This window comes from Kitasatospora sp. NPDC094028 (assembly GCF_049543595.1).
Lineage (GTDB): Bacteria > Actinomycetota > Actinomycetes > Streptomycetales > Streptomycetaceae > Kitasatospora.
Window position 1 is genome coordinate 1 of sequence record NZ_JBMVFA010000029.1, and the last position, 56029, is coordinate 56029.

The 56029-nt window shown below is 73.6% G+C and carries 50 protein-coding genes, 1 tRNA gene, 1 rRNA gene and 1 pseudogene (1 of these 53 cut by a window edge); 23 read left to right on the forward strand and 30 right to left on the reverse strand.

Features of this window, described 5'->3' with window-relative positions:
• Positions 1-68: ribosomal RNA gene (gene rrf / locus ACPC54_RS31515) — 5S ribosomal RNA — on the forward strand; the annotation flags it as partial.
• Between the two features lie 96 nt (positions 69-164).
• Here rrf and ACPC54_RS31520 read toward each other — a convergent pair.
• Together ACPC54_RS31520 and ACPC54_RS31525 are read right to left on the reverse strand one after the other, a co-directional pair.
• Positions 165-617 (reverse strand): GNAT family N-acetyltransferase, encoded by a 453-nt coding sequence (locus ACPC54_RS31520; RefSeq protein WP_498969715.1) that lies wholly within the window; start codon positions 615-617, stop codon positions 165-167.
• A 75-nt stretch (positions 618-692) separates the two neighbouring features.
• Complete coding sequence (locus ACPC54_RS31525; RefSeq protein WP_498969717.1) at positions 693-1487, reverse strand: VOC family protein; 795 nt, start codon at positions 1485-1487, stop codon at positions 693-695.
• A gap of 218 nt (positions 1488-1705) precedes the next feature.
• Here ACPC54_RS31525 and recD2 point away from each other — a divergent pair, with 218 nt between their 5' ends.
• The 3 genes from recD2 (at position 1706) to ACPC54_RS31540 (ending at position 6709) form a co-directional block, all read left to right on the forward strand.
• The gene (gene recD2, locus ACPC54_RS31530; RefSeq protein ID WP_498969719.1) at positions 1706-3940 is read left to right on the forward strand and encodes an SF1B family DNA helicase RecD2; all 2235 of its coding nucleotides are present in this window, start codon (positions 1706-1708) and stop codon (positions 3938-3940) included.
• A gap of 226 nt (positions 3941-4166) precedes the next feature.
• The gene (locus ACPC54_RS31535; protein ID WP_498969720.1) at positions 4167-5456 is read left to right on the forward strand and encodes a citrate synthase; all 1290 of its coding nucleotides are present in this window, start codon (positions 4167-4169) and stop codon (positions 5454-5456) included.
• A gap of 533 nt (positions 5457-5989) precedes the next feature.
• Positions 5990-6709, forward strand: coding sequence for an SDR family NAD(P)-dependent oxidoreductase (locus tag ACPC54_RS31540; protein ID WP_498969722.1), 720 nt, complete (start codon positions 5990-5992; stop codon positions 6707-6709).
• A gap of 67 nt (positions 6710-6776) precedes the next feature.
• On the opposite strand, the gene ACPC54_RS31545 is transcribed toward ACPC54_RS31540, so the two are convergent.
• Positions 6777-9032: a heavy metal translocating P-type ATPase gene (locus tag ACPC54_RS31545; protein WP_498969724.1), complete on the reverse strand. Its 2256-nt coding sequence runs from the start codon at positions 9030-9032 to the stop codon at positions 6777-6779.
• An 80-nt stretch (positions 9033-9112) separates the two neighbouring features.
• Entirely contained in the window at positions 9113-9397 is a 285-nt protein-coding gene (locus tag ACPC54_RS31550) for a heavy-metal-associated domain-containing protein (RefSeq protein ID WP_498969726.1), read from the reverse strand.
• 70 nt (positions 9398-9467) lie between these two features.
• Between ACPC54_RS31550 and ACPC54_RS31555 the strand changes: the two genes are divergently transcribed.
• The gene (locus ACPC54_RS31555; protein WP_498969728.1) at positions 9468-10670 is read left to right on the forward strand and encodes a PP2C family protein-serine/threonine phosphatase; all 1203 of its coding nucleotides are present in this window, start codon (positions 9468-9470) and stop codon (positions 10668-10670) included.
• An 11-nt stretch (positions 10671-10681) separates the two neighbouring features.
• Here ACPC54_RS31555 and dhaL read toward each other — a convergent pair whose 3' ends face one another.
• Together dhaL and dhaK are read right to left on the reverse strand one after the other, a co-directional pair.
• Positions 10682-11308, reverse strand: a complete 627-nt coding sequence (gene dhaL / locus ACPC54_RS31560; protein WP_498969730.1) for a dihydroxyacetone kinase subunit DhaL — start codon at positions 11306-11308, stop codon at positions 10682-10684.
• A gap of 11 nt (positions 11309-11319) precedes the next feature.
• Positions 11320-12315 (reverse strand): dihydroxyacetone kinase subunit DhaK, encoded by a 996-nt coding sequence (gene dhaK, locus ACPC54_RS31565; protein WP_498969732.1) that lies wholly within the window; start codon positions 12313-12315, stop codon positions 11320-11322.
• A 132-nt stretch (positions 12316-12447) separates the two neighbouring features.
• On the opposite strand from dhaK, the gene dhaM reads away from it, so the two are divergent.
• Positions 12448-12843: a dihydroxyacetone kinase phosphoryl donor subunit DhaM gene (dhaM, locus tag ACPC54_RS31570; RefSeq protein ID WP_498969734.1), complete on the forward strand. Its 396-nt coding sequence runs from the start codon at positions 12448-12450 to the stop codon at positions 12841-12843.
• Here the strand turns inward: dhaM and ACPC54_RS31575 are convergent, their stop codons facing one another.
• Complete coding sequence (locus ACPC54_RS31575) at positions 12844-14556, reverse strand: bifunctional 3'-5' exonuclease/DNA polymerase (RefSeq protein ID WP_498969735.1); 1713 nt, start codon at positions 14554-14556, stop codon at positions 12844-12846. It lies immediately after the preceding gene.
• A gap of 197 nt (positions 14557-14753) precedes the next feature.
• Between ACPC54_RS31575 and ACPC54_RS31580 the strand changes: the two genes are divergently transcribed.
• Entirely contained in the window at positions 14754-16778 is a 2025-nt protein-coding gene (locus ACPC54_RS31580; RefSeq protein ID WP_498969737.1) for a M3 family metallopeptidase, read from the forward strand.
• Here the strand turns inward: ACPC54_RS31580 and ACPC54_RS31585 are convergent.
• Both ACPC54_RS31585 and ACPC54_RS31590 read right to left on the reverse strand, forming a co-directional pair.
• Positions 16775-18214 (reverse strand): cellulase family glycosylhydrolase, encoded by a 1440-nt coding sequence (locus tag ACPC54_RS31585; protein ID WP_498969739.1) that lies wholly within the window; start codon positions 18212-18214, stop codon positions 16775-16777. The two genes, ACPC54_RS31580 and ACPC54_RS31585, sit on opposite strands and share 4 nt — an antisense overlap.
• Before the next feature lie 95 nt (positions 18215-18309).
• A complete protein-coding gene (locus ACPC54_RS31590) occupies positions 18310-18948 on the reverse strand; it encodes a TetR/AcrR family transcriptional regulator (protein WP_498969741.1) in 639 nt (212 codons plus the stop codon).
• A 125-nt stretch (positions 18949-19073) separates the two neighbouring features.
• Between ACPC54_RS31590 and ACPC54_RS31595 the strand changes: the two are divergent.
• Positions 19074-20295 (forward strand): annotated as a pseudogene (locus ACPC54_RS31595) (acyl-CoA dehydrogenase family protein).
• Positions 20296-20310: 15 nt separating this feature from the next.
• On the opposite strand, the gene ACPC54_RS31600 reads toward ACPC54_RS31595, so the two are convergent.
• The 3 genes from ACPC54_RS31600 to ACPC54_RS31610 form a co-directional block, all read right to left on the reverse strand.
• Positions 20311-20928: a hypothetical protein gene (locus tag ACPC54_RS31600; RefSeq protein WP_498969743.1), complete on the reverse strand. Its 618-nt coding sequence runs from the start codon at positions 20926-20928 to the stop codon at positions 20311-20313.
• A 66-nt stretch (positions 20929-20994) separates the two neighbouring features.
• Positions 20995-21804, reverse strand: a complete 810-nt coding sequence (locus ACPC54_RS31605; RefSeq protein WP_498969744.1) for an enoyl-CoA hydratase/isomerase family protein — start codon at positions 21802-21804, stop codon at positions 20995-20997.
• 34 nt (positions 21805-21838) lie between these two features.
• Positions 21839-22549 carry a TetR family transcriptional regulator gene (locus ACPC54_RS31610; protein ID WP_498969746.1) on the reverse strand — a complete coding sequence of 237 codons (711 nt, stop codon included), beginning with the start codon at positions 22547-22549 and terminating at the stop codon, positions 21839-21841.
• A gap of 184 nt (positions 22550-22733) precedes the next feature.
• On the opposite strand from ACPC54_RS31610, the gene ACPC54_RS31615 reads away from it, so the two are divergent.
• A complete protein-coding gene (locus tag ACPC54_RS31615; RefSeq protein WP_498969747.1) occupies positions 22734-24329 on the forward strand; it encodes an MFS transporter in 1596 nt (531 codons plus the stop codon).
• A gap of 125 nt (positions 24330-24454) precedes the next feature.
• On the opposite strand, the gene ACPC54_RS31620 is transcribed toward ACPC54_RS31615, so the two are convergent.
• Positions 24455-25012, reverse strand: coding sequence for a GNAT family N-acetyltransferase (locus tag ACPC54_RS31620; protein ID WP_498969749.1), 558 nt, complete (start codon positions 25010-25012; stop codon positions 24455-24457).
• 113 nt (positions 25013-25125) lie between these two features.
• On the opposite strand from ACPC54_RS31620, the gene ACPC54_RS31625 reads away from it, so the two are divergent.
• Entirely contained in the window at positions 25126-25737 is a 612-nt protein-coding gene (locus ACPC54_RS31625) for a TetR/AcrR family transcriptional regulator (protein WP_498969751.1), read from the forward strand.
• Between the two features lie 169 nt (positions 25738-25906).
• Here ACPC54_RS31625 and ACPC54_RS31630 read toward each other — a convergent pair.
• A tRNA-Arg gene (locus ACPC54_RS31630) sits at positions 25907-25982 on the reverse strand.
• Positions 25983-26653: 671 nt separating this feature from the next.
• On the opposite strand from ACPC54_RS31630, the gene ACPC54_RS31635 reads away from it, so the two are divergent.
• From ACPC54_RS31635 to ACPC54_RS31655, 5 genes are all read left to right on the forward strand, one after another.
• The gene (locus ACPC54_RS31635; RefSeq protein WP_498969753.1) at positions 26654-27265 is read left to right on the forward strand and encodes a single-stranded DNA-binding protein; all 612 of its coding nucleotides are present in this window, start codon (positions 26654-26656) and stop codon (positions 27263-27265) included.
• A 355-nt stretch (positions 27266-27620) separates the two neighbouring features.
• Positions 27621-29033, forward strand: coding sequence for a Cys-Gln thioester bond-forming surface protein (locus ACPC54_RS31640; RefSeq protein WP_498969754.1), 1413 nt, complete (start codon positions 27621-27623; stop codon positions 29031-29033).
• A 297-nt stretch (positions 29034-29330) separates the two neighbouring features.
• A complete protein-coding gene (gene ettA / locus ACPC54_RS31645; RefSeq protein WP_498969756.1) occupies positions 29331-30995 on the forward strand; it encodes an energy-dependent translational throttle protein EttA in 1665 nt (554 codons plus the stop codon).
• 109 nt (positions 30996-31104) lie between these two features.
• Positions 31105-31548: an acyl-CoA thioesterase gene (locus ACPC54_RS31650; RefSeq protein WP_498969757.1), complete on the forward strand. Its 444-nt coding sequence runs from the start codon at positions 31105-31107 to the stop codon at positions 31546-31548.
• Between the two features lie 51 nt (positions 31549-31599).
• Positions 31600-32349 carry a DUF8185 domain-containing protein gene (locus ACPC54_RS31655; protein WP_498969759.1) on the forward strand — a complete coding sequence of 250 codons (750 nt, stop codon included), beginning with the start codon at positions 31600-31602 and terminating at the stop codon, positions 32347-32349.
• 1 nt (position 32350) lies between these two features.
• Here ACPC54_RS31655 and ACPC54_RS31660 read toward each other — a convergent pair whose 3' ends face one another.
• The 10 genes from ACPC54_RS31660 to ACPC54_RS31705 all read right to left on the reverse strand — a co-directional run bounded on the left by ACPC54_RS31660 (position 32351) and on the right by ACPC54_RS31705 (position 45623).
• Positions 32351-32755: a globin gene (locus ACPC54_RS31660; protein WP_498969761.1), complete on the reverse strand. Its 405-nt coding sequence runs from the start codon at positions 32753-32755 to the stop codon at positions 32351-32353.
• Positions 32756-32843: 88 nt separating this feature from the next.
• Complete coding sequence (locus tag ACPC54_RS31665) at positions 32844-33971, reverse strand: ABC transporter permease (protein ID WP_498969763.1); 1128 nt, start codon at positions 33969-33971, stop codon at positions 32844-32846.
• The gene (locus ACPC54_RS31670) at positions 33968-34885 is read right to left on the reverse strand and encodes an ABC transporter ATP-binding protein (protein WP_498969765.1); all 918 of its coding nucleotides are present in this window, start codon (positions 34883-34885) and stop codon (positions 33968-33970) included. Before ACPC54_RS31670 ends, ACPC54_RS31665 begins: the two co-directional genes overlap by 4 nt.
• Positions 34886-35042: 157 nt before the next feature.
• Entirely contained in the window at positions 35043-36143 is a 1101-nt protein-coding gene (locus tag ACPC54_RS31675; RefSeq protein WP_498969767.1) for an FHA domain-containing protein, read from the reverse strand.
• A gap of 82 nt (positions 36144-36225) precedes the next feature.
• Positions 36226-37581 (reverse strand): vWA domain-containing protein, encoded by a 1356-nt coding sequence (locus tag ACPC54_RS31680; protein ID WP_498969769.1) that lies wholly within the window; start codon positions 37579-37581, stop codon positions 36226-36228.
• A 90-nt stretch (positions 37582-37671) separates the two neighbouring features.
• Positions 37672-38961 carry a protein phosphatase 2C domain-containing protein gene (locus ACPC54_RS31685; protein ID WP_498969770.1) on the reverse strand — a complete coding sequence of 430 codons (1290 nt, stop codon included), beginning with the start codon at positions 38959-38961 and terminating at the stop codon, positions 37672-37674.
• 3 nt (positions 38962-38964) lie between these two features.
• Positions 38965-41574, reverse strand: coding sequence for a serine/threonine-protein kinase (locus tag ACPC54_RS31690; RefSeq protein ID WP_498969772.1), 2610 nt, complete (start codon positions 41572-41574; stop codon positions 38965-38967).
• A gap of 5 nt (positions 41575-41579) precedes the next feature.
• Positions 41580-42947, reverse strand: coding sequence for a hypothetical protein (locus ACPC54_RS31695; RefSeq protein ID WP_498969774.1), 1368 nt, complete (start codon positions 42945-42947; stop codon positions 41580-41582).
• A gap of 215 nt (positions 42948-43162) precedes the next feature.
• Complete coding sequence (locus tag ACPC54_RS31700) at positions 43163-44152, reverse strand: glutamate ABC transporter substrate-binding protein (RefSeq protein ID WP_498969776.1); 990 nt, start codon at positions 44150-44152, stop codon at positions 43163-43165.
• 16 nt (positions 44153-44168) lie between these two features.
• Complete coding sequence (locus tag ACPC54_RS31705; protein ID WP_498969777.1) at positions 44169-45623, reverse strand: GlnX family signal transduction membrane protein; 1455 nt, start codon at positions 45621-45623, stop codon at positions 44169-44171.
• A gap of 320 nt (positions 45624-45943) precedes the next feature.
• Between ACPC54_RS31705 and ACPC54_RS31710 the strand changes: the two genes are divergently transcribed.
• Positions 45944-46519, forward strand: a complete 576-nt coding sequence (locus tag ACPC54_RS31710) for a nucleosidase (protein WP_498969779.1) — start codon at positions 45944-45946, stop codon at positions 46517-46519.
• A gap of 99 nt (positions 46520-46618) precedes the next feature.
• On the opposite strand, the gene sigJ is transcribed toward ACPC54_RS31710, so the two are convergent.
• Complete coding sequence (gene sigJ, locus ACPC54_RS31715; RefSeq protein ID WP_498969780.1) at positions 46619-47533, reverse strand: RNA polymerase sigma factor SigJ; 915 nt, start codon at positions 47531-47533, stop codon at positions 46619-46621.
• 116 nt (positions 47534-47649) lie between these two features.
• Between sigJ and ACPC54_RS31720 the strand changes: the two genes are divergently transcribed.
• The 4 genes from ACPC54_RS31720 to ACPC54_RS31735 all read left to right on the forward strand — a co-directional run bounded on the left by ACPC54_RS31720 (position 47650) and on the right by ACPC54_RS31735 (position 50809).
• Positions 47650-48450 carry an SDR family oxidoreductase gene (locus tag ACPC54_RS31720; RefSeq protein WP_498969781.1) on the forward strand — a complete coding sequence of 267 codons (801 nt, stop codon included), beginning with the start codon at positions 47650-47652 and terminating at the stop codon, positions 48448-48450.
• A gap of 121 nt (positions 48451-48571) precedes the next feature.
• Entirely contained in the window at positions 48572-49969 is a 1398-nt protein-coding gene (locus ACPC54_RS31725; protein ID WP_498969783.1) for an SMI1/KNR4 family protein, read from the forward strand.
• 21 nt (positions 49970-49990) lie between these two features.
• On the forward strand, positions 49991-50515 hold the full coding sequence (locus ACPC54_RS31730; RefSeq protein WP_498969784.1) for a hypothetical protein: 525 nt from the start codon (positions 49991-49993) through the stop codon (positions 50513-50515).
• A gap of 36 nt (positions 50516-50551) precedes the next feature.
• A complete protein-coding gene (locus ACPC54_RS31735; protein ID WP_498969786.1) occupies positions 50552-50809 on the forward strand; it encodes a hypothetical protein in 258 nt (85 codons plus the stop codon).
• A gap of 161 nt (positions 50810-50970) precedes the next feature.
• On the opposite strand, the gene ACPC54_RS31740 is transcribed toward ACPC54_RS31735, so the two are convergent.
• The 5 genes from ACPC54_RS31740 to ACPC54_RS31760 all read right to left on the reverse strand — a co-directional run bounded on the left by ACPC54_RS31740 (position 50971) and on the right by ACPC54_RS31760 (position 54571).
• Positions 50971-51369, reverse strand: coding sequence for a hypothetical protein (locus ACPC54_RS31740; protein WP_498969787.1), 399 nt, complete (start codon positions 51367-51369; stop codon positions 50971-50973).
• A complete protein-coding gene (locus ACPC54_RS31745) occupies positions 51366-51812 on the reverse strand; it encodes a hypothetical protein (protein ID WP_498969789.1) in 447 nt (148 codons plus the stop codon). The genes ACPC54_RS31740 and ACPC54_RS31745 overlap by 4 nt, the downstream gene beginning before the upstream one ends.
• A gap of 6 nt (positions 51813-51818) precedes the next feature.
• Complete coding sequence (locus ACPC54_RS31750) at positions 51819-53381, reverse strand: peptidoglycan-binding protein (RefSeq protein ID WP_498969791.1); 1563 nt, start codon at positions 53379-53381, stop codon at positions 51819-51821.
• A gap of 55 nt (positions 53382-53436) precedes the next feature.
• A complete protein-coding gene (locus ACPC54_RS31755) occupies positions 53437-53772 on the reverse strand; it encodes a hypothetical protein (protein WP_498969793.1) in 336 nt (111 codons plus the stop codon).
• Between the two features lie 280 nt (positions 53773-54052).
• Positions 54053-54571 (reverse strand): hypothetical protein, encoded by a 519-nt coding sequence (locus tag ACPC54_RS31760; RefSeq protein WP_498969795.1) that lies wholly within the window; start codon positions 54569-54571, stop codon positions 54053-54055.
• 153 nt (positions 54572-54724) lie between these two features.
• On the opposite strand from ACPC54_RS31760, the gene ACPC54_RS31765 reads away from it, so the two are divergent.
• The 3 genes from ACPC54_RS31765 to ACPC54_RS31775 all read left to right on the forward strand — a co-directional run.
• Positions 54725-55510, forward strand: a complete 786-nt coding sequence (locus ACPC54_RS31765; protein WP_498969796.1) for a maleylpyruvate isomerase family mycothiol-dependent enzyme — start codon at positions 54725-54727, stop codon at positions 55508-55510.
• A 52-nt stretch (positions 55511-55562) separates the two neighbouring features.
• Complete coding sequence (locus ACPC54_RS31770) at positions 55563-55943, forward strand: Mpo1-like protein (RefSeq protein ID WP_498969798.1); 381 nt, start codon at positions 55563-55565, stop codon at positions 55941-55943.
• Between the two features lie 81 nt (positions 55944-56024).
• On the forward strand, positions 56025-56029 hold the 5' end (the start) of the coding sequence (locus ACPC54_RS31775; RefSeq protein WP_498969800.1) for a hypothetical protein. Its footprint extends 718 nt past the window's final position; 5 of the gene's 723 nt are visible here — the first part of the coding sequence; it begins with the start codon at positions 56025-56027; the stop codon falls past the right edge of the window.

Here is a 56029-nt window from a genome sequence, read left to right on the forward strand (position 1 = left end):
AAGCTAAGCCTCACAGCGCCGATGGTACTGCAGGGGGGACCCTGTGGGAGAGTAGGACGCCGCCGAACAATTCTTCAGAGAAACCCCCATCCGGAATCCGGATGGGGGTTTTTCGCGTTTCCGGCGGGCGGACGCCGGCACCCGCGCGTACCGGCGCACGGCCGTCAGAGCATGAGCTTGAAGCCGACGTGCGACGGTTCGAAGCCCAGCCGCTCGTAGAAGCGGTGCGCGTCGGTGCGGGTGACGTCGGAGGTGAGCTGGACGATCGCGGCGCCGAGGTTGCGGGAGCAGCAGACGGCCCACTGGAGCAGTTCGCTGCCGAGGCCGGTGCCGCGTTCGTCGGCGTGGATCCGGACGGCTTCGATGAGCGTGCGGCTGGCGCCCTTGCGGGAGAGGCCCGGGATCAGGGTGAGCTGCAGGGTGCCGATGACGCGGCCGGCGCGTTCGGCGACGACCAGGTGCTGGTTCGGGTCGGCGTCGATGCGGGCGAAGGCGGCCCGGTAGGGGGCGGGGTCGTCGGGGGTCTCGCGGGTGGCGCCCAGGGGGTCGTCGGCGAGCATGGCCACGAGGGCGGGCAGGTCGTCCACGGTGGCCTGGCGGATCGTAAGGTCGCTCATGGCATCGGGAGTCTAGCCCTCTGCCGTGGCCCGTCCAGGGGGCCTTCCAGCCCTTCCTCGGGGACCAACGGCCCGTCATCCTCCGGGCGCGGCAGTGGTGATGACGGCGAAGGGCGCGCCGTGCCGGTCGAGGAGCCGGCCGAGCCGGCCGACGCCGTGGACGTCGGTGGCGGGGAGGCGGACGGTGGCGCCGAGCTTCTCGCCGGTGGCGAGGGCCGCGTCGGCGTCGGGGACCTCGAAGTAGGGCAGCCAGTGCGAGGAGGTGCCGCGCGCGGTGTGCCGGGGGTCGAGCTGCACGAGGCCGCCGTGCGCGTCGTCGGTGCCGCCGCCGGCCGGGGTGAGGACGGTGTAGAGGAGCGCCTCGCCGATCGGGACGTCCTGCTCCTGCCAGCCGAAGACCGTTCGGTAGAAGGACTTGGCGCGTTCGGCGTCGGTGCTGTGGCACTCCGTCCAGCAGAGGCTGCCCGGTTCGGTGACGACGTCCAGGCCGTGGGTGTCGTGCGGCTGCCAGACGGCGAAGTCGGCGCCGGTGGGGTCGGTGAAGCCGGCCATCCGGCCCGCGGTGAAGACGTCGAAGGGGGCGAACCGGACGCGCCCGCCGGCCTGTTCGACGAGTTCGGTGGTGCGGTCGGCGTCGACGGTGGCGAAGTACACCGTCCAGCCCGGCAGGGTGCCCTCCTCGGGGAGCGGGCCGAGGGCGGCGACCGTCCGGCCGGCGAGCTTGAAGAAGCCGTAGCCGCCGGCCTCGGGGCCGGCCGAGTCGAAGGCCCAGCCGAACAGGGCGGTGTAGAAGGCGGCGGAGGCCCGGGTGTCGGGGCTGCTCAGGTCGAGCCAGACGGGGGTGCCGGGGCGGTACGCGGTGGTGAGCATGGCGGGGCTGCTCCCTCGGACGGGCCCGCGACGGGCACGGTCGTCGACCCCCCGGCTCTCCTTCCAGCGTGGCACCCCGGTGGGGGCGCCGCACGACGGACCGGGCGGCGGGCGCGGGCGGTCCGCGTCGGCCTTCGGCGGCCGTCCGGGCCTTGTCGGTGCGGGGCGGTACGGTGCGTACCGGATAGGTCCACCCGTACCGGTCGAAGGGGGCTCCGGTGAGCAGGCAGGCGCAGTCGGGGCAGCAGGCTCCGCTCCAGCTCGCGCAGGTCGAGGGCGTGCTGGAGCGGATCACGTACGCCAACGAGGAGACCGGCTACACGGTGGCCCGGGTGGACACCGGCCGGGGCGGGAACGACCTGTTGACGGTGGTGGGGGCGCTGCTGGGGGCGCAGGTCGGGGAGTCGCTGCGGCTGCACGGGCGGTGGGGCTCGCACCCGCAGTACGGGCGGCAGTTCACGGTGGAGAACTACACGACGGTGCTGCCCGCCACCGTGCAGGGCATCCAGCGGTACCTGGGCTCGGGGCTGATCAAGGGGATCGGGCCGCGGTTCGCCGAGCGGATCGTGGAGCGGTTCGGGGTGGACACCCTGGAGGTGATCGAGAACGAGCCGGGCCGGCTGATCGAGGTGCCGGGCCTGGGGCCGAAGCGCACCAAGAAGATCGCGGCGGCCTGGGAGGAGCAGAAGGCCATCAAGGAGGTGATGGTCTTCCTGCAGGGGGTCGGGGTGTCGACCTCGCTGGCCGTGCGGATCTACAAGCAGTACGGCGACGCCTCGATCGGGGTGGTGCGGAACGAGCCGTACAAGCTGGCCTCGGACGTGTGGGGCATCGGCTTCCTGACGGCGGACCGGATCGCGCAGGCGGTGGGGATCCCGCACGACAGCCCGGAGCGGGTGAAGGCCGGGCTGCAGTACGCGCTGTCGCAGAGCAGCGACCAGGGGCACTGCTACCTGCCGGAGGAGCGGCTGATCGCGGACGGCGTGAAGCTGCTGCAGGTGGATGTCGGGCTGGTGATCGACTGCCTGGCCGAACTGGTCGCGGCGGAGGGCGTGGTGCGCGAGTCGGTGCCGGGGGAGGGCGGTGAGCCGATCACGGCGGTCTACCTGGTGCCGTTCCACCGGGCGGAGATCTCGTTGGCCAACCAGCTGCTGCGGCTGCTGCGTTCGGACGTCGACCGGATGCCGTGGTTCGGGAACGTGGACTGGCCGGTGGCGCTGGAGTGGCTGGCGAAGCGGACCGGGGCCGAACTGGCGCCGGAGCAGGAGCAGTCGGTGCGGCTGGCGTTGACCGAGAAGGTCGCGGTGCTGACCGGTGGTCCGGGCTGCGGGAAGTCGTTCACGGTGAAGTCGATCGTGACGCTGGCGCTGGCGAAGAGGGCGAAGGTGGTGCTGGCGGCGCCGACCGGGCGGGCGGCGAAGCGGCTGGCGGAGCTGACCGGGGCGGAGGCCTCGACGGTGCACCGGCTGCTGGAGCTGAAGCCGGGCGGGGACGCCGCGTACGACCGGGACCGGCCGCTGGACGCCGACCTGGTGGTGGTGGACGAAGCCTCGATGCTGGACCTGATCCTGGCGAACAAGCTGGTCAAGGCGGTGCCGCCGGGCGCCCACCTGCTGTTCGTGGGGGACGTGGACCAGTTGCCCTCGGTGGGGGCCGGCGAGGTGCTGCGGGACCTGCTGGCCGAGGGCGGGCCGATCCCCTCGGTGCGGCTGACCCGGATCTTCCGGCAGGCCCAGCAGTCCGGGGTGGTGACGAACGCGCACCGGATCAACGAGGGGAAGCCGCCGCTGACGGACGGTCTGGCGGACTTCTTCCTGTTCGCGGAGGACGACGCCGAGCGGGCGGCCGGGCTGACGGTGGACGTCGTGGCGCGCCGGATCCCGCAGAAGTTCGGCTTCGACCCGCGCCGGGACGTGCAGGTGCTGGCGCCGATGCACCGGGGGCCGGCCGGGGCGGGGAACCTGAACACGCTGTTGCAGGCGGCGGTGACGCCGGCCCGGGAGGGGCTGGCCGAACGCCGCTTCGGCGGCCGTACGTTCAGGGTGGGGGACAAGGTCACGCAGGTCCGCAACAACTACGACAAGGGGCGCAACGGCGTCTTCAACGGCACAGTGGGGGTGGTGACCGCCCTCAGCGCGGACGACCAGCGCCTGACGGTGCTGACCGACGAGGACGAGGAGGTGGGGTACGACTTCGACGAGTTGGACGAGCTGGCCCACGCGTACGCGGTGACCATCCACCGCTCGCAGGGCAGTGAGTACCCGGTCGTGGTGATTCCGGTCACGATGTCCGCTTGGACGATGCTCCAGCGAAATCTGCTCTACACCGCCGTGACCAGGGCCAGGAAACTCGTGGTGCTGGTCGGGTCACGGAAGGCGATCGCGCAGGCCGTGCGGGCCGTCAGTGCCGGTCGGCGGCACGCGGCCCTCGATCATAGGCTGGCGACTGGATGATTATCCAACCGGATCGTTGCCTCTAATGTTCTCTTGACGTGAAGAGATTTACGGCAGAGCCTAGGGTGGGTGCCGATCTTGTCCGGTTCGTACCGGCAAGTGCAGCAGGTTTTGTAGGGGCGGGCCCTGTCGGGCCACCCCGGGTGCGCGACTGTCCTCCGGATGGGGGATGGTGGAGACAGTCAGGGCACCTTGGAAGAGGATTCATTTCGTCGGTGAGGAAGACGTGAGCGACAACTCGGTAGTACTGCGGTACCAGGACGGCGAGTACGAGTACCCCGTCGTCGAGAGCACTGCGGGCAACGCCGGCTTCGACATCTCGAAGCTGCTCCCGCAGACCGGCCTGGTCACCCTGGACAACGGCTTCGGCAACACCGCCGCCTACAAGTCCGCGATCACCTTCGTGGACGGCGACAACGGCATCCTGCGGTACCGCGGCTACCCGATCGAGCAGCTCGCCTCGCAGGGCGGCTTCATCGAGACCGCGTACCTCCTGATCAACGGCGAGCTGCCCAACGCGGACCAGCTGGCGCAGTTCAACCGCGAGATCACCCAGCACACCCTGCTGCACGAGGACGTCAAGCGCTTCTTCCAGGGCTTCCCGCGGGACGCCCACCCGATGGCCATGCTGTCCTCGGTGGTCGGCGCGCTCTCCACGTTCTACCCCGAGAGCCACAACCCGTTCGACGCGGACCAGCGCCACCTGTCGACCGTCCGCCTGCTCGCCAAGCTGCCGACGATCGCCGCGTACGCGTACAAGAAGGCGATGGGCCAGCCCTTCGTCTACCCGCGCAACGACCTGAGCTACGTCGAGAACCTCCTGCGGATGACCTTCGCCGTCCCCGCCGAGGACTACGAGCTCAACCCGGTCATCGTCAACGCGCTGGACAAGCTGCTCATCCTGCACGCGGACCACGAGCAGAACTGCTCGACCTCCACGGTGCGCCTGGTCGGCTCCAGCCACGCCAACCTGTTCGCCTCCATCTCGGCCGGCATCTCGGCGCTGTGGGGCCCGCTGCACGGCGGCGCCAACCAGGCCGTGCTGGAGATGCTGGAGAGCATCAAGAACGACGGTGGCGACGTCGACGCGTTCATCACGAAGGTGAAGAACAAGGAGTCCGGCGTCAAGCTGATGGGCTTCGGCCACCGCGTCTACAAGGCCTTCGACCCGCGCGCCGCGCAGGTCAAGGAGCTCGCGCACGAGGTCCTCGGCCAGCTCGGCAAGAACGACGAGCTGCTGGAGATCGCGCTCAAGCTGGAGGAGCACGCCCTCAAGGACGACTTCTTCGTCTCGCGCAAGCTGTACCCGAACGTGGACTTCTACACCGGCCTGATCTACCGCGCCATGGGCTTCCCGACCAGCATGTTCACCGTGCTGTTCGCCCTCGGCCGGCTGCCGGGCTGGATCGCCCACTGGCACGAGATGATCAACGACCCGACCAGCCGGATCGGCCGCCCGCGCCAGATCTACACCGGCGTCGCGATCCGCGACTACGTCGCGCTCGACCAGCGCTGACCTGACAACCGCAGGGGCCCGGCCGCAGAACGCGCGGCCGGGCCCCTGTGCGTTCCCACGCGAGACGGGCCCGAAGGCCCGCGCGGGAACGGAACCGAACGGCGCACGACTCCGGGGCCGACCGCAGCCGGGGACGGCCGCTCAAAGCGTCCCCGGCCCGCCGGCAACCCGGTGTCGTGCGCGAAGGCCGTCGAGAACGACGACCGTCCCGGGGCCCGCCGGAGCCCCGTCGTCGGCAGCCGGTGGAACCGATCGGGACGCGTTGCCGTTCGTCGTCCCGGCCCGCCGGAAAACTGCCGCACTACCAACCTAAGACGTATCAGGGTGCGAGAAGTTACGCCCGGGGGGTGTGAGCTGCCTCTCGCCACGCTCCGTGTGCGCGTCGTACCGGGCCCATACCACACCTTCTCTCGCGCCCGACGTCACCCTCCCCGCAGTCACGGCAACCGAGCGTGATAGGAATCGTGGCATTCCGGTACGGACCGTCGCGCACCCTCGTAGCGCGACGGCGGAACTGGGGAGGGAGTGCGCAGATGGCCAGGAACGTCGTCGTCACCGGCGGTGGTACGGGAATCGGGTACGAAGTCGCGCGACGGTTCGCCGAGGCCGGCGAACGGGTCGTGATCGTGGGCCGCCGGCGGGCGGTCCTGGAGAAGGCCGCGGTCGACCTCGGGCCGGGCGTCACCCCACTGGTCTGCGACCTCGCCGACCCGGACGCCGTCGAGCACGCGCTGCGCGAACTGCCCGAGCGGATCGACGTGCTGGTGAACAACGCCGGCAGCCGGGAGACCGTCATCGGCGGCGGGCCGCACGCCCTGCTCGCCCGCTGGCGCGGCGACTTCGAGCGCAACGTGCTGACCGTGGTGCTGCTCACCGAGTCGATCCGCGACCGGCTCACCGTGGGCTCCGGCCGGGTCGTCACCATCAGCTCCATCGCCGCACTGCGCGGGGCCGGCTCCTACGGCGCCGCGAAGGCCTCGCTGCACGCCTGGAACCACTTCCTGGCCGCCCAGTTGGGCACCTCGGGCATCACCGCCAACATCGTCGCGCCGGGGACGGTCAGCGGCACCGAGTTCTTCGGGCCCCGGCTGGACGACGCCGAGGTGGCCCGCCGCGCGGCGCGCACGCTGCTCGGCCGGATCGGCGAGACCGGGGAGGTCGCGGCGGCCGTGCATTTCCTCGCCTCGCCCGAGGCCGGGTTCATCACCGGCGAGATCCTGCACTGCAACGGCGGCGAGCTGCTGGGGCGTTGAGGCGCGTGCTGCGGGCCTGCGGCGGGGCCCCGGACCGGTCGACCGGTCCGGGGCCCCGCGCGCGTGTTCAGGACGGCCGGAAGCGGCGCAGCCGCAGGCTGTTGGTGAGAACGAAGACCGAGGAGAAGGCCATCGCGGCCCCCGCGATCATCGGGTTGAGCAGTCCGGCCGCCGCCAGCGGGATCGCCGCCACGTTGTAGCCGAAGGCCCAGCACAGGTTGCCCCTGATGGTGCCCAGGGTGCGGCGGGAGAGCCGGATGGCGTCCGCGGCCGCGCGCAGGTCGCCGCGGACCAGGGTGAGGTCGCCGGCCTCGATGGCGGCGTCGGTGCCGGTGCCCATGGCCAGGCCCAGGTCGGCCCGGGCGAGCGCGGCCGCGTCGTTGACGCCGTCGCCGACCATCGCGACGACCTTGCCCTCGGCCTGCAGCCGCTCGACCGTCGCCACCTTGTCCTCGGGCAGCACCTCGGCGATGACGTGCTGCGGTTCGATGCCCACCTCGGCGGCCACCGCCTCGGCCACCGCCCGGTGGTCGCCGGTCAGCAGCACCGGGGTGAGGCCCAGCGCGCGCAGCTCGGCGATCGCCTCGGCGCTGGTCGGCCTGACCGCGTCGGCGACCTCCAGGACGGCCCGGGCCTCGCCGTCCCAGCCGACCGCGACCGCCGTCCGCCCGGCCGCCGCCGCGGCCGCCGCGGCGCGGGCCAGGACGGGCGGCAGGTGCTGCGCGCGGTCGGCGAGCAGGGCCTCGCGCCCGGCGACCACCTCGCGGCCCTCGACGACCCCCCGCACGCCCCGGCCGGGGATGCCCTCGAAGCCCTCGACGGCGGGCAGCTCGCCGGCCCGGGCGGCGGCCGCGGCGATCGCGGCACCGATCGGGTGCTCGGAGGCGTGCTCCACGGCGCCCGCCAGCCGCAGCGCCTCGGCCTCGGTGACGCCCTCGGCGGTGTGGACGGCCAGCAGGGTCATCCGGCCGGTGGTGACGGTGCCGGTCTTGTCCAGCACGACGGTGTCGACCTTGCGGGTGGACTCCAGCACCTCGGGGCCCTTGATCAGGATGCCGAGCTGGGCGCCGCGGCCGGTGCCGACCATGAGGGCGGTCGGGGTGGCCAGGCCGAGTGCGCACGGGCAGGCGATGATCAGCACGGCGACGGCGGCCGTGAACGCCTGGGTGGGGCTGTCGGAGGCCAGCAGCCACACCACCAGGGTGGCCAGCGCGATCAGGATGACCGCCGGGACGAAGACGGCGGAGATCCGGTCGGCCAGGCGCTGGGCGGCGGCCTTGCCGTTCTGGGCGTCCTCGACGAGCTTGGCCATCCGGGCCAGCTGGGTGTCGGCGCCGACCCGGGTGGCTTCGACGACCAGGCGGCCGCCGGCGTTGACGGTGGCACCGGTGACGGCGTCGCCGACGCCGACCTCGACCGGGACGGACTCGCCGGTCAGCATCGAGGCGTCGATCGCGGAGCCGCCCTCGACCACGGTGCCGTCGGTGGCGATCTTCTCGCCCGGCCGCACCACGAAGCGCATCCCCACGGCGAGCCCGGCCACCGGGACGCGGACCTCGCGGCCGCCGCGCAGCACCGCCACGTCCTTGGCGCCGAGGTCCAGCAGGGCGTGCAGGGCGGCCCCGGCCCGGCGTTTGGAGCGGGCCTCCAGGAACCGGCCGAGCAGGATCAGCACGGTGACGGCGGAGGCCGTCTCCAGGTACAGGCTGCCGGAGGGGTCGGTGGCGCCGGTCGAGAGCGAGAAGCCGTGGTGCATCCCCGGCCGGCCCGCGTGGCCCCGGAACAGCGCCCAGCAGGACCAGCCGAAGGCGGCCAGGGTGCCGAGCGAGACCAGGGTGTCCATGGTGGCGGCGCCGTGCCTGAGGTTGGTCCAGGCGGCGCGGTGGAACGGCAGGCCGCCGTGGACCACGACCGGGCCGGTGAGCGCGAAGGCCAGCCACTGCCAGTTGTCGAACTGCAGGGCCGGGACCATGGACAGCAGGACCACCGGGAGGCTCAGCACGGCGCTGATCACCAGCCGCTCCCGCAGAGGATCGGGTTCGCGGTGGGCGGCGGTCGGCTCGGCGGCCGCGGGGGCCGCCGGGGGCGGTGGGGGTTCGGCGGTGTAGCCGGTCCGCTCCACCGTGGCGATCAGGTCCTCGACCGTGACGCCGGGCCCGTACTCCACCCGGGCCTTCTCGGTGGCGAAGTTGACGGTCGCCTCGACGCCGTCCATCCGGTTGAGCTTCTTCTCGATCCGGGCGGCGCAGGAAGCGCAGGTCATCCCGCCGATCGACAGCTCGACCAGGCCGCCGGCCTCGACGTCGGGGGCTGAGGTGGTCATGCGGAGGTGCTCCTTGCTGGGGGTGTGCGGCCGGGCCCTCGGCCGGACCCGGGGCCCGGCCGCACCTCGGGCCCCAGGGCTCAGGCGCTGCGGCCGACCAGCTCGTAGCCGGCCTCGTCGATCGCGGCGGCGATCTGCTCGTCCGCGAGCGGGGCGAGCGAGGAGACCGTCACGGTGCCGGCGGCGGAGTCGGCGGACACGCCGGTGACGCCGTCCAGGGCGGAGATCTCGGAGCTGATCGCCTTCTCGCAGTGGCCGCAGCTCATGCCGGACACGGTGTAGGTGATGGTGCTGGACAACGGGGCCTCCTGGGCGCGGTAGCGGCGGTCTCTGTGAACTGTGGGCTCTGACCTTGGCAACACCATACCCCTACGGGGTATTTCCGTGCGGGTGGGGCGGGTCGGAGACAGCCGGAGGGGCGGCCGGGACGGATGGGTGAGTGTCGAGATCGTCCCTTATGTTCGATATGTGTTCCCGATCCGCCGCGCCCAGTCTCCCTCGACGCCCACCGCCGCCGGGCTGCCGCCGGGCCGACAGCACGACGCCCTGCTGGCCGCCGACCTCCAGGACGTGCCGTTCTGGCGGCGCGCCGCCCCGGCGCTGGTCGCCGTTCTGCTCGTCGCACTCGCCGACTTCCTCACCGGAAAGGACCGTTACCTCGCACCGCTGATGACCGTCGTCCCGGCCATCGCCGCGCTCACCCTCAGACCCGTGGAACTGCTCGGCACCTGCTCGCTCGGGATCTTCGCCGTCTACGGGCTCAGCGTGTACGACGGCGTCGACCACATCAACGACGAGCGCTTCCTCTACGGTGCGATCGTCAGCTACGTCGTGCTCACGCTCTTCTCGGCCTGGGTCGCCAGGATCCGGATGCGGCGGGCGGCCGCCTTCGCCGCGGTCAGCTCCGTCGCCGAGGCCGCCCAGCGGGCGCTGCTGCGGCTGCCCGGGCCGGTCGTCGGGCCGCTGCGGCTCGCCGTCCGGTACGTGTCGGCCGCGGACGCCTCGCGGATCGGCGGCGACCTCTACTCCGTGTTGGAGACGCCACACGGCACCCGGGTCGCGGTCGGGGACGTCCGCGGCAAGGGGCTCGCCGCCGTGCAGACCGCCGCGGTGGTGCTGGGCGCGTTCCGCGAGGCCGCGTACGACGAGGCCGGGCTGCGGGGCGTCGCGGCACGGATCGAGGCCAGCGTCGAACGGCACGTGCCGGACGGGGAGTTCACCACCGCGCTGTTCGCGGAGTTCCGGGCGCCCGGGGAGATCGAACTGCTGCAGTACGGGCACGTGCCGCCGATCCGCGTCGACGGGGACGGGCGGGCGCACGTGCTGGACGCGCCGGAGCCGTGGGTGCCGCTCGGCCTCGGCCGCCTCACCTCGGGCGAGCCGAGCAGCTGGGGGCAGCCGTTCGGCACGGACGACGTGCTGGTGCTCTGCACGGACGGGGTGATCGAGGCGCGGCACCGCAGGAGCGGGGAGTTCTACCCGCTCGCCGAGCGGGTCGGGCCGCTGGTCCGGGGAGCGGCGCGGTCGGCGGGGGAGCTGGAGGCGGCGGTGGGGCGGGTGTACGCGGATCTGCTGGCGCACACCGGTGGGGCGCTGAAGGACGACGCGCTGCTGTTGTTGATCACGCGCACGGATTGACGGGGCCGGGGTCAGGTGGCGGTGACCTCCGCGAGGGCGCGGAAGAGCAGGGCGGTGGAGGTGGCGCCCGGGTCCTGGTGGCCGATGCTGCGCTCGCCGAGGTAGGAGGCGCGGCCCTTGCGGGCCTGGAGGGGGACGGTGGCGCGGGCACCCCGGTCGGCGGCGTCGGCCGCAGCCGCGGTGGCCTCGGGGAGGGTGGCGCCGGCGGCGGCCGCGTCGCGCAGGGCGGCGACGGCCGGGGTCCAGGCGTCGACGATGGTCTTGTCCCCGGGTTCGGCCTTGCCGAGGGCGCGGACGGCGTCCAGGCCGGCGGTCAGGGCGTCGGCGAGGGCCGCTGGTCCCGCGGGTCCGGGGAGGGCGGCGCCGATGGCGCGGAAGGCCTTGCCGTAGAGGGGGCCGGAGGCGCCGCCGACCTTGGAGATGAGGGTGGTGCCGGTCCTGGTCAGGACGGCGCCGGGGCCGTCCGGCCGGAGGCCGTCCAGGGCGGTGAGGACGGCGGCGAAGCCGCGCCGGAGGTTGCTGCCGTGGTCGCCGTCGCCGATCGCGGAGTCGAGTTCGGTGAGCCGGTCCCGCTCCTCCTCGACGGCGGCGGCGATCGCGCGGACCCAGGCGTCGGCGAGTTCGGTGTCGAAGTCCATCGGGTTCCTCCTCAGACCCGCTTGAGGGCGGGGGTGTCGGCCGGGGCGTCCCAGAGTTCGAGCAGTTCGGCGTCGGCCTTGGTGAGGGTGAGGGAGAAGCCGGCCATGTCGAGGCTGGTGACGTAGTTGCCGACCAGGCTGCGGGCGACGGTGATGCTGCGGTCGGCGAGCCGGGCGACGACCTCGCCGTAGACCACGTACAGCTCCAGCAGGGGCGTCGCGCCGAGGCCGTTCAGCAGGGCGAGCACCTCGTCGCCCGGGGTGAGGTGGTGGTCGGCGAGGACGGTCTCGACGACCTCGGCCGCGAGCTCGCGGGCCGGGCGGAGCTTCTCGCGGCGGCGGCCGGGCTCGCCGTGGATGCCGACGCCGACCTCGATCTCGTCCTCGGGCAGGTCGAAGCCGGGCTTGCCGGCGGCCGGGACGGTGGCCGCGGTGAGGGCGATCGCGAAGGAGCGGGAGGCGGCGTTGACCCGCTCGCCCAGGGCGGCCACCTCGTCCAGGCCGGCGCCGCGCTCGGCCAGCGCGCCGGCCGTCTTCTCGACCAGGACGGTGGCGCCGGTGCCGCGGCGGCCGGCCGTCCAGGTGGAGTCCTCGACCGCGACGTCGTCGTTGACCAGGACGGTGCGGACCTCCAGACCCTCCTCGGCGGCGAGTTCGGCGGCCAGCTCGAAGTTCATCACGTCGCCGGTGTAGTTCTTCACGATGAAGACGACCCCGGCGCCGTTCTCCACGGCCTTCGCGGCGGCCAGCATCTGGTCCGGGACGGGCGAGGTGAACACCTCGCCGGGGCAGGCGGCGTCGAGCATGCCGGGGCCGACGAAGCCGCCGTGCAGCGGCTCGTGGCCGGAGCCGCCGCCGGAGATCAGCGCGACCTTGGGGCCGGCCGGGCGGGCGGCGCGGGTGATCACCCGGTTGGGGATGTCCACCGTCAACTCGGGGTGGGCGGCGGCCACTCCGGCCAGCGCGTCCTCCAGGACGCTCTCCGGGGTGTTGATCAGCTTCTTCACGACGCTTCGCTCCCTCGGCTCACGGCTGCTGGACCCGACGCTACGCCAGACGGGGGTGGCGGGCACGGGGTGCGACACGCGGGTTTCCGGTCACTCTCCCGGAGCAGCGGATTCGGCCGTATGGTCGCGGGCATGAGCGAACACGTGGGGATTGTCCTGGTCTCGCACAGTGCCGCGCTGGCGGCCGGGCTGCGCGAGCTGCTCGGCGAACTCGCCTCGGACGGCGTGCGGGTGGCGGTCGCGGCGGGGACGGAGGACGGCGGGCTCGGCACCAGCTACGAGCTGATCGCGGGCGCGATCGCGGAGGCGGACGGCGGGGCGGGCGTGGTCGTGCTGCCGGACCTGGGCAGCTCGGTGCTCACCGCCGTGACGGTGCTGGAGGACGAGCCGCGGCCGGGTGTGCGGCTGGTGGACGCGCCGTTCGTGGAGGGCGCGGTGGCGGCCGCCGTCACCGCCTCGACCGGGGCGGGCCTGGCCGAGGTGGTCGCGGCGGCCGAGGACGCGCGGACGTTCCGCAAGCTCGGGTAGTCACTTCGCGTCGGCGTAGCAGTCCACCACCGCCGTGCTGAGCGGGAAGCGCACCGGGGTGTCGCCGAAGACCAGCCGCTGGGCCTCCTCGGCCGCCTCGGTGACGGCGGCGGCGACCTCGTCGGCGAGGTTGGCCGGGGTGTGCACCATCACCTCGTCGTGCTGGAAGAACACCAGGTGCGGGCGGTCCGCCGGGCTTGCCGCGGGCAGCTCGTGGAGGCGCCGGCGCAGCGCGGCGAGCAGGGCGAGCGCCCAGTCGGCGGCACTGGCCTGGATGACGTAGTTGCGGGTGAAGCGGCCCCGGGCGCGGGCGGTGCGGCCGCCGGCCTCGCCCGCCGTGTCGCCCTCGGTGAGGTCGAGGAAGGCGGCGGTGGCGGGCGGGCAGACCCGGCCGAGCCGGGAGGCGACCGTGCCGCCGTCCTCGCCGGTGCGGGCGGCGGCCTCGACGTAGCCCATCGCGGCCGGGTAGCGGCGGCGCAGGGTGTTCAGCAGTGGGCCGATGTCGCCGCTGGTCTGCCCGTACATGGCGCCGAGCAGGCCGAGCTTGGCCTTGTCGCGGTCGCCCTGGAAGGCGGTGGCGGCCAGCGCCTCGTACAGGTCGCCGCCGGCGGCGGTGCGGGCCAGGCCGGCGTCCCGGGAGAGCGCGGCGAGGACGCGCGGCTCCAGCTGGGCGGCGTCGGCGACGACCAGCAGCCAGCCCGGGTCGGCGACGACGGCGCGGCGCAGGATGCGCGGGATCTGCAGGGCGCCGCCGCCGCGGCTGGCCCAGCGGCCGGAGACCACGCCGCCGACCACGTACTCGGGCCGGAAGCGGCCGCCGCGGGCCCAGGCGTCCTGCCAGGCCCAGCCGTGCGCGACGTGGATCCGGGCGAGCTCCTTGTAGCGGATCAGCAGGGCGGCGGCCGGGTGGTCGATGCCCTTCAGCTCCCAGGAGCGGGTGGAGGAGAGCTGGATGCCGGCCTCGGCGAAGGCGCGCAGCACCTGGGTGTGCGAGTCGGGGTTGAACGGTTTGGCACCGAGGGCGTGTTGGAGCTCGACGGCGAGCTCGGCGAGCCGCCTCGGCTGGGCGCCGGGGACGGTCGGGCGCGGGCCGAGCAGCTCGGTGAGCAGCCGGTCGTGGACGTCGGTGCGCCAGGGCAGGCCGTCGTGCGCGATCTCGGCGGCGACCAGCGCGCCGGCCGACTCGGCGGCGGCCAGCAGCCGGAACCGCTGCCGGGCGGCCGGGTCGGCGATCGCGGTGATCCGGCGCTGCTGCTCGGCGTGCACGGCGACCACGGCCGTCAGCGGGTCGGCGCCGGGCGGCAGTTGCAGCCGGTCGGGGGCGAACAGGGTGTCCTGCCCGTCGTCCGCGTCGGCCAGGCCCGGCTCGGGCAGGTCGTCCGGCACGGGCAGGCCGCGCAGCCGGGACCACGCGGCGCCGAGCGAGCGGGGCGCGCCGAACCGGCCCTCGTGCGCCAGCAGCAGGGGCTCGACCAGCCGCAGGTCGTGGCAGCGGGCGAGCCGGTCGGGCAGCCGGGGCAGCAGCGGGGCGTACCCGCTGTCGGCGGCGGCCCAGACCCAGCGCGGGTGGTCGGCGGCCTCCCGGGCGGCGACGGCGGCGGCGAGGTCGGGGACGGCCTCGGGCGGGCCGAGCGGCGTGCCGGCGTCGTCCAGCGGCTGGAGGCGGCCGCCGGGGCCGTGCGGGTCGGGCGCGAGGGCGGTTCTGGGGGCCACGGGCGGGCGCCTCCTCTCCGGTGGGCGGGTCGGGTGTGCTGCGTGCGCGGGGGCGCGGTGCTGCGCGGCGTCGACGTTAGCGGGTGGGTACGACAATCCGGGCCGGGCGGGCCCCGGGGCGTGTGCGGCGTCGCGCCGGGCCGTCGTGCGTCCGGCGCGTATGGGCAGGGTGGGTGACAGCGCGTATGGTCGGCGAAATGACCGAGAACCCGTTCTTCGAGCCCAGCCCCCTGGTCTACGAACTGCCGCCCTTCGCCGAGATCCGCGAGGAGCACTACCTGCCCGCCTTCGAGCGCGGGATGGCCGAGCAGTTGGCCGAGATCGAGGCGATCACCGACACCCGGAGCGTGCCGACATTCGACAACACCCTGCTGGCGCTGGAGCGTTCGGGGGCGTTGTTGCGGCGGGTGAGCGCGGTGTTCGACAACCAGTCGTCCTCCGACACCACCGACCTGCTGGACGAGGTGGAGGCGAAGGTCAGCCCGCTGCTGGCCGCCCACCACGACGCGATCCACCTGGACCGCCGGCTGTTCGAGCGGATCGAGGCGCTGTACGAGGCCCGCGCCGGCCTCGACCTGGACGAGGAGTCGCAGCGGCTGCTGCGGCGCCGCTACGACGACTTCGTCCGCTCCGGCGCCCGGCTGGGCGAGGCCGAGCAGGCCCGGCTGCGCGGGCTGAACGCCGAACTCGCCGTGCTCGGCACGACCTTCCAGCAGAACGTGAACGCCGCCACCCGCGCCGCCGCCCTGGTGCTGGACTCCGCCGAGGAGCTGGCCGGCCTGTCCGAGGGGGCGATCGCCGGCGCCGCCGAGAACGCCCGGGTGCTCGGGCACGACGGCAAGTACGTGCTGAGCCTGAAGAACACCTCCACCCAGCCCGAACTCGCCCAGCTGACCGACCGGTCGGTGCGCGAGCGGCTGCTCGCCGCCTCGCTCGGCCGGGCCGGCGACACCAACGGCCCGCTGGCGATCCGGATGGCCGCGCTGCGCGCCGAGCGGGCCGCGCTGCTGGGCCACCCGAGCCACGCCGCCTACGTGGTGGCGGACGAGACGGCCGGCACCGTCGAGGCCGTGGACGGGCTGCTGCGCCGGCTGGTGGAGCCGGCCGTGGCCAACGCCCGCCGGGAGGCCGAGGAGCTGGCCCGGGTGGCGGCCGAGGACGGGGTCGGGGAGATCGCCGCGCACGACTGGGCGTACTACTCGGAGAAGGTCCGGCAGGACTCCTACCGGGTGGACGCGGCGGTGCTGCGCCCGTACTTCGAGCTGGAGCGGGTGCTGCGGGACGGCGTGTTCTTCGCCGCGAAGCTCGCGTACGGCCTGGAGTTCACCGAGCGGCCGGACCTCACCGCGCACCACCCGGACGCCCGGGTCTTCGAGGTGTTCGAGGAGGACGGCACCGCGCTGGGCCTGTTCATCGGCGACTTCCACGCCCGGGCGTCCAAGCGCGGCGGGGCGTGGATGGACTCGCTGGTGACCCAGTCCCGGCTGACCGGGCGACGGCCGGTGGTGCTGAACAACCTCAACATCCCGCTCCCGGCGCCCGGCGAGCCGGTGCTGATGTCCTGGGACGAGGTGCGCACGCTGTTCCACGAGTTCGGGCACGCGCTGCACGGGCTGTTCTCGGACGTCGAGTACCCGCTGTTCGCGGGCACCTCGGTGCCCCGGGACTTCGTCGAGTTCCCGTCGCAGGTCAACGAGATGTGGATGATCCGGCCCGAGGTGCTGGCCAACTACGCGCGCCACCACGAGACCGGGGAGCCGCTGCCGGCCGAGCTGGTCGAGCGGATGGCCGCGGCGGAGGGCTTCGGGCAGGGCTTCCGGACGGTCGAGTACCTGGCGGCCACGCTGCTGGACTGGGCCTGGCACACCGTGCCGCAGGGCCAGGAGGTCGCGGACGCCGAGGAGTTCGAGGCGCGGGCGCTCGCCGATGCCGGGCTGGCGGTGGCGGCGATCCCGCCGCGCTACCGGACGGCGTACTTCCAGCACGTCTTCTCCAGCGGCTACAGCGCGGCGTACTACGCGTACATCTGGTCCGAGGTGCTGGACGCCGACACCGTGCGGTGGTTCGAGACCAACGGGCGGCCGGTGCGGGAGAGCGGCGAGCTGTTCCGGCGCGAGCTGCTGGCGCGCGGGTTCAGCCGGGACCCGCTGGAGTCCTTCCGCGCGGTGGTCGGCCGGGCGCCGGACACCGCGCCGCTGCTGGCCCGGCGGGGGCTCGACTAGGCGGCGGTGAGCGTCACCGCCACCGGGGTGCCCGGCCGGGCGTGCGGGAGCCGGATCCGGACCGTTCCCGCCCGCCCGGCCGCGGGCTGCTCGACCTCGACCCGGGCGTCGGCCGGGGTGGCGGCGACCCGGGCGCCGTGCGGGAACGCGGCCGCCGGCAGGACGAGTTCGCTGCCGTGCCCGGTGCCGTCGGCGCGCCACGCGATGGTGCCGGCCGCGGCGTGGACGTCCGTCCCGGCGACGGCCGCCGGGTACGGGCCGAAGGCGGGTTCGTCGCCGGGGGCGGGGCTCCCGGCCCGGTCCAGCGCGCAGTAGCCGCCGTCGCCCCGGCACCAGTACCACATCGTCCAGCCCTCGGCGAAGCCGTCCATCGCGGCGACCTGCCGGCGGACGAGCTGCCGGTTGCCGGGCGTCCGGGAGTCCGGCGGGCCCCACTCGCCGACCAGGACCGGCAGGTGGTGGGCGGCCGGGTAGGCGGTGATCGCGGCGGCGTACCGCTCGACGAAGCCGTCCGCCGGGTTCCAGTCGGCGCCGTTCTCCACGGCGGTGTCGTAGAAGTGCGGGGCGTAGCCGAGCCGGGGCGCGCCGGGGCGCGGGTCGGTGAAGCCGGGCAGCCGGGTCGGCACGCCCTGGCCGACCAGGACGGTCGGTTCGACGAACAGCCAGGCGCGGGTGTCGACCCGGCGGACGGCGGCGATCAGCCGGCGGTACATGTCGGCGAGCCGGCCGCGTTCCAGGGCGGCGGAGGCGGCGGCGAGCACGGCCGGGTCGCTCGGGTCGCCGTCCACCGGGCCGAACGGCTCGTTGAACAGGTCGTAGCCCAGCAGTGAGCGGTGGCCGCGCAGTTCGCGGGCGAGCCGGGTGTAGAAGTCGGCCTGCCAGGCGCGCAGGTCGGGGTCGTCGTAGAGGTGGCGGAAGGCGGCCTGGACGGCGGGCTGGAAGTAGCCGGCGAACCAGTCGTTCGGGTCGGGGGTGAAGGGCAGGCCGTCGTCGCGGGTGGCCCAGGTGGGGATGCCGTTGGTGCCGCCGCCGAACTTCGGCCCGTAGACGTCCTGGTGGAGGTCGACCAGGACGAGCAGGCCCGCGCGGTCGGCCCGGTCGAGGAGCTGGTGCAGCCGGTGCAGTTCGGCGGGGTCGAGGCGGCCGCGTTCGGGCTCCAGCCTGGTCCAGGAGACGGGCAGCCGGACGAGGGTGAAGCCCTGCGCGGCGATGGACGCGAGGTCGGCCGCGGTGGCCTCGGCGTACTTGTCGAGGTTGAAGCCGCGCAGTCGGAGGTGCCGCCCCCGGGCGTCGGTGAGGGCGGTGCGGCCGTCCGGGGCGGTGGCCGTTCCGGTCGGGAAGCGGTCGGGGGCGCCGCCGTGGGCGACGGCCGGGGTGCCGGTCAGTGCGGCGGTGACGGCGAGCAGCAGGGCGACGGCGGTACGGCGCAGGCGCATCGGGGACCTCGCACGGCGGGGGACGGGGGCCCGATGATGCCTCCCGCGCCGGGCACCGCACAAGGGCCGTGCGCCTACCGGGAGTTGGCGGGAGGTCAGTCGGCGGTCGGCTCGGGCTCCGGCTCGACGGGGATGGTGGGCAGGACGGCGGTGGGCAGGTCGGCGGCGGCGGCCAGGCGCCCCCAGAGCAGGTCGGCCAGGGCCTGCACCATGCGGGTGCGCGAGCAGGGGCGGCTCTCCAGCCACCAGTCCCCGGCGGCCAGCACCATGCCGGTGATGCCCCGGCCCCAGGCCTCGGCGAGCAGGTCGCGGTCGGCGCCGAGGTCGATCTGGCCCTGGACGGCCCGGGTGATCTCCTCGGCGATCTGCTTGAGCGCGGGGGCGAGCGCGTTGCCCGCGCCGGTGGGGTCGCCGGGTTCGGGGTGGGTGAGCAGCCGGTAGACCTGCGGGCGGGCCTCGATGCCGGCGAGGTAGGTGTCCAGGACGTGTTCGACCCGGTCGCGGCGTTCCAGCGGTTCGGCGAGGGCGGCGCGGACGGCGGCCAGCAGGCCGCCGGTGTGGCGCTCGGTGAGGGCGCGGATCAGGCCGTTCCGGTCACCGAAGTGCCGGTAGAGGATCGGCTTGGTGATGCCGGCCTCCGCGGCGATGGCGTTCATGCTGGCGCCCGGCCCGTCGCGCTGGATGACCCGGTCGGCGGCGTTGAGCAGTTGCTCGCGTCTTGGCTCTCGGGACATGCGCTTCTCCTGCGAGTCGGGGGTGGTCTGGGCGTTGACACCGGTTACCAATCAGTAGCAGACTCCGACGATGTTACCGGAGGTAACACCCTGGTCGGCCGTACCCTTCCCCGGAGGCAAGCACCATGAGCAGCACGTTCTCGCTGGACCCGGGCGCGGACCAGCTCGCCGTACGCGACTGGCTGCACGGCTTCGCCGCCGACGTCGTCCGCCCGGCCGCGGCCGAGTGGGACGAGCGCGAGGAGACCCCCTGGCCGGTCATCCAGGAGGCCGCCAAACTCGGGATCTACTCGCTGGAGTTCTACGCCCAGCAGTACTTCGACCCCTCCGGCGTCGGCATCCCGATCGCCATGGAGGAGCTGTTCTGGGGCGACGCGGGCATCGGGCTGGCCATCGTCGGCACCACGCTGGGCGCCGTCGCGGTGCTCGCCAACGGCACCGACGAGCAGATCGGCACCTGGACCCCGCAGATGTTCGGCACGCCGGACGACGTCAAGCTGGGCGCCTTCTGCGCCTCCGAGCCGGACGCCGGCTCCGACGTCGCCTCGATGCGCACCCGGGCGGTGTACGACGAGGCCAAGGACGAGTGGGTGCTGAACGGCACCAAGACCTGGGTCACCAACGGCGGCATCGCCGACGTGCACGTGGTGGTCGCCTCCGTCGACCCGGAGCTGGGCGCGCGCGGGCACGCCTCCTTCGTGGTGCCGCCGGGCACGCCCGGGCTGAGCCAGGGCCAGAAGTTCAAGAAGCACGGCATCCGCGCCTCGCACACCGCCGAGGTGGTGCTGGACGGCGTCCGGGTGCCCGGCAGCTGCCTGCTCGGCGGCAAGGAGAAGCTGGACGAGCGGCTGGCCCGGGCCCGCGAGGGCGTGCGCCGCAGCGGCCGCGGCAATGCGGCGATGGCCACCTTCGAGGCCTCCCGCCCGGCGGTCGGCGCGCAGGCGGTCGGCGTCGCCCGGGCCGCGTACGAGGTCGCGCTGGACTACGCGACCACCCGGGAGCAGTTCGGCCGGGCGATCATCGAGAACCAGGGCGTGGCCTTCCAGCTCGCCGACGAAGACCCGGATCGACGCGGCCCGGCTGCTGGTGTGGCGGGCGTCCTGGATGGCCGCCAACAACCAGCCGTTCACCGCCGCCGAGGGCTCGATGTCCAAGCTGTACGCGGGCGAGACGGCCAGGTTCGTCACCACCCAGGCGATGCAGCTGCTCGGCGGCAACGGCTTCACCCGGGAGTACCCGGTGGAGCGGATGCACCGGGACAGCGCGATCTACACCGTGTTCGAGGGGACCAGCGAGATCCAGCGGCTGGTCATCGCCCGGGCGATCTCGGGGAAGCCGATCCGCTGACGGCCGGTCGAGGGGCTACCGGGCCAGCCAGAAGGTGAGCCCGGCGGTGAGCGAGCCCACCGCCGCGCCGACGATCGTCTGCGCGGTGGTGTGGTCCCGCAGCACCACCCGGGACCAGCCGATCAGCGCGACGCCCGGGTAGAGCAGCAGCCACAGCGGGCCGAGCGCGATGCCCAGGCAGACCACCGCGCCGGAGGCGACGGCGGTGTGCACGGAGACCTTCCACCAGACGGTGATCACCAGGATCGGGATCAGCGAGGCGAACATCGCCGCCACCATCGCCGTCAGGTCGGCGGGGGCGTGGGCCAGGATCATCACGGTGAAACTGACGGCGACCGAGCCCATGATGAACGGGATGACGGTCAGCCGGCGCTGCCGGTGGCCGACGTGCCGGTCCTCCAGGGTGCCCTTGCGGATGCCGCGCTGGATGAACAGGGTCGGGACGACGGCCGCGAACAGCGCGGCGAAGGCGGCCCAGGCCAGGCCCGTCCAGCCGTAGCGGACGGCGCCGATCAGCAGGCAGACCGCGATGATCACGTTCTTCGGCTCGACGCCGTCGGTGATCCGGCGGGCCCAGTCCGTCCGGGGGGTGGCGGCGGTCGGGGCCTCGGCCGTCGTGGGCTCGGTGGTCATCGGGGTGTGCTCCAGGCGGTGCGGATCGGTCTCTGTCGGACGATCGTATTTTCCTGGGGCGGGGATTCAGAACCGGGGCGGGCGGCCCTCCAGGAAGGCGGCCAGGCCCTCGCGCACGTCGCCGTCCTCGCGGGAGCGGCGCTCCCACGGGGCCAGCGCCTCGGCCGCCCGCTCGGCCGGGACGGCGAGCGCGGCCTTCACCGCGCCGATGGTCTGCGTCGAGCGGACGGTCAGCAGCCGGGCGAACTCCAGCGCGGCGGCGTCCAGTTCGGCGTCCGGCAGGACGCGCTCGGCCAGGCCCAGCGGCAGCGCGTCCCGGCCGCGCACCAACTCCCCGGAGAACAGCAGGTACTTGGCCCGGGCCGGGCCGATCAGCCGGGCCAGCCGCAGGGTCGGCACCGCCGGGTAGACCACGCCGAGCTTGGCCGGGGTGATCCCCAGCCGGGCGTCCTCGGCGACGAACCGCAGGTCGCAGGCGACGGCCAGCTGGCAGCCGCCGCCCACGCAGGCTCCGTGCACCACGGCGATCGTCGGGTGCGGGAAGGCGGCCAGCGCCTCCTCGGCGGCGACGTTGATCGCGTGGTAGGCGTCCGCGTGCTCCGGATCGCCGTACACGTCGGCGAGTTCGGTGATGTCGGCGCCCGCGCTGAAGGTGTTCCCGGCGCCGGTCAGCAGCAGGGCGCGCACGCCCTCGTGCGCGGCGAGCTGCTTCAGCACCTCGGGCAGCGCCTGCCAGATCGCCAGGGTCACCGCGTTGCGGCGGTGCGGGCGGGCGAACTCCAGCACCGCGACGCCGTCCGCGCCGACGTAGGCGTTCAGGCCCTCGGCCCGGGCGGGCAGGGCGGAGCGGTCGCGTACGAGCAGGGGCTGGTCCATGCGCACCTCCGGAGGGTTGTGTGCGCTCACTCTCTCAGGCTGCGCCGGCGCCCTCGGCGGCCGCCCCGGCGCAGTAGTCGCCGAGGCCGTGTTCGAGCAGCGCGAAGGCACGGTGGGCCGCGTCGAGCGCGCCGGGCAGCGCGTCCGCGGCGCGCTCGCCGGCCATCATCCGCTGCTGGTTGTCGCTGATCAGGGTGGTCCGGACGGCCAGCAGCTGAGCGGCGGCGAGGCGGGCGGTCAGCTCGTCGTGGGCCGGGTCCTGGGCGGCCAGTTCCTCGGCCAGCATGGACTGCGCGCGGTGGTCGAAGGCGGCGCCGGCGCGCAGGGCCAGTGCCGGGGTGGCGTAGATCAGCCGGACCACGTCGAGCACCACCGGGTCGTCGCTCAGGCCGGTGGCCGGGTCGAAGCGCTCCATCGCGGCGATGAACCGGTCACGCATCGCCGCCACCGCCGAGGTGCCCGCGGCGCGCTCGCGCACCGTCAGGGCGGGCTCGTCCAGGTGCTGCTCCATCGGGCCCATGACCAGGTCTTCCTTGCTGGGGAAGTAGTTGAAGACGGTCATCTTGGACACCTCGGCGGCGGCCGCGATCTCGGCCACGGAGACCTGGTCGAAGCCGCGCTCGGCGAACAGCGCGATGGCGGCCCGGAAGATCCGGATGCCGGTCTGGATCTTCTTGCGCTCGCGCAGCGGGAGCGCGTCGAGGTCGCGATCGGGGCCGAGGTCCAGTCCGGAGTGGGTCGCCATGGCAGGGACTGTACCAGGCTCAAAGATGTGTCGGGGCAAAAGGTTGCCCAGGGCGAAAGATTGGTTGGGATGAAGAGTTGACCAGGTCCAAAAAAGCGTGCCATGGTGAGGACGTGCCGCCGGCCGCTCCGGCCCGGCGCGAACTCCACCGACCAGAACTCCACCGACCATGGGGGGACTTGAGATGGCGACCGCCGTCCTCGGACAGCCCGGCGCGACCGAGCCGATGACACCCGTCCGGCGCAAGCTGGGCATGCTGCTCTGCCTGATCACGATCGTGCTGGCGGTGCTCGACATGAACATCGTGTCGGCGGCCACCGTGCCGATCGTCCGCGACCTCGACCCCGTCCACGGCGTCGACCGGCTGCCCTGGCTGATCAGCGCGTTCGCCCTCGCCGCCACCGCGCTGCTGCCGCTCTACGGCAAGCTCTGCGACATGTACGGCGCCAAGCGCGTGCTGATGGGCGCGGTCGGCACCTTCCTGCTCGGCTCCGGGCTGTGCGGGGCGGCGCAGTCGATGGAGCAGCTGATCGCCTTCCGGGCCCTGCAGGGCATCGGCGGCGGCGGGCTGATGAGCGTCACCATGGTCGTCATCGCGCAGTTCAAGGGGGCCGGCCCCGGCAGCAAGGGCAAGGGCAGCGCGATGGGCGGGATCATCGCGGGCATCGGCATGGCGGTCGGCCCGCTGATCGGGGCACTGCTCACCGACCACCTCAGCTGGCGCTGGATCTTCTACGTCAACCTGCCGCTCGGCGCGCTGGTGCTGGTCGGCGTCGGCCTGGTGATCAAGCTGCCGAAGACGGCCGGCCGCGGCGGCCTGGACTTCCTCGGCGCGGCCCTCGCGGCGGCCTTCGCGGTCGGCCTGCTGCTGGTCACCGAGTGGGGCGGCAAGGACTACGGCTGGACGTCCCCGGTGATCCTCGGGCTGGCCGCCGGCACGCTGGCCGTGTTCGGCCTCTTCCTCTGGCGCCAGGCCGTCGCCGCCCAGCCGGTGCTGCCGCTGTCGCTGTTCCGGATCCCGGCGGTGCGGCTGGGCTTCGCGATCCAGGGCCTGACCGGGATGGGCATGATCGGCTCGATCGTCCAGGTGATGCTCTACCTGCAGGTCGCCCGCGGCATCGCCCCGACCACGGCCAGCCTGTACCTCATCCCGATGGCGATCGGGATGACCGTGTCCGGCCTGCTGGTCGGCAAGCTGCTCGCCCGGGGCCACTCGCTGGGGATCTTCCTGCTGGCCGGCGCGGGCTGCGCGGCGCTCGCCATGCTGCTGCTCGGCCTCAGCGGGCCGGACACCCCGTTGGTCGCGGTGCTCGGCGAACTCGCCCTTCTGGGCGCCGGGTTGGGGCAGCTGATCGGCCAGCTGATCACGGTGGTGCAGGACGCCGCGCCCAGGCACCAGCTCGGTGTCGCGACCACCGGCATCCGGTTCTTCCAGAACCTCGGCAACGCGCTCGGCGCGGCGCTGTTCGGCAGCGTGCTGGCCCGGGTCTTCGCGGCCGGGGAGCCGGGGCTGCCGCTCGGCGCGGTGCGCACCCTCACGGGGGCGGCGCACGAGCACGCGGTGCGCAGCTTCTCCGACGCGGTGGACACGGTGTTCCTGGCCGCCGGCGGTGTGCTGGTGCTGGTGGTGCTGCTGGTGTGGCGGCTGCGGGTGGTCGGGGGCGCGCTGCTGGACGGGGACGCGCCGGCCGAGGGTGGCGCGGCCGTCGCGGGTGCGGCCCCGCAGTCGGAGTCGGGGGCGGAGCCGGTGCGGCCGGTGGTCGGCGCGCGGGCGGCCTGAGCGGGGCGGCGGCCCGGGCGGGACGGCGGCCCGGGCGGGACGGCCCGGGCGGGCGCCGGGGAGCGGTGGAGCGAACGGCGGGGCCCGGTGGACGGGGAGAGTCCACCGGGCCCCGCCGTACGTGCTCAGTCCCGGGCGGTGGCGGCGGCCCACTCGGGGGCGAGGATCCCCCAGACCTCCTTGTCGTGGCGCACCCCGTTGTGCAGGAACCACTCGCGCAGCACGCCGTCGAGCGTCATGCCGACCCGCTCGGCGACGGCCCGGCTGCGGGCGTTGGCGGCCGAGCACCACCACTCGGCGCGGTGCAGGCCCCGGGTGGTGAAGGCGTAGTCGAGCAGCAGGCGGACGCCCGCGGTGACCAGCCCGCCGCCCTCCCCGGCCGGCTCGGTCCAGGCGCCGATCTCGCAGGTGCCGCTCTTGGTGTCGAAGTGCACGAACATCACGCCGCCGACCAGCGTGCCGTCCCGCCAGATGCCGTAGATCCGGCCGGAGTCGGCGTTCTGGCGGTCGGCGTAGCGCTGCAGGGTGGCGCGGGCCGACTCCTCGTCGGTGGAGAAGCTTGCCCACGGGATCCACGGGTCGATGTGGGCGCGGCCGCGCTCGATGTGGGCGAAGAACTCGGGGGCCTGCCACGGCTCCAGCGGGCGCAGTTCGGCGTTCTCGGCAAGCGGTACGGCAAACACGGGCGGGGCCTTTCCGGTGGTGCGGAACGAGTCGGGGAGCCAAGGCCGGCGGTCGGGACCGCGCGGTGGCCGGATCCATTCATAACAAACGTTTGGTATGTACGATAGCCCCCATGACGCCAGCCCGTGGAGACCATGACGCCCGCCGCTCGGAGGTCTCCGAGGGGGTGTGGCGGGTGCTGTCCACCCGGGGCTTCGAAGGCCTCACGCTGCGTGCCGTCGCCGCCGAACTGGGCGCCTCCACCGGGCTGCTGACGCACTACTTCCCGAACAAGAAGGCCCTGCTCAGCCACGCGCTGGAGGAGCTGGACCGGCGCTCCGCCACCCGGCCCCGGCGGGCCGCCCCGGCGGACGGCAGCGCGCCGCCGCCCGCCGGCCTGGCCCGGATGCGCGCGGCGCTGCTGGACGTGCTGCCGCTGGACGGCGCCGCGGTGGCCGGCAACCGGATCTGGGTCGGCTCCTGGGACGTCGCGCTGGCCGACCCGGACCTCGCCCTCGCGCACGCGGGCCGCTACGGGCGCTCGCGGGAGGCGCTGACGGCGCACGTGGTGGAGGCCCAGCGGCTCGGCGAGCTCCCGGCGGAGGCCGACCCCGCGGACCTCGCCGCCGGGGCGCAGGCCTTCGTGCTCGGCCTGGTGGTGCAGGCGCTCTTCGCGCCCGGGGAGTTCCCGGCCGAGCGGCAGATCGCGCTGCTGGACGGACACCTGGCGGCGCTGGCCCGCTGACGCTGCCGGGGCGGCAAGCCCGGCAGGTCGCGGTCGCGCGGCGCGATACGCACAGTGACGAACCGGGTGCGGCGGCCGCGGGCCGGGGAGTGGCCTGCGGGGATGACCGGGAGAGCCGAAACGGTGACGGAGAGTGTCCGTTCAGCGGTTGTCGGCGGAAGTTTTCGGGTGGTGCCCCCAGCAGGATTCGAACCTGCGACCTACCGCTTAGAAGGCGGGTGCTCTATCCGCTGAGCTATGGGGGCGGGACGGATCGCGCCGGGCGGGCGTGACCGTGGCCGGGTTCGGATGGCGAGCGCCGGGGGCGCTCGTGTCCGGCCCCGTACCTGAGGGTGGGGGTGGGGGTTGGTGGGCCCTCGCCCTGTCGGGGACAGGATAAGGGTGTCCAGTTGCCGGGCCGGGTGTGACAGCACCGCCGTTGGTGTGTCGGTTCGGTGGAGCGGTCCGATAATCGCAGGTGAAGGCCGTGCGTGCAGCGGTCTGGCGATGTTCCGGGCCGGACGTTGTGCAGTCGTTACGGGGCTGCCGCCCCACCCGTTATGGATTCGACACGGAGAATGTGTCGCCGCCGGCGCGGGTGGGGGCCCGTATTCGGCTTCCGGCGGTCGATTGACGTGCGCGGACGGCGGTTCGGCGGCGTTCCCGGGCGCGTTCCCGGAGGCGCCGGCCGGGCCGCGGAGCAGGTGGTTTGTTGTCATGGCCGCGAGGAGTGGAGGGGCGGGCGGCGGCCAAAGGCTGAAATTCACCCCTGCGAGTGACAGTGACTATCGGAATGTGCCGAGTGGCCCAGGAGTTGTCCACAGGATTTCAGAAGTCCATCGCCGGAATTTCCCCCCTGACGCACTCTCGTCGCGCACCGCTCGATTCCGTACGGTGCATCGGCGAGAACGGAGAGTGCGCTGTGAACGAGACGCATGTGACGCTGCTCGGCAATGTCGCGAGCGAAGTGAGCTACGGGGAAACCGGCAGTGGCGTGCCGATGGCCAGCTTCCGACTCGGCTGCACCGATCGGCGGTACGACCGGGAGCGCGAGTGCTGGGTCGACGGTGAGACGCAGTGGCTCACGGTGACGGCCTGGCGGGCACTCGCAGTGAACCTGATCGGCTCGCTGTCGAAGGGGGATCCGGTGCTGGTGACCGGTCGGCTGAAGGTGCGGGAGTGGACGCAGGGTGAGATTCGGCGCAGCCGGGCCGAGGTCGACGCCCGATCGGTCGGACACGACCTCACCCGCGGTACCTCGGCTTTCCGTTGGGCGGTCGGGGTGCGCGGGCAGCCGCCGGGTGCGGTCGCGGTGGGCGGGGCGGCCGGATCGGAGGCCGGTGGCGAGGCGGTGCCCGGGTGGATCGTGAACGCTCTGGAGACCCGCAGGGTCGCGGCGGCGGCGCCGTCGACGGGCTCGGCGGGGCACTCGGGGCCCGCGGCGGCGGCGGTGGTGGCGGCCGTGGCGGCGGCGGGGGAGTCGGCCGCGGTGCCCGGCTCGGCGGCCGGCCGGGTAGGGGGAGGTGAGGCGGAGGAGAAGGGGAGTTGACGGGCTGATGACCCGTCCTGTCGACAAATACGTTGATCGAGAAGGCCATTGCGTCCGCACACGCATTCCGGACCGATCAAGGAAAGCGGCGCCCGGTTTCTGGCGGGGTGTCAGCTTGTGTGGATTCTGGGAGGATTGATAACGATCCAGATACGGAATCGTCCTGATTTCGCATGGGGGTTTCGGGGCCTCTGAGGCTCAATAGGATTCGTCTGGTTTCAAACCCCGCGACAGCGCCACAGGGGGCGCGTGCGGCATGGAAAGTCGGCGGGCCGCCCATCGGGCCGAGCCCGTCCCGGAGGGATTCCTGATGGTCCAGAGGCGGAAGCGGAGTCTGACCCGCATAACCACTGTCATGCTCACGACCAGCGTTGCGCTGGGCGGTGGCCTGTTCGCGGCCGGTGCGGCGGTCGCGGCGGACGGCCCGAGTGCGGGTGTCACCGCAGTCGTGCAGAGGGACATGCTCGGCGAGAAGGTCGACGTCGAGGGCAAGGGCACCGTCGACGGCGGCCTCTTCACCCTCCAGACGGCGGCCGGCGAGAAGCTGCGCACCTACTGCATCGACTTCGACAACCCGGTCTACCTGGACAGCGGCGCCGCGTACCACGAGGCGGACTGGTCGGCCAGCTCCCTCAACAGCAACGCGAACGCCCCCAAGATCCGCTGGATCCTGGACAACTCGTACCCGCAGGCCCCGCTGTCCGCGCTGAAGGCCGCCATCGGGGACGACGACCTGTCCGAGGCGGACGCCGCCGCCGGCACCCAGGCCGCGATCTGGCTGTTCTCGGACGGCAAGACCGCGACCCCGCGCAACGAGCACGCCAAGAAGCTGCGCAACTACCTGGTCGGCGACGCCAACAAGGGCGTCGCGGCCGAGCCGAAGCCCTCGCTGACGCTCACCCCGGACTCCGTCACCGGCAAGTCCGGCGGCAAGCTCGGCCCGTTCGTGCTGAACTCCAGCGCCAACGCGGTGAAGCTGGCCGTCTCCGGCGACGCGGCCGACAAGATCAAGGTGCTCGACAAGGACGGCAAGGCCGTCAACGGCGCCCTGAACGGCCCGATCAACAAGGACACCCAGCTGTTCCTGGACGTGCCGGCCGGCACTCCGGACGGCAAGGCGGCGCTCAGCGCCAGCGCCGACACCAACGTGCTCAGCGGCCGGGTCTTCATGAGCGACCTGGACGACGCGGGCCGGCACAGCCAGACCATGATCCTGGCCGGCTCCACCAAGGTCAGCGTCGCGGCCGAGGCCACGGCCACCTGGAAGCAGGGCACCGGCGCGCTGGTCGACAGCACCGCCAAGGTCGAGTGCGCCAACGGCGGCGTGCGCGTCACCGTCAACAACACCGGTGACCAGCCGGCCACCGTCACGGTCGGCAAGCAGCAGCTCACCGTCCAGCCGGGCAAGAGCGAGAACGTGCTGGTCAAGGTCGACGAGAAGGCCCACTACGACATCGCGGTGGCCGGCCCGAACGGCTACAGCAAGCACTTCACCGGCACCCTCGACTGCAAGACCGGCGTGACGCCGACCACCGCCCCGACCACCCCGGCCGCGACGGGCACCCCGTCCGCCGGTCCGTCGACCGCGGCCGCCCACCCGGCCCCGTCCGCCACCAGCGCCACCCCCGGCACCGGTGGCCTGGCCCAGACCGGTGCCAGCAGCAACACCCCGATCATCGCCGGCGTCGCCGGTGCCCTGGTCGTGGCCGGTGGCGCCTCGGTCTTCTTCCTGCGCCGCCGCGGCCGCCACGGTCGCACCACCGCCTGAGACGCCTGAGACGCCCGAAGCGTCCGAAGCGCCTGAACCGCCCGATCGCGGCCCGGAGGAGCTGAGCTCCTGAAGGCCCCGGGGCGGAACGACGGCCCGGCCCCCGCACCCGCTGCGGGGGACCGGGCCGTTGGCGTTGCCGCGGGGCCGGCGCAACGGCCGGGGCGGCCGGGGCGCTCAACCGGCGGGCGGGGATACCCCCGAGGGGCACCCCGGCGGTTCGGGGCTCTCGGCCGGGTGCGGCACAATGGAAGGCTGCAAGCCGAATTACTCCCGACGACGCCGGAGCGATCTCACGTGGCGGAATACATCTACACGATGCGCAAGGTGCGCAAGGCTCACGGAGACAAGGTCATCCTTGACGACGTGACGCTCAGCTTCCTCCCCGGAGCGAAGATCGGCGTCGTGGGCCCCAACGGTGCCGGTAAGTCCACCGTGCTGAAGATGATGGCCGGCCTGGAGCACCCCTCCAACGGCGACGCCTTCCTCTCGCCCGGCTTCACCGTCGGCATGCTCCTCCAGGAGCCCCCGCTGGACGAGTCCAAGACGGTCCTGGAGAACGTCCAGGACGGCGTCAAGGAGGTCAAGGGGAAGCTCGACCGCTTCAACGAGATCGCCGAACTGATGGCGACCGACTACTCGGACGCCCTGCTCGACGAGATGGGCAAGCTCCAGGAGGAGCTGGACCACGCCGAGGCGTGGGACCTGGACGCCCAGCTGGAGCAGGCCATGGACGCCCTGGGCTGCCCGCCCGGCGACTGGCCGGTCACCAAGCTCTCCGGTGGCGAGAAGCGCCGCGTCGCGCTCTGCAAGCTGCTGCTGGAAGCCCCCGACCTGCTGCTGCTCGACGAGCCCACCAACCACCTGGACGCCGAGTCGGTGAACTGGCTGGAGCAGCACCTGGAGAAGTACAAGGGCACCGTCGTCGCGGTCACCCACGACCGGTACTTCCTGGACAACGTCGCCGAGTGGATCCTGGAACTCGACCGCGGCCGCGCCTACCCGTACGAGGGCAACTACTCCACCTACCTGGAGACCAAGCAGTCCCGTCTCAAGGTCGAGGGCCAGAAGGACGCCAAGCGCGCCAAGCGCCTCAAGGAAGAGCTGGAGTGGGTCCGCTCCAACGCCAAGGGCCGCCAGGCGAAGTCCAAGGCCCGCCTCGCCCGTTACGAGGAGATGGCGGCCGAGGCCGACAAGATGCGGAAGCTGGACTTCGAGGAGATCCAGATCCCGCCGGGCCCGCGCCTGGGCAGCGTCGTCATCGAGGTCGAGAACCTTTCCAAGGCCTTCGGCGAGAAGATCCTGATCGACGACCTGAGCTTCACCCTGCCGCGCAACGGCATCGTCGGCATCATCGGCCCGAACGGCGCCGGCAAGACCACGCTGTTCAAGATGCTGCAGGACCTGGAGACCCCGGACGCCGGCAAGGTCAAGGTCGGCGAGACCGTCAAGATCAGCTACGTCGACCAGACCCGCTCCAACATCGACCCGAAGAAGACCCTCTGGGAGGTCGTGTCGGACGGTCTGGACTGGATCAACGTCGGCCAGGTCGAGATGCCGTCCCGCGCCTACGTGTCGGCCTTCGGCTTCAAGGGCCCGGACCAGCAGAAGCCGGCCGGCGTGCTCTCCGGCGGTGAGCGCAACCGCCTGAACCTGGCGCTCACCCTCAAGCAGGGCGGCAACCTGCTGCTCCTCGACGAGCCCACCAACGACCTCGACGTCGAGACGCTCTCCTCGCTGGAGAACGCCCTGCTGGAGTTCCCCGGCTGCGCCGTGGTCATCTCCCACGACCGCTGGTTCCTGGACCGAGTGGCCACCCACATCCTCGCCTACGAGGGCGAGAGCAAGTGGTTCTGGTTCGAGGGCAACTTCGAGTCGTACGAGAAGAACAAGATCGAGCGGCTGGGCGCCGACGCCGCCCGTCCGCACCGGGCCACCTACAAGAAGCTGACCCGAGGCTGACATCCAGCTGTCACAACGGCCCGGCAGACTGCCCTCCGGGGCGGCCTGCCGGGCCGCGGCCCGTCGCCGACGTGCGGCGGCGGGCGAACGGACACCGAGGAGAACACCCGTGGCCCGCCACATCTACGCCTGCCCGCTGCGCTGGTCCGACATGGACGCCTTCGGGCACGTCAACAACGTGGTCTTCCTGCGCTACCTGGAGGAGGCCCGCATCGACTTCATGTTCACCCAGGCCGCCGAGGCCGGTGCCGGGGAGTTCGCGGGCGGCTCGGTGGTGGCCCGCCACGAGATCGACTACAAGCGCCCGCTGGTGCACCGGCCGGAGCCGGTCACCATCGAGACCCGGGTGACGCACATCGGCAGCGCCTCGCTGACCGTCACCTACGAGATCAAGGACACCCACGAGGACGGCACCGAGACGGTGTACGTCCGGGCGTCCACCGTGGTCGTCCCCTACGACCTGGCCGAGGGCCGGCCGCGCCGGATCTCGCCGGTGGAGCGGGAGTTCCTGTCCCGGTTCATGGACGAGGAGCCCGCGGTCGCGGCAGTCTGAAAGCACACCCCGCACCAGCAGCACGCCCACGACGATTCGAGCTGAGCCGCGTTGACCGTCACCGCCCGCCTGGCCTTCACCGACACCCGGGAGGCCGCCGACCTCTCCGCCTTCCTGCTGCGCCTGCTGCGCTTCGACAGAGCGGCGGTCGTGCGGCTGCAGGCGGTCGGCCCGGCGCGGGACGGAAGCGGGCAGGGCGGGCAGGACGCGGACGGGCAGGCCGGGCCGGGCGAGGCCGGCGACGGCGTGCTCGCGGTGTTCGGACGGCTGCCGCTGGGCGGCTCGGGCGCGCTGGTGATCCGCACCGCGCGGCTCGGCGGCCTCGACGGGCCGGTGGACCTCACCGTCTCGGCCGGGCAGCTGCTGGACGGCGTGGACGCGGAGACCGGCGCCGTCGCGCTGCCCGCGCCGGTGACCGGCCCGGCCTGGGCCGGACTGCTGCCGCCGCGCACCGGCTGGCGGCCGGTCGGCGCCCCGCCGGCGGCCGAGGTGTACCCCGAACTGATGGCCGGCGTCCGGGAGTTCCGCGAGCGCAGCGAGGCCGTCCCGGCCCACCACCGCACCCGCGCGGTGCTGGACGGGCTGGCCGACGAGATCTGGTCGCGCCCGGTCGGCGCGCTGCCGGAGCTGCCGCTGCGGGCGGTGCACGCCGCCTACGTGATCGGCTTCCTGAAGCCCGGCGCCCCGCTCACCGCGCACCGGGCGGGCGGCTGGCTGCGGCTGAGCGCTCCGGCCGGCTCGGTGGTGCTGCGCACCGCGGCCGCGCCGGGCGCGGGGCTCGGGCTGAGCCCGCTCAGGTAGGTCAGCCCTCGGTGTTGATCATCGAGGCGGCGGCGTACGTGAGGTAGTCCAGCAGCTGCCGTTCGAGTTCCTCCGGCAGTTCCAGGCCCGCGACCGCCGTGCGCATGTGCCGCAGCCAGGCGTCGTGCGCGGCCTTGTCGACCCGGAACGGCGCGTGCCGCATCCGCAGCCGCGGGTGCCCGCGGCGCTCGCTGTAGGTGCGCGGGCCGCCCCAGTACTGCATGAGGAACAGCGCCATCCGCTCCTCGGCCGGGCCGAGGTCCTCCTCCGGATACATCGGCCGCAGCAACTCGTCCTCGGCGATGCCCTGGTAGAACAGCTGCGCCAGCCGCCGGAAGGTCGGCTCACCGCCGACCTGCTCGAAGAGGGTCTCCTCGCTGAACGTGCCACGCCCGATCTCATTCACCCGACCATGGTCGCAGACGCCGGCGGGGCCGTACACCAGGACCAAAGGCGTACGACCCCGCGCGATCGGCGGATTCAGCGGGGGACGGCTACGCGTCCTCCCACTTGAACAGCTTCCAGGAGATGGCGGTCAGCACGGCCGCGAAGAGCAGCAGGCCGCCCATGGTGGGCAGGGCGTCCATGACGCCGCCGCCGCGGGTGAGCACGGACTGGGCGCTGGTGACCAGGTAGTGCAGGGGCATGACCTCGGAGACGGTCTTCAGCCAGCCCGGTGCGCTGTCCATCGGGAAGAAGGAGCCGGAGAGGAACGACATCGGCAGGACGATGACCTGCGAGATGCCGCTCGCCGCCTCCTCGGTCTTGGCGACCGAGCCGGCCAGCAGGCCGATCGACATGAAGGCGAGGGTCGCGCAGGCGACCAGCGGCAGGATCAGCCACCAGTTGCCGGTGAGCTTGAGCCCGAAGAAGCTGGTCGCGACCACCAGGAACACGGTGGTCTGCAGGAACGCCGTCACCAGCGAGACCAGGATCCGGGAGCTGACCACCGTGCCGGCGCTGATCGGGGCGAGGCGCAGGCGGCGCAGCACCTTGCTCTTGCGCCAGTTGACCAGCGTCAGCGCGGCACCGAAGACGGCGCCGGTGGCGACGGCCCAGCCGAGCAGGCCGGGGGTGAGGAACTGGATCGGCTTGAGCGATTTGTCCTCGACCTGCTGGGAGTCCAGCACGAAGGCGGGCTTCTGGCCGGTCGCCTTCTGGTTGGCCTCCTGGACCACCGAGTTGAGGATGCCCTGCAGAGCGCCGGCGCGGACCTGGTCGGCCGCGGTGAAGCGCAGCTCGACGGTGCCGTCCGGGCCCTGCTTGATCAGCGCGTCGAAGTCGCCCTTGCGGACCTTCTCCAGCGTGGCGGCCTCGTCGTCGGTCCTGGTGATGGTGAGGACCTTGTCCAGCCCGGCCCGGTCCGGCCCCTGGACCGAGTCGAACAGCTTCACCGCGCCGACCTGCGCCACCTTGGCGTGCGGGCTGGCGCCGCCCTTGCTCACGGCGCCGAAGAACACCAGGAAGACCAGCGGGAAGAGCAGGATGAAGAAGGTCGCGGTGCGGTCGCGCTTCATGCCGAGCAGCATCGCGCGGGACAGGCTCCAGAACGCGCTGACCCGCTCCCGCCCGCCGGCGTCGGCCGAGGCGGGTGCCTTCGGCCGGGTGGTGGTAGCGGTCATGCGCGGAACTCCCGTCCGGTGAGCTGGAGGAAGACGTCCTCCAGGGTGGCGCCGCGCACTTCGAGGCCGCGCAGCGCGTTCTGCTCGGCCAGCACGCTGAGCACCGGGGCCGGAAGCCGGGTCGAGACGGAGAGCGTGACGGTGTCGTCCTCCAGCGTGGCGAGGTCGGCGCCGGCCGCGGTCAGCAGCTCGCGGGCCCGCTCGACCGGCAGCTGGCCGGAGGCCACGCTGATCCGGACGGTGTCGTCGATCTCGCGGATCAGCGCCGCCGGGGCGCCGGTGTGCAGGATCTTCCCGTGGTCCATGATCGAGACCCGGTCGCAGAGCACCTCGGCCTCGTCCAGGTAGTGCGTGGTCAGGACGACGGTGCGGCCCTCGGCGTTGATGTCGCGCAGGAGGTCCCAGAGGTTGCGGCGGGCCTGCGGGTCGAGGCCGGTGGTGGGCTCGTCGAGGAAGACGAGCTCCGGGTCGTGGGCCAGGGCGCACGCGATCGACAGGCGCTGGGCCTGGCCGCCGGACATCTGGTCGGTGAGCGTCTCGGACTTGTCGGCGAGGCCGACCCGCTCCAGCATCGCGTCGGCCCGCTTGGGGCCGACCCCGTAGAACGACGCGAAGGTGCGGATGGTCTCCCGGGCCGTCAGCTTCCGGAAGAACGCGGAGGCCTGGAACTGCACGCCGATGCGCGGCAGCAGTTTCGGATTGCGCGGCCAGGGCGCCATCCCCAGGAGCTCGATCCGGCCCTCGTCGGGCTTGCGGACCCCCTCCAGGATTTCCATCGTGGTGGTCTTCCCGGCGCCGTTCGGGCCCAGGATTCCGTAAAATTCGCCGGCCTCGACGGTCAGTGACACCCCGTCGACAGCCTGCACATCCCCGTACCGCTGACGGATGCCGTCAGCGGATATAGCTGCAGTCATGTGCCCTGAGAATACGGCTCCCGGGCGCGTTTGTGCACATCGGGGGCCGGGGATTTGGGGATTCCTTGAGGGTGGGGGCGAAAAGGGCCGGGCCGGGCGGAAAGTGAATTCCGCCCGGCCCGGCCCGAGTTGTCGCTGACGGCCCCTCAGGGGCGGGTCAGGCGCGGTGCACCGTGATGGTCGTCCAGGCGCCGATGTGGATCCGGTCGCCGTCGTTCAGCACCACCGCGGTGTGCGGGGCGATCGGCTCGGCGCCGCCGTTGACGGTGGTGCCGTTGGTCGAGTCCTGGTCCACCAGGACCCAGCTGCCGTCCGCCTGTTCGGCGAGCAGCGCGTGCTGGTGCGAGGCGCCCGGGTCCTCCGGGGGCACCGACAGGTCGATCTCGGGCACGGTGCCGCGGTGCTGGCTGCGCCGCCCGATCCGCAGCTGGCCGCGGCCGGTCAGCGGGATGCGCCGCTCGGGGCAGTACGGCGGGAAGAACAGGCCGGCCGCCTCGGGGCCGCTGCGGGTCATCATCTCGGTGAAGTAGTCGCGGTCGGCGGCGACCACGGCGATCCAGTTGGCCCGCGGGGGCTCGGCCGGCGCGGGCTCCGGCCGGCCCTGCGGCTGCTGCGGCTGCTGCGGCACCGGCGGGGCCAGGTGGAAGGACGTGCCGTAGTCGCGGTTGCCGGCGGGCTGCCCGGCGTAGACCGGGCCGGAGTCCGAGCCCAGCACGGCGTCCGGGAAGGCGCCCTCCGGCGGAGGGTAGCCGTAGACGTGCGGGTGCTGCGCGCCGTCCGGCTGCGGCGGGGCGGCCGGGGGCTGGTGGACGGGCTGCGGCTGCGGGGCGCCGCCGTACGCCTCCGGGATGTTCAGCGGCGGCGGCTGGGCCGGCCCGGGCGCGGGCATCCCGGTGGGCGCCGGCGCGGGCATGCCGATGGGCGGCGGCTGGCGGCGCGAGGGCGTGGACAGCTCGTAGTCGTAGCCGCACTCCTCGCAGAACCGGCCGGTCTGCGGGCTGCGGCAGATCGGGCAGAGCACCAGGCCCTCGGTGAGGTCCGGGAAGCCGTGGCCCGCCGCGGGCGGCGGTACGGCCCCGGGCGGGGGCGGCGGGTAGGCCGCGGGCGGCGGCATCGGCGGGGCGCCGTAGGGCGCGCCGGGCGCGGGATGGCCGCCCTGGGCCCCGGGCGGGGCCGGGGGCGGCGGGGTCATGGGAAAGCCGCAGAAGTCGCACCAGTCCTCGGCCTGCGACTCGTGGCCCCTCGGGCAGATCGGCATCAGGTCCCCCTCACTTCGAGCACGTCGAGCCGGCTTGGGGCGGCGTCGCGCCGGGCCGCCGGCCCGGCCACGTCTTCAGCGGTCACTTCTTCACACGCACCGTCTTGGTCGACCGGGTCTCAAGGGTCATCGAGTCGGCCTCGCTCACGTTCTTACGGAACCGAACCGTACCCTCCTTGGCGTCGACGACGTCGACCACCTTCTGGAGCAGCTTGTAGGTGCCCTCGTTCCCGGTCTCGTGCGCGATCCGGACGGCGGCGCCCAGCTTGGCCGTCGCGGTGTCCACGTCCCCGGCCCGGTGGGCCTCCAGGCCCTCCTGGATGGAGGAGGCGAGCACGGCCTGCCCGGTGTAGTGGGCGACCTGCGGGCTGATCCGGGTGGAGGCGGCCAGGTCGTCCGTCCAGACGGCCTTGACCAGGCCCTGGGAGAGCACCTCGGGGGTGCCGCCGCCGACCTGCGGGGGCAGCACCAGGCTGATCCGGGCGGCGAGCATCTCGTTGCCGATCGAGGCGGCCGGGACCTCCACACAGACGTGGTAGTCGCGGCTCTCGTCGCCCCAGGAGCCGGTGGGGTAGTCGCCGGCCCGGGGCCCGGCCTCGGTGCGGCGGGCGGTCAGGTCCTCGACCGCGGGGGCGACCTGCTTGACGAACTTGACGGTGGCGTTGGCCGGGGTCCAGATCCGCAGTGCGACGTCGGCGACCTGCTTGCCCATCGCGCCGGCCATCATCGAGCGGAAGTCCTCGGCCAGTCCGGAGGGTTCGGCGACGATGTCGGTGGTGCCGAGCAGCGCGGAGGAGATCTTGCGGAGCTCGTCGATCCGCCAGTCGGTGCCGACGCCGCGGCAGTCGGCGGTGAAGTGGCCGGTGACCCGCTCGACGGTGCGGGCCAGGTCCTCGGCCGACTCGTGCTCGTTGTTGCCGTCGGTGAGCAGGATGGCGTGCCGGATGGCGATCTCGCGGCGGGTCAGGAAGAGCTGGTCGGCCTTGGTCAGCCAGGTGCCCATGGCGGTGCCGCCGGCGGCGGTGAGCCGGCGCAGCGACTCCTTGGCCTGCTCGCGGGTGGCGGCGGAGGCGATCGCCAGGCTGCCGTCGCCGGGGTAGATGTCGCGGGCCTCGTGGGTGCCGGCGACGACGGCGAAGGCGGTGCCGTCGCGCACCGCGTCGATGGCGGCGGCGGTGGCCTCGCGGGCGCCGTTGATCTTGGTCTTGGGGTAGTCCATCGAACCGGAGCAGTCGACCAGGATCACCACGGCCGCGGCGGCGTCGGTGCCCGGCGGCGTGGCGTCGAAGCGGCCGAGCGGGCGGCCGCCGGAGGTGCCGCCGCCGGTGGAGGTGACGGTGACGATGGCGTTGACCTCGCGGGCGCCTTCGGCGAGGCACTCGTTCTGGAAGATCTCCACGTCGAACTTGGGCAGGTTCGGCTTCGCCAGTGTGGCCATGGGGCGGTCGGCTCCCGTCGGATGCGTGGTGGGTGTGATCGGGTCGGTGGGGCGGTCCGCCGGGTGGCGGTCCGCCGGGCCGGGGCGCGCTCAGGCGGTCGGCGGGTGCGGGGGCCGGGGCGGTACGGGCGGCGCGGCCGGCGCGGGCGGTGCCGGGGGCAGCGGGGCGGCGGGGGAGCCGATCACCGGGAGGTCCGGGAGGGTCGGCTCGTAGTCCTCGTCGTCCTCGGCCGGCGCGGTCGGCGAACCGGCGGGCCGGGCCGGCGCGGCGGGCGCGGCCGGGCGGCTGATGATCGGCAGGTCCAGCGCGGTGGGCGTCTGCTCGACGTCCTCGACCGGCGGCGGGTCGATCGGCAGCACGGCGACGGTGATGTTGTCGTGGCCGCCGGCGGCGACCGCGAACTTGACCAGGGTCTGCGCCGCCGCGAGCGGTTCGGCGCGGGCGTCGGGCCGGACGAAGTAGGCCAGGTCGGTGGCCGCCTCGGCGTAGTTCCACAGGCCGTCGGTGCAGATCAGCAGCACTCCGGGCACGTGCGGGGTGAAGTCGAGGGTGTGCGGGACGACCTCGTCGGCGTCGGCGCCGAGCCAGCCGGTGATGGCGTGGGCGCGCGGGTCGGCGTAGGCCTCGGCCTCGGCCATCAGCCCGGCCTCGACCATCCGGGCCGCCCAGGAGTCGTCCTGGGTGAGCCGGAACGGCTCGGCGGCGCGGTCGTCCGGGATCCAGTACGCCCGGGTGTCGCCGACCCAGCCGATGGTGACCCGGCCGCCGGCGGCGATCGCGCTGACGTAGGTGCAGGCGGGGGCGTTGACCTCGGGCCGGCTGGGCGAGCCGTCGGCGGCGAGGTCGGCGACGGCCTTGGCGGCGTCGGCGATGGCCTGGCGCATCGCGTCCTCGTGGTCGCGGCCGGCCTCCAGGGAGGTGAGCAGCGATTCGGAGGCGGCGTCGACGGCGGTCTCGGAGGCCTCGTCGGGGCGGTCGGAGGAGGAGACGCCGTCGCAGACCACGGCGACCACGACCGGCTCGCCGCCGGGCAGCGAGGTGGCGGCGACGGTGAAGGAGTCCTCGTTGCGGTGGTGGCGCACGCCGCGGTCGCTGACCCCGGCGACGCCGGCGAGCGCCTTCTCCATGTGGTCGCGCGGGCGCGGCTGGGCGCCCCCGCAGGCCTCGCAGTAGCCGTCCGGGGCGACGCTCGGCTGCCCGCAGTGCACGCAGACCGGCCCGCGCTGGGCGGGGACGGCCTCGGCGTGGGCGGCGGCCCAGCTGGCGGGCATCGCGCCCGGCGCGGAGCCGCCGTCCCGGGCGGCGCCGCAGCGGTTGCAGAAGGCGTCGTCCGGGTCCATCGACTCGGCACAGCTCGGGCACTCGGTCTGCTGCGGCATCGGTTACACCCACGTCCTGGGGCGGGCGCGGTTGGCCCGTTCCACCATCTCGATCCTGGTCTCGGCCCGGTCGGCCAACCGGGCGAGTACCCGGTAGGACTGTTCCAGGGCGAAGCGCAGTTCCCGGTCCTCGGCGGGCCGCCCGAGCACGACCGTGGCGGCGGCCTCCCGCCGACGGTTCTCGGGGGTGGCGCCGACCCAGTCGAGGGCGGCGCTCAGCACCTCGACGGACAGCTCCTCGCGGAGCCGGTCGTCCAGACGAAGGGCCGCCAGCTGGGCGGAGCCGGCGGTGAGGTCGGCGGCCAGGTCCTCGGTGGCCGGGCGTTCGCGCAGGCGGGCGCGGACGGCGGCGATCCGGGCGGCGGTGTACTGGCTGGAAGTGGCCGGGACGGACTCCAGCACCCGGACGGCGGCGGGCCGGTCGTCCTCGGCGAGGCGGACCCGGGCGAGGCCGAAGGCGGCGCTCAGGTAGGCCGGGTCGGTGGTCCACACGAGCCGGTAGAACTCGGCCGCGTCGCCGCCGTCGCCGAGCAGTTCGGCGCAGATGGCCAGGGCGAGCTTGGTCGCGGCCTCGCCGGGGAAGGCGTCGTAGACGGCGTCGAAGGCCTCGGCGGCGGCCCGCAGGGCGGTCTCGTCAACTCGCCCGCCCGCCTGCGCGTGCTCCTGGCCCTCGGCCCGGGGCGCGCCCCCGCCCGCGCCGCCGGCCGCCGCCTCGACCAGGGAGGCCAGGCCGCGGTACCAGACCACCCGCCAGTCGTCCGAGTACTCCTCCTCCAGCTTGGCGAGCTCGGCCAGGGCCGTGCCGTGGCTGCCGAGTTCGAGCAGGGCGCGCAGTTCACGCAGCCGGCTCTCGACCGAGGGGACGGGGGCCCCGGCGAGGGCGGCGAGGGCCTCCTCGGGGTCGGTGGCGAGCAGGGTGGCGAGGAAGCCGGCGTTCGGGTCGGTCGGGTCGACCCGGGGGACGGGCAGCGCGAGGGCGGCGGCGGCCGGGTCGAGCGGGGCCAGCCGGAGCTGCCCGGGCTGCTCGGTGGGAAGCACCAACTCGGTGTCGACGACGCGCAGTTCGGGCCCGAAGAGGGTGGAGAGCGCGGGTCTGGCCTTGCCGTCCTGGAGTGCCAGGACCTCGCGCAGCACGCCGGTGAGCTGGTCGGCCATCTCCTCGGCGGAGGCGAACCGGCGGGCCGGGTCGGGGTCGGTGGCGCGGACCAGGAAGCGGTAGTACGACTCGTACCGGGCGAAGACCTCGACGTCCTCCGGGCCGGGCAGCGAGTCGCGGTAGGTGGTGCTGTAGCCCTGGAAGTCGAAGGTGAGCACCGCGAGGGTGCGGGCCACGGTGTAGAGGTCGGAGGCGGGGGAGGGGCCGTCGGTGGCGATCTCCGGGGCCTGGTAGCCGATGGTGCCGTAGATCGGGCCGTCGTCGTCGAGGCGGCGGACGGCGCCCATGTCGATGATCTTGAGCGTGTCGCCGCTCTGGATCGCGTTGTCGATCTTGAAGTCGCAGTAGACCAGGCCGCGGCCGTGCAGGTAGCCGAGCGCGGGCAGCGCCTCCAGCGCGTACGCGATGGCCTGCTCGACCGGCAGCGGCTCGCGCCGCCCGTCCGGGGTGCGGCGCTCGTTGGCGATGTCCTTGAGCGACTTGCCGCCGACGTACTCCATGACGATGTAGCCGTCGATGGAGCCGGTGCGCAGGTCCGGGTGCTCGGCGAAGTTGATGATCCGGACGATGCTCGGGTGGTCGACCTCGGCCAGGAAGCGCCGCTCGGCGACGGCCGCGGCCAGCGCGTCCTCGTCCCCGGTGTCGAGCAGGCCCTTGAGGACCACCCACTTGTCGTTGACCCTGCGGTCCACCGCCAGGTAGATCCAGCCCAGGCCGCCGTGCGCGAGGCAGCCGACCACCTCGTACTGGCCGCCGACCAGGTCGCCGCGGCGCAGCTTGGGGGTGAAGGAGTACGGCGTGCCGCACTTGGTGCAGAAGCCGTCCGGGCGGCCCGGCCGTCCGTTCTTCTCCCGGCCCACCGGGGTCTCGCACTTGGAGCAGAACCGCTTGCGCTCGGGCACCTCGGGGTTGGCGAGCACCGCCTGCGCCGGGTCGGCCGTCGCCACGGTCGGGACGGTGACCAGGCCCGCGCCCAGCGGGTTGCGGGTGCCCGCGGTGCCGCTGCCCCGGGTGGAGCGCACCGAGACCGACCGGCTGCTGCCGGTGCGGGTCGAGCGGTGCGAGCGGGAGCGGCCGGACATGGAGCGGGCGGAGCCGGTGCGGGAGGACATCGAGCGGACCGAGCCGCTGCGGCCGGAGTCCGGGGCGACCCGGGCGGAGGGCACGTACGGCTGGGTGCTGCCGGTGACCGGGCCGGTGGTGGTGCCGGTACCGGTGCCGGGCGCGGTCAGGCCGCACTCGTCGCAGTAGCCGTCCGTGTCGATGCTGCCCGAGCAGTCCCGGGGGCAGGGCGAACCGGGCCCGGCGGCGGTCGGCGGAGGTGTCTGCCCGGCGGCGGCGCCGGCCGAACCGCCGGGCGCGGCGCCCGCGGGAGCCAGCCCGCACTCGTCGCAGTAGCCGTCCGCGTCGATCATGCCGTTGCCGGAGCACTCCGGCCGTACGCACGTCCCGCCCATCAACCTCAGCCCCCCTGAACCTGTCCGTCGACCGGCGCCTGGCCGGCCGCGTCGTGTGACGTCTCCTGTGCGGCCTCGGCCTGGGCCGGGCGCAGCGACTGCTGGAAGCGGGCCACCGCGGCGGCCGCCGCCCGCAGGTCGCACGGCGCGCTCCACAGCAGCCAGCGCGCCTTCTCGTACCGTTCGAGCACTTCCGGGTCCTCGGAGACCCGCAGCCGGGCCGCCATCGCCTTGTACGCGTCCAGCCGGCCGCGCAGCTCGGCCCGGACGGCCAGCGGCTGGGTCACCTCGGTGAGCGACTGCCGGGCCCGGGCCAGCTCCTTGGCGGCGGCGTCCTCCAGGGCCTCCAGCAGCGGCGCGAGCCGGCCCCACTGGCCGCCCTGGCGCAGGTCCAGCGCGGTCACGATCCGCTCGCGCAGGGCCGAGGCCGGGCCGGGCACGGCCGGGACGTCGCTGGCGGCTATCTTCGCCAGCACCTCGCCGCGGGCCCGCCGGGCCTCGGCCAGGGTGGCGTCGGCCCGCTGCAGCAGGTCGCCGACGCCCTGCAGCCGCTCCTCGGCGTCGTCGCGCAGCCGCAGCACGTCCTCCAGCTCGAGCCGGATGCCGTCCAGTGCCCGCCCGGCGCGGTCGAAGCGCTCGGTGTCCACCACCCCTGAGGGGGTGGCGAAGGCGGTGCCCTCCGGCACGGTGCCGCGCTGGGCGGGCACCCGGGCCGGGCGCCACAGCGCCAGCGGGTCCTCGCGCACCTCGGTGCGCAGCCCGGTGAGGTCGGCGGCCAGGGCCGTCAGGTCGTCGCCGAGCGGGTGGCTGCCGGCCAGCACGCCGAGCGAGACGGCCAGGGTCCGCACCCGCTGGAGCTCGGCGAGCAGCAGGTCGATCCGGGCGGGCAGGGCCGACCAGACGGCGTCGGCGGCGCTGACCACCTCCAGGACGGTGGCGTACCAGGAGTTCATCCGGGCCATCAGCGCGTCCAGGCTGATCCGCTCGACCAGCCTGGCGGGTGCGCCGAGCAGCTGCGGGCCGTCCGGCAGAGCGCCGCCCGGGACGGTCACCGCGTCGCCGGTCAACAGTTCGCTCAGCTCGGCGAGTTCGCCCGCGCCGGGCTTGGCCTTGCGGGCCCGGACGGCGCGCGCGGAGGCCAGCGCCTCCGAGTAGCGGTCGAACAGCGCCCACAGCAGCGGCAGGCCCTTCCCGGCGACGGACCAGCGCTCCAGCGTCCGCCCGGACAGCTCGGCGCCGTCCAGCAGCCGCAGGCCCGGGTGGTCCTGCAGCGCGAGCAGCGCCGACTCGACCGCGTCGCGCTCCGCGCCGAGGCGGGCGAGCGCGCGGTCCACCTCCTCCCGGCTCAGTACCGGGCCAGCCGATGCCGCCACCGCGGTGTCCTTCCTTCTTCCTCGCGTGCGATCCGCCCGCCGACGTGCCCGATGGCGGGTGACCCCACGACAACCCCCGTGTTCACCACCGGGTCTCCCCGTGGTGATCGTCCCGAACCCTAGCCGGTGGCCGTTCCGGTGGCGCGGGCGCGGGGCGTCAAGAGCGCGTCAACGCGCCGCTGACGTGCTGCCGGCGCGCCCGCCGGCCGGGCCGGTCAGTGCGGGGCGGGCCAGTAGTGGTCGGCGTCGTTGAGCATGTACGGCTTGAGCCAGCGGTCGTAGCTGCGCCCCCACTCGCCGCTCGCGTGGTAGTCGGACAGCACCTGGTTGACCCGGGCGGTCAGGTCGGGGCTGCTCTGGAGCATGGCGACGCCGATCACCTCCGGCTGGACGTCGCCGTCCACGATCCGCACGGTCTGGTCCTGCGCCGCCTGGCCGGCCGCCAGGCCGTTGTCGGTCATGGTGGCGTCGACCTTGCCGAGCTGCATCAGGACCAGGCAGTCCAACTGGTTCTCCACGACCGTCAGGTGGGCGTTGGCGTCCTTCTTGACGCCGCCCTTCTTCGGGTCGAAGACGTCGGCGGCCGTCGAACCCTTGGCGACGCAGACGTTCCGGCCGCCGATCGCGTCGTCGAGGTTCTTCGCCGGGGAGGTCTTCGGGACCAGCACCCGCTGGGTGATGCTGAAGTACGGCTTGGAGAAGGCGACCTGCTTCATCCGGTCGCAGTTGATCGTCATGGTGCGCACGATCAGGTCGACCCGGCCCTTCTGGACGGCGTCGACGCGGTCGGCGGTGGCCACCGGCTTGAGCACGACCTTGTCCGGGTCGCCGATGATGGCGGTGCCGATCGCCCTGGCCAGGTCGATGTCGAAGCCCTCGATCTGACCGGTGTTCGGGTTGCGGGCGCCCCAGCGGAAGCTGTTCTGGTCGACCCCGATCACCAGTTGGCGCTTGGCCTTGATGAGCTTCACGGCCGGGCCGTCCGCCGTGGTCGGCGGCACGCTGGAGTAGACGTCGCAGGTGTCGGACTGCTCCTGGCTCTGCTGGACGGCCTGCGGCGCGGTCTGCGGCGCGCCGGTCGCGGCGGTCGGCGCGGCGCCGGAGGGCCCGCCCCCGCCGAGCACGGTCGCGCAGGCCGCCAGCACGGCCAGCGCCGCGGCGGTCCTGGTCGGTACGGTCCTGGTCGGTACGGTCCTGGTTCCCATCTGTCCCATCCCCCTGTTACCGGTACTCGGCCAGTCGGCGGCCCAGGCCGCGCAGCGCGGTGGCCGCGGCCAGCAGGCCGAGCACGGCGGCGGCGCCGGCGGCGAGCCGGAGATCCCGGCCGGTGCCCTCGGCGGCCGAGTCGAACTGCTGCTGCTCGGCGTCGGCGGCCTTCGCCAGCGCCTGGTCGGTGAGGGCGAAGGCGGCGTCGGCGGTGCCGGTGGGGTCGGTGGCCGACACGGTGGCGTTCAGCGCGCCCTGGTAGTCGGCGTTGTCCCGCTCCATGGCCAGCGCCCCGTCGTGCCGCCGGCGCCAGGTGTCGTAGTCCTCGGCCGCGTCCTGGAGCGGCCCCGAGGAGACGGCCGGGCCGATCCGGAAGGCCTCCGGGAGCGAGCCGGTGCGGGTGGCGAGCGGGGCGTCCGGGGTGTTCGGGCCGGCCAGGTGCTTGGTGGCGTCCTCCCACTGCTGGGCGTACTTGCCGGTCGAGCCGCGCGCGACGTAGTGCAGGTTCTCCGCCAGCCGGGCCGTCAGCACGTCCACCCGGGCCGAGTTGAGCGCCCGCAGCGGGGTGGCGCCGTCGTGGTCGCTGCGTTCGAGCGCCGAACTGGTGGTCAGGCCGGTGACGGCGAGCCAGAGCGTGCCCGCCAGCACGGCGGCCGTGGCGGCCAGCAGGCCGATGTTGAACACCCGGTTGGTGCGCCGGCACAGCAGCACCTGCACCCAGACCAGCGCCGCCAGGGTGAGCAGCGCCAGGCCGTACGCCGCCCACGGCACCGACTTGGCGTCGGCGTAGTCCTGCGCCAACTCCCGGTCCTCGGTGTCGCGCAGTTCGGCGGCGGTCGGCAGCAGGACGGTCTGCATCTGCTCGGAGGCGTACCGCAGGTAGGCGCCGCCGAGCGGGATGCCCTGCCGGTTGTCGGCCCGGGCCGACTCCACCAGGCCCGCGTAGACGGGCAGTTGCTGGTTCAGCCGGGACAGCGAGCCCTGCGCGGGGGAGGTGGAGGTGGTCCGGGCGGCGGCCTCGGAGACCAGTCGGGCGGCCGTCGAGAGGTCCTGCTCGTAGCGCTTGCGGACGGCGTCCGGCTCGGAGCCGGCGAGCAGGAAGCCGCTCGCCGCGGTGGTGGCGGCGTCGGCCAGGCTGCGGTGGATCTCGGCCGCGTCCCGGCTCAGCGGCTGGCTGTAGGAGACCACCCGGTCGGCGGCCTGCGCCCGGGTCTCCAACTGCCAGGCGGTGAGCGTGCCGAAGGCGACCGCGAGCACCGTGAGCAGCACGCCGGCCAGCCGCAGCCGGCCGGGGGCGGTGCTGGTGCTGCGCGCCAGGCGGGCCATCAGGTCGGCGGCCGCGGTGCCTGGGCGGGCGCGCTGCGCGGGGACGCCGGGGCCCGCGGGCGGTGCCGCCGGTGCCGTGGGCGGGCTGCTCGGCCGTGCCGGGACCGCGGCGCCCGCTGGGCCCGTGCCTACTGGTGTCGCCACCCGCCTCATCCTCCCCTGGTGCCGGTCCCGTCCTGCGGGGCCCTGCCGTTGCCAGCAGTATGGCCGTGACTCCCCCCGGCCACACCCGACTTGCGTGGATCTTGAGCATGTCGTGCACGGTTCGCGCGCCGTGTTCGTGCTCGGTTCTTCGTGCGGCGATCGGTCCGACGCGGGCTGCACCCTACGCGGTTCCCCGAACGTTGCGGAGCGGCGGGGTCCGGTTGTGCGGGTGGACGCCGGGCGGTGGGCGGCGGATGGCGGGCGGACGACCGGTTCGCGTGCTCCCGGGCGCCGGGGCCCCCGCTCCGTACCATGACCCCATGCGCCTGCTTGGAACGATCACCCCCGACCGCCCGCTGCTCGTCGTCGCCGTCCGCGAGGAGGCGGCCCACCTCGACGAGCGACTGCCCGTCCTGCTCACCGGGATAGGGAAGGTCAACGCCGCCGCCTCGCTGGCCACCGTGCTCGCCGGCGGCGAGCAGCCCTCCGAGGTGATCAACCTCGGTACGGCGGGCGCGCTGCGCCCCGGCTGGGAGGGCACCCACCACGTCGTCCAGGTGATCCAGCACGACATCGACACCCCGGCGCTGTACGCGCTCACCGGCCGCCACTACGGCGCCCCGCTGGTGGTCGGCAAGGGCGACGGGCCGGTGCTCGCCACCGGGGACCTGTTCGTCTCCGACGGCGCCGCCCGCGAGCGCCTGGCCGAGCACGCCGACCTGGTCGACATGGAGGGCTACGCCGTCGCCACCGTCGCCCACCGGGCCGGGCTGCCGGTGCGGCTGGTCAAGCACGTCAGCGACGCGGCGGGGGAGGGCGCCGGGCACACCTGGCGCGAGTCGGTGGACGACTGCGCCCGGCACCTGGCGGACTGGGTGAAGGCGCAGGGCTGGTGACGGGTCGCCGGACGCGGCCGGAGGGCGCGGTCGGGCGCTGAGCGCGGGGAACGGGAAGGGCGGCCGGGGGCTCCGGCCGCCCTTCCCGTCACCGGTGGGTCAGTCGCGGAACGCCGAGAGGTCGAACGCCGCCAGCCGCTCCGGGTCGGCGATCACGTCGATCGCCACGATCGCGTCGTCCACGACGGTGAACGCCATGATCGACAGCGCCCGGCCGTTGGCGCCGATGACCACCGCGCCGGCCGTGCCGTTGACCAGCGCCGGGCGGGCGAACGGCGCCAGCGTGCCCCACATGGCGGCCTGGCCCGCCACCGTGGCCGCGCCGGTGAGCACCAGCGTGTGCCGGGCGAGCCGCGCGCCGCCGTCCGAGCGCAGCACCACGTCCGGGTCGAGGACGGCGACCAGCGCGTCCAGGTCGCCGCTGCGGGAGGCGGCGAAGAACGCGTCCACGGCGACCCGCTGGCGGCCCAGGTCCGGGTCCGGCGCCGGCGCCTGGCCCTGCACCTTGCGGCGGGCCCGGCTGGCCAGCTGGCGGGTCGCGGCCGCGGTCTTCTCGATCAGCGGGGCGATCTCCTCGAACGGCACCGCGAACATGTCGTGCAGCACGAAGGCCACCCGCTCGGCCGGCGACAGCGACTCCATCACCACCATCAGCGCCAGGCCGACCGAGTCCGCGAGCAGCACCTCCTGCTCCGGGTCGACCACGCCCTCGCGCCGCAGCAGCGGATCCGGGATGCGCTCCGGGCCGGCCCCGGTCTCCAACGGCTCCTCGCGGCGCTGGGCGCGGTCGCGCAGCAGGTTGAGGCAGACCCGGGAGACCACGGTGGTCAGCCAGCCGCCCGGGTTCGCCACCTCGGCGGTGTCGGTGCGGTCGTACCGCAGCCAGGCGTCCTGGACGGCGTCCTCGGCCTCGCTGATCGAGCCGAGCATCCGGTACGCGACGGCGCGCAGGTGCGGGCGGTGCTCCTCGAAGAGCGCGGTCCGCGAGAACTCCTCGGAAGATTTCTCGTCCACGTGTCACATTCCTTCGTCGCCTCGGGTCAGAGCAGCAGGAGCCACCCAACAACGGCTGCGGCGCGGAGATCAACTCCCTCGATCGACTCGCCGCCCGGGACGAATCGGAGACGATCATGACGAACACGGCGAACACGGCGGGCGTTCCGGTGCTGGTCACCGGCGGCACCGGCAAGCTCGGCCGGCACGTCCTCCCGCTGCTGCGCGCCGCCGGGCTGCCCGTGCGGGTGCTCAGCCGGCAGGAGCGGGCGGGCGGGGACGGCGTGGCGTACGTGCGCGGCGACCTGCTCGGCGACGCGGCGCAGGCCGCGGCGGACCTGGACGCGGCGCTCGCCGGCGTCCACACCGTGCTGCACCTGGCCGGCGGCCCGAAGGGCGACGACGTCGCCACCCGGCGGCTGGTCGACGCGGCCCGGCGGGCCGGGGCGCGGCACCTGGTGTACATCTCGGTGATCGGCGCGGACGCCGTGCCGCTCGGCTACTTCCGGGCCAAGCACGCCGCCGAGCGGGCCGTCGCCGAATCGGGCCTGCCGTACACCGTGCTGCGCGCCGCCCAGTTCCACGACCTGGCGCTCACTCTCGTCGAGAAGATGGCGAAGCTGCCGCTCGTCCCGGCCCCCGGCGGGATCCGCTGGCAGCCCGTGGACGTGCGCGAGGTCGCGGCCCGGCTGGTCGAGCTGGCGCTCGCCGAGCCGGCCGGCGCGGTGCCCGACCTGGCCGGTCCGGAGGTGTACGAGATGCGCGAGCTGACGCACAGCTACCTCGCCGCGTGCGGCCGCACCCGGCGGCAGCTGCCCGTCCGGGTGCCGGGCAAGGTCGGCCGCGCGTACCGGGCGGGGACGAACCTCGCCCCGGCCGACGCCGAGCACGGGCGGCGCACCTGGGAGGAGTTCCTCGCGGAGCGGCTGGCGGCGTGAGCGGTGTGAGCGGTGTGAGCGGTGTGAGCGGCGTGAGCGGGGCGAGGGTCGTGGACGGACTGTCGGTGGCGGTGGCGACAATGGCCACCGTCACGATCACCGCCCTTGCCGGAGGCCCCCGTTGTCCACGCTGAACGACTTCACCACCTGGGAGCCGCTGCTCCGGCTGCTGCGGGCGGCGCACGCGGACCGCCTCGCGGCGCCGGGGGGTCGGGTGTCGGGCGCGATCGGGGAGCACTGGTCGAGCGTGCCGATGACGTACCGAATCCCGGCGGCCGGGGCGGGCGGGCCGGCGTCGGACCACCGGGCGGAGCAGGACGCGGTCGAACACGTCCGGGCCGCGCTCGCCGAGGACGGCGACTGCGTCGCGTTCACCGCCGGGATACGGCCGGACGGGAAGGTGGTGCTGCACCTGTTCGACTACGACGTCGCCGTCGCTCCCGGCATCGGCAACGCCCACCCGGGCGCGATGGCCCTGGTCGCCGACGCGGTCCCCGCGCCGTGGCGCCGCCTGCCCGATCCGGTGCCCGACGCGCGGCCGGCCCCGTCCGTGGACCTGGCGCTGCTGGAACGGACCTTGCGGGAACGGCTGCCCGACGAGGCCGGTGCCACCGAGGAGGAGATCGCCGCCGCCGAGGCCCGGTTGGGGGTGGCGCTGCCGGAGGAGCTGAAGGTGCTCTACCGGGTGACGAGCGCGAGCTGGTTCGACGACCCGGAGGGCGGGCACGACTTCGCGGAGCTCTTCGCGGCCTCGGAGCGCGTCGGCGACGTGCTCGGTTTCGAACTGAGCTCCCTGAACTCCCTCTCCACCGAGAACCGCGCACGCTCGTCGTTCCGGTGGGAGCACGCGGCGACGCAGGCGTGCGTCACCGCGCCCGACGCCGCCGTGCAGGACCTGGTCTGGTCACCGGGCTGGATCGTCATCGGCGACACCGGCGGCGGGGATCTGGTCGCCGTCGATCTGACCCCCGGCCCGCGTGGCCACCTCGGCCAGCTCATCGTGCTCGGCCACGAGGACAGCGTCGGCGGCGGCCTGTTCGCGGAGTCGCTGACCGAGGCGGTGCTCGGCCCGGAGCGGGACTGGTACTCCGGGCGCGTCGTGGACAAGTCGCCGACGGTGGCCAGGATCTACGGCCACCAGTCGATGAGCGTCGAGGCCGTCGCCCACCCCGACCTGGAGGTGCTGACCCTCGGCGGGAGCCCGGAACCGTTCAGCCTCGCCCCGCTCGTCGGCCTGCCCAGGCTGCGCACCCTGTACGCCGGCCCCGGGATGCTCGCCGATCCCCGGGAGATCGGCCGGCTGACCGGGCTGGAGTTCCTGGAGCTGTCGCCGCAGGACTGGCGCGTCCTGCTCGACGCCGGCGCCGTCCCGCACGGTCTGTCGGCCGCCGCCGTCACGCTGTACGGCAGCGAGGACCCGCGTGAGACCGTCGCCCTGACGAACGAGGTCCTGGCGTTGTGGGGCCGCCCGCGGATCACCGAGAGCGTCGTCGAGGGCGACCTCGGGCCGGTGTCGTAGCGACGGCCTAGGGTGTCCGCCATGTCGCTCATCGATCGCATCCGCGCCAACGACGCCGCCCTCGACTTCCTGCTCTGGCCGGGGGACTTGAACCTCGACCACTACCCGCACGTCGAGGACGTCGTGCTCGCCTCCGGCGAGGCGCTGGAGGAGTTCGCCAAGGACGGCGCGGGCGGCACCTTCTTCCTGTGCGGGGAGGGCGGCGAGGAGCGGCCCGTCCTGTACGCCGACTCCGAGGGCGGCTCGGCGCTGCTGGCGGTCGGTCTGCCGGAGCTGGTCCGGCTGCTGCTGGCCGTGCCGTGGTGGCGGGACTGCTCGGGGCTGACGGAGGCCGAGGCCGCGGAGGCGGCGGCCGAATACCTGGAGGACGAGCCCGACCTGTACGCCGAGCGGGACGCGGCCGCCGCCGCGCTCGGGCTCGAAGTCCCGTCCGTGGCCGAGGCGTTGGCCCGGCTCGGGGAGGTGGCGATCGGGCTGGGCGAGCGGTACGTGCTGCTCAACGCCGAGGAGGGCAACGCGTACGAACCACTGTTCGGCCCCCGGTAGGGCCGCCGGCCGGGGCGGGTCACTACGCTCGGCGGCATGTGGATATTCATCGCCGTCGCGGCGGGTGTGCTGATGCTGATCAACCTCGTCCAGGTGGGCACCGGCCGCCAGTTGGTGCGGCCCTCCGAGAGCCGGCGGACGCCGGTGGAGGTGCGGCAGCAGTCGGCCGCGGCGGCGGTGGAGATGCTGGGCGGGGTCCTGATCGGGCTGGAGGTGTTCCTCGGGGGGCTGGCCGTCATGGTGCTGGGGTTCGTGGCGCTCGTGCTGCTGCGGAAGCGGGCGGCGAACTACTGACCTGCTGCTCGTGGGTGGCCCGAGACTATTGGACGCTCGTTTCAGGCGCAGGTAGTGCACGAGCGTCTGAAACGGGGCTGTGGTGATCCCATCGACCGGACGAACTCGCCACGGTCGTCCGGGACTTCCTCGCCGGCCTGGGACGGCCGGGCGCCGCGCGCTCAGGCCCCGCCCCGGACGGTCCGGCGCAGGCCCAGGACCTCGGCGACCGCCATCAGCCAGCGCGCGAGCAACTGGTCGCCGTCGACGGTGGTGATGGTGGTCGCCGCCGCGGTCAGCCAGGCGCGGGCGAGGCCGGCCGCCTCCGGACCGGGCAGCGGCTCGGGCAGCTCGGCGGCGTAGCGGGTGCCGCCGCTGCGCACCACCTCGGCGAGGAAGGACAGCGAACGGGGCAACACCCCGAGGGCGTCCGCCTCCAGCGCGGCGGCGACCGCGCCCTCCCCGAACAGGGCCGCCCGGTGGTGGCCGCCGAAGGCCAGGCCGTAGCGGAGCAGGGTCGGGACGTCGAGCCGGCGGAGGTCGTCGTCCGTCCGGGGGCGGAAGCGGTCGGAGGTGCTCATCGGACCGTCACGGTGTAGGTGTTGCGCACGAGCCACTCCCAGTCGTCGGACTCAATGCGTTCCGGGGCGTCGCAGAGCCCTCGGAAGCAGTTGAACAGGGTGATGGTGGTGGTGCCGCGGCCTTTGGCCTCGAAGACGTAGAAGGCGGTGCCACCGCCGCCGTTGTACTTCTCGTGTCCCGGTGGGAAATCGGTCACCTGGGCGACCGCGGCCACCACGCCGGTGTCCGGTTTCGGGTCCACGACACTCCAGTCGTCGCCGATCGAGGCGCTGTCCCGGACGGCGATCGAGAAGCGGTCCCCCGGCGCGAGCGTCACCGAGCGTTCCTTCGGGCCGAGGATCCGGCCGCGGTCCGGTTGGTTCGAGGCGGAGGCCGCCAGGCAGGCCGCCAGGGCCGCGAGCAGTGCCACCGCCCGCAGCGATGTTCTCGTCAGGGAGGTCACGGCTGGTCACTTCGGCAGGTGAACGGCGTCGACGGTGGGCGTGCGATGGTCCGCCACGTGGTCCATGTGGCCGTTGGCGAAGTCGGCCTCGCTGATCCAGGTGGTGTAGCCCCAGGGGTTGTAGACCTGCAGCATGTCGCCTTCCTGGCCGACGATCAGTACCTCGTGGCCCTCGCGACCGTGGTCGTTGTGGCCCTCGATCGAGACCGGCACCGGCTTGCCGTCGGCGACCGCCTTCTCGATCTCCGGCAGGATCGCGCGCCGGGCGTTCTCGTCCGACAGGCTTTTGTACTCGTAGGCGGCCCCGGTGTGCGGGCTGACCTCCTTGGCCAGCACGTCCCCGGTGCCGTCCTCTCCCATCCCCTTCTTGTCGCCGTGACCTTCCTGGTGGACGCGGTTCTGCTCGTCCAGCAGGCGCCGTTGGAAGGCGGCCGGGTCGTTCTCCTGGCCGGTCGGGCCACCGGTCAGGTCCAGTGCGTAGAGCGGATCGGCGATCGCCCGGGCCGTGACGGTGGTGGAGGCGACGCAGGTCGGACCGGTCTGTTTCCACAGGGCGTTGCCGTACTTCGCGTCGTACGTGTTCCGGTTGGTGCCCTCCTTGTCCTGCCCGCCGCTGTCCCGGTTGTCGCTCTTCGTGTAGACGGGCGTCAGGTGCGTGCGCAGCCACTCCGGGTCCTTGCCGTGGATCTTGCCGTCGAAGGCGCGGATCTCGTCCAGGTTGTGCCCGGCGGCCAGGGCCTTCATCAGGTAGGCGCGTTCCTGCGGGGTCGAGGAGTCGGCGAGCATCCGGTCGAAGGCGGCGAGGTCGGTGGGGTTCATCCTGTCCATGTACTCGCCGGACCGCTTGAGGTCGTTGGCGGTGAGCAGGTCGTTCAGCTCGGTGGGGCCGTCCGGGCCGGAGGTCTCGGCGAGGACCACCCGGTCCGCGGAGCTGACGCCCTTGGCGCGCAGCTTGCCGGCTCGGGCCTCGTCGGCCAGCTTGTTGAGGTCGCGGGCGGCGGCGCGGGCCGCGTCGTCGGCCTTCGCGGCGGCGGTCAGCATCGCCTCGACGTGCGGGATGGCGGCCTGCTGCGCCTTCTTGCGCTTGGCCTCGTCGTCATCGTCCTCGAACCACTCGTCGAACCAGCCCTCCTTGCCGCCGAGTTGGCTGAGCACCTGCTGGGCGGCGGAGCGGGCGGGGCCGTCCGTGCCCTGGGCGGTGCGCAGCGCGTCGGCGAGGTTGTGCAGGGTCAGCCAGGCCTTGATGAAGGCGGTGCTCTGGCGGTCGATGGCGCGGCCGGTGGCGCCGATGACCTCGGCGGCCTTCGCGCCGGTGGTGCCGGTCCAGACGTTCGGCAGGCCGGTGTCGGCGATCGCGGTGACGTCCCGGTGGAGGTGTTCCGACTCGGTGGCCATGGTCTTGTAGCGGTTGCCGGTGGCCTCGATGACGGTCGGGTCGCCGACCGGCGCGTGGACGGCGAGGGCGTCCTTGATCGCGTCGATGACGTCGTTCTTGGAGTCCGCGTCGCGGAGGTCCTTGAGTGCGGTCTGCAGGGCCTTGCGGCGCTGGGACGTGGACGGCTTCGTCATGGCGGTTCGTCAGCCCCTCGGTCGGTTCCGGCTCCGGGTCGTCGGTACTCGGCGCTCAGCCGAAGGGGCGGTGGTCGCGGCCCGCGGCTGCCTGGTGGAGGTCGGTCGTCGCGGCGTTCTCGGCCTTCCGGTAGTGGCCGGTGGAGTTGCGGACCTTGTCCGCCAGCTCCTTCAGGGCGCTCGCGAGCACGTCGGTCTCGTCGTGCCAGGCGGTGCTGAAGTTCCGGTACGCCGGGTCGGTGTCCTCGCCGCCGAAGACGTTGTCGCCGTAGCAGACGGGGTCGACGGTGGACAGGTGGAGCTTGCCCTGGTCGCTGGCGGCCTTGTCGAGCGCCGTGGCCTGCTTCTCGGCTCCGCCGGCCTCGACGGTGTAGCCCGAACCCTCCGCCATGGTGCCCCCACCCCCGGGTGTGTCCGCCGTGCCGCCCGCTCTGGCGGCTTCGTGCACTCTACGGACCGGTTCGCGGCCGGAGGATCGGAAAGCGCCTTCTGTTACCGAGCCATGACGCATCGTCGGCTCCGGGCGGAGCGGGGTGGCGGCCCTCAGCGCCGCCACCCCGTTGGCTTCTCGGCACCCGGGCGGTGGGGTGTTGAGCCAAACCCCACGTTGGAGTGAAGTCGGGTGCGGAACTCCCGTGCTTTTGGCGGAGGTTCGGTGTCGGCGGGGCCGGTCAGAAGGCGTCGGGCGTCTGGAGGACGAGGTCGGTGACGGCCGTCCAGTGCTCGTCCGGCGCGGTGACGATCAGGTAGCCGGGCTGGCCGGGAACGTGGGGGATCGCCGCGCTGCGACAGTCGTGGGCGTGGTGGATCTCGACGGGCACGGGGGTGCCGTCGAGGTGCACCTCGCCCCGGCTGGTGGTGGTGGCGAGCGGGGCGATCGCGGCGCGGTAGGGGAGGCGGTCGGAGTTGGTCAGGTAGGTGGCGAGCTGGGTCCGCGGGGTGGTGTGGGACTTGACCCGGAAGTGCTCGGGGACGGGCCGGGAGGTCTGGACGATCGCCGTGAACTCGCGGTCCAGGTGGTAGTTGAGGTCGAGGTGGCAGAGGTAGCCGTCGCTGCTCATCCGTCCGAGGAGGAGGAACCAGTCGGGCGGGACGGCGCGGGGGACGGCGATCCGCCCGCCCCACTCGTCGGCGGTCTCCCGGTGGGTGGGGACGTGGAAGTCGCGCGGGCGGCTGGTGCTGCGGAACAACGGATTCCCCTCAACGGTCGGATGGTGGCGGGTTGTTGGCAGATTATCCGGCGCCGGGCGATGGCGGGGAAAGGACGCGTCGGCGGTGGACGGCTGCCGGGCGGCCGGGAAATTCGCTTTCCGGCCGCCGGAGCGCGGTGATAGACAACCCCAGTGCTGAACACCCTTGAACTCCCTGACCTGCTGCGACTCATCGACGAGCGGTCGACGGCCTTCCGGGCCGCGATCGCCGCCGCGCCCGACCTCGACGTGCAGGTGCCGACCTGCCCCGAGTGGACGCTGGCCGACCTGGCGCGGCACCTGGGCTCGGGGCGCCCGTTCTGGGCCGCCATCGTCGCGGCCGGCCCGGCCGACGCTCCGCCCGCCGAGGCCGTGGCGGCGCGCACGGAGGCGCAGGCGCCGCAGGATCGGGAGGCGCTGCTGGCCTGGCTGGCCGCGTCGACGCAGGAGCTGCTGGACACCCTGCGGGTGGCCGGCCCGGACGCCGAGTGCTGGACGTGGTGGGGCGCCTCGCAGTCGCCGCGGACCAGCGGGGCGGTCGCCCGGCACCAGCTCCAGGAGATCTCGGTGCACACCTACGACGCCCAGCTCGCCGTGGGCGCCGCGCAGCCGCTGCCGGCGGAGGTGGCGCTGGACGGCGTCGAGGACTTCCTGTCCACCTGCTGCGCGTGGTCGGGCAACTGGCCGCACGAGCCGGCCGTCGTCGAGTACCACGCCACCGAGGGTCGCTCCTGGCGTTTCACGGTCGAGGCGGACGGCGCCCGGGTCGCCCGGATCGCCGAGGGCGACGAGGCCGGGGCCCCGGCCGACGCCTCCGCCCGGGGTACGGCCGCTGAACTGGTCCTGTGGTTCTACGGCCGCCTCCCGGTGGACGCGTTGGAGCTCGACGGCGACCGGGGCGTCTTCGACCGGCTGTTCGCCTGGGACCCGACCGCGTAGCCGTTCCCACCGTGCCCTGGGCGGGGCGCCGTCCTGGCGCTACCGTCCTGGCATGGTGGAGAGCGGACCATTCGCGTCCTTCGAGGAGTTCTGGCCCTACTACGTCGCGATGCACTCCAGGGCCGCCACCAGGTGGGTGCACCTGGCGGGCACCCTGAGCGGGCTCGCGGTGGGCGCCTACGGCCTGGCGCGCGGCCGGACGCGGTACCTGGCCGCCCTTCCGCTGATCGGCTACGGCACGGCCTGGCCGGCGCACTTCCTCATCGAGGGGAACAACCCGGCGACCTTCGGGCACCCGGGCTGGTCCCTGCGCGGGGACGCGCGGATGATCGGCATGATGCTCGCCGGCCGCGATGCCGAACTGGGCGCGATCGCCCGCGAGTGGCTCGCGGACCAACGGCTCGCGAAACACGGCGGATCCGCCGATGGCTGACGGCCCGTGCGGCTCCGGGACGGCCTGGCCACCGGCTATATCGGTGGAGCCGGCGGGCGGCGCCGGGAGAGGATCACCCGCGTGGA

Excerpts from the sequence above, each read along its gene's own strand:
- ACPC54_RS31665 (WP_498969763.1), bottom strand. The coding sequence starts at position 33,971 with ATGACCGCTACCACCACCCGGCCGAAGGCACCCGCCTCGGCCGACGCC.
- ACPC54_RS31625 (WP_498969751.1), top strand. The coding sequence starts at position 25,126 with ATGACGCCAGCCCGTGGAGACCATGACGCCCGCCGCTCGGAGGTCTCC.
- ACPC54_RS31685 (WP_498969770.1), bottom strand. The coding sequence starts at position 38,961 with ATGCCGCAGCAGACCGAGTGCCCGAGCTGTGCCGAGTCGATGGACCCG.
- ACPC54_RS31540 (WP_498969722.1), top strand. The coding sequence starts at position 5,990 with ATGGCCAGGAACGTCGTCGTCACCGGCGGTGGTACGGGAATCGGGTAC.
- ACPC54_RS31770 (WP_498969798.1), top strand. The coding sequence starts at position 55,563 with ATGGTGGAGAGCGGACCATTCGCGTCCTTCGAGGAGTTCTGGCCCTAC.
- ACPC54_RS31700 (WP_498969776.1), bottom strand. The coding sequence starts at position 44,152 with ATGGGAACCAGGACCGTACCGACCAGGACCGTACCGACCAGGACCGCC.
- ACPC54_RS31590 (WP_498969741.1), bottom strand. The coding sequence starts at position 18,948 with ATGTCCCGAGAGCCAAGACGCGAGCAACTGCTCAACGCCGCCGACCGG.
- ACPC54_RS31735 (WP_498969786.1), top strand. The coding sequence starts at position 50,552 with ATGTGGATATTCATCGCCGTCGCGGCGGGTGTGCTGATGCTGATCAAC.
- ACPC54_RS31740 (WP_498969787.1), bottom strand. The coding sequence starts at position 51,369 with ATGAGCACCTCCGACCGCTTCCGCCCCCGGACGGACGACGACCTCCGC.
- ACPC54_RS31605 (WP_498969744.1), bottom strand. The coding sequence starts at position 21,804 with ATGGACCAGCCCCTGCTCGTACGCGACCGCTCCGCCCTGCCCGCCCGG.
- ACPC54_RS31520 (WP_498969715.1), bottom strand. The coding sequence starts at position 617 with ATGAGCGACCTTACGATCCGCCAGGCCACCGTGGACGACCTGCCCGCC.
- ACPC54_RS31600 (WP_498969743.1), bottom strand. The coding sequence starts at position 20,928 with ATGACCACCGAGCCCACGACGGCCGAGGCCCCGACCGCCGCCACCCCC.
- ACPC54_RS31585 (WP_498969739.1), bottom strand. The coding sequence starts at position 18,214 with ATGCGCCTGCGCCGTACCGCCGTCGCCCTGCTGCTCGCCGTCACCGCC.
- ACPC54_RS31680 (WP_498969769.1), bottom strand. The coding sequence starts at position 37,581 with ATGGCCACACTGGCGAAGCCGAACCTGCCCAAGTTCGACGTGGAGATC.
- ACPC54_RS31525 (WP_498969717.1), bottom strand. The coding sequence starts at position 1,487 with ATGCTCACCACCGCGTACCGCCCCGGCACCCCCGTCTGGCTCGACCTG.
- ACPC54_RS31640 (WP_498969754.1), top strand. The coding sequence starts at position 27,621 with ATGCTCACGACCAGCGTTGCGCTGGGCGGTGGCCTGTTCGCGGCCGGT.
- ACPC54_RS31750 (WP_498969791.1), bottom strand. The coding sequence starts at position 53,381 with ATGACGAAGCCGTCCACGTCCCAGCGCCGCAAGGCCCTGCAGACCGCA.
- ACPC54_RS31615 (WP_498969747.1), top strand. The coding sequence starts at position 22,734 with ATGGCGACCGCCGTCCTCGGACAGCCCGGCGCGACCGAGCCGATGACA.
- ACPC54_RS31610 (WP_498969746.1), bottom strand. The coding sequence starts at position 22,549 with ATGGCGACCCACTCCGGACTGGACCTCGGCCCCGATCGCGACCTCGAC.
- ACPC54_RS31720 (WP_498969781.1), top strand. The coding sequence starts at position 47,650 with ATGACGAACACGGCGAACACGGCGGGCGTTCCGGTGCTGGTCACCGGC.
- ACPC54_RS31545 (WP_498969724.1), bottom strand. The coding sequence starts at position 9,032 with ATGACCACCTCAGCCCCCGACGTCGAGGCCGGCGGCCTGGTCGAGCTG.
- ACPC54_RS31550 (WP_498969726.1), bottom strand. The coding sequence starts at position 9,397 with ATGGTGTTGCCAAGGTCAGAGCCCACAGTTCACAGAGACCGCCGCTAC.
- dhaL (WP_498969730.1), bottom strand. The coding sequence starts at position 11,308 with ATGGACTTCGACACCGAACTCGCCGACGCCTGGGTCCGCGCGATCGCC.
- ACPC54_RS31675 (WP_498969767.1), bottom strand. The coding sequence starts at position 36,143 with ATGCCGATCTGCCCGAGGGGCCACGAGTCGCAGGCCGAGGACTGGTGC.
- dhaM (WP_498969734.1), top strand. The coding sequence starts at position 12,448 with ATGAGCGAACACGTGGGGATTGTCCTGGTCTCGCACAGTGCCGCGCTG.
- ACPC54_RS31755 (WP_498969793.1), bottom strand. The coding sequence starts at position 53,772 with ATGGCGGAGGGTTCGGGCTACACCGTCGAGGCCGGCGGAGCCGAGAAG.
- ACPC54_RS31580 (WP_498969737.1), top strand. The coding sequence starts at position 14,754 with ATGACCGAGAACCCGTTCTTCGAGCCCAGCCCCCTGGTCTACGAACTG.
- ACPC54_RS31670 (WP_498969765.1), bottom strand. The coding sequence starts at position 34,885 with ATGACTGCAGCTATATCCGCTGACGGCATCCGTCAGCGGTACGGGGAT.
- ACPC54_RS31710 (WP_498969779.1), top strand. The coding sequence starts at position 45,944 with ATGCGCCTGCTTGGAACGATCACCCCCGACCGCCCGCTGCTCGTCGTC.
- ACPC54_RS31690 (WP_498969772.1), bottom strand. The coding sequence starts at position 41,574 with ATGGGCGGGACGTGCGTACGGCCGGAGTGCTCCGGCAACGGCATGATC.
- ACPC54_RS31730 (WP_498969784.1), top strand. The coding sequence starts at position 49,991 with ATGTCGCTCATCGATCGCATCCGCGCCAACGACGCCGCCCTCGACTTC.